Origin of the sequence: Paenibacillus sp. USDA918EY (genome assembly GCF_009870825.1) — a bacterium.
Classification (GTDB): Bacteria; Bacillota; Bacilli; order Paenibacillales; family Paenibacillaceae; genus Paenibacillus_AQ; species Paenibacillus_AQ albilobatus.
In genome coordinates, this window is record NZ_WTWY01000003.1 from 1 (window position 1) to 57324 (window position 57324).

General features: G+C 54.7%; 56 protein-coding genes (1 of these 56 only partly in view). 16 read left to right on the top strand and 40 right to left on the bottom strand.

Going from position 1 to position 57324, the window contains the following annotated elements; all coding sequences use genetic code 11:
* Positions 1-2 precede the first annotated feature (2 nt).
* Both GQY55_RS07735 and GQY55_RS07740 read left to right on the top strand, forming a co-directional pair.
* Positions 3-1145, top strand: coding sequence for a tyrosine-type recombinase/integrase (locus GQY55_RS07735; protein WP_160039882.1), 1143 nt, complete (start codon positions 3-5; stop codon positions 1143-1145).
* A gap of 93 nt (positions 1146-1238) precedes the next feature.
* Positions 1239-2435: an MFS transporter gene (locus GQY55_RS07740; RefSeq protein WP_160039884.1), complete on the top strand. Its 1197-nt coding sequence runs from the start codon at positions 1239-1241 to the stop codon at positions 2433-2435.
* Positions 2436-2524: 89 nt separating this feature from the next.
* Here GQY55_RS07740 and GQY55_RS07745 read toward each other — a convergent pair whose 3' ends face one another.
* Together GQY55_RS07745 and fabF are read right to left on the bottom strand one after the other, a co-directional pair.
* A complete protein-coding gene (locus tag GQY55_RS07745; RefSeq protein WP_160039886.1) occupies positions 2525-2908 on the bottom strand; it encodes a hypothetical protein in 384 nt (127 codons plus the stop codon).
* 118 nt (positions 2909-3026) lie between these two features.
* Positions 3027-4265 carry a beta-ketoacyl-ACP synthase II gene (gene fabF, locus GQY55_RS07750; RefSeq protein WP_160039888.1) on the bottom strand — a complete coding sequence of 413 codons (1239 nt, stop codon included), beginning with the start codon at positions 4263-4265 and terminating at the stop codon, positions 3027-3029.
* Between the two features lie 144 nt (positions 4266-4409).
* On the opposite strand from fabF, the gene GQY55_RS07755 reads away from it, so the two are divergent.
* A complete protein-coding gene (locus GQY55_RS07755; RefSeq protein WP_160039890.1) occupies positions 4410-5276 on the top strand; it encodes a helix-turn-helix transcriptional regulator in 867 nt (288 codons plus the stop codon).
* 4 nt (positions 5277-5280) lie between these two features.
* Positions 5281-5580: a hypothetical protein gene (locus GQY55_RS07760; protein ID WP_160039892.1), complete on the top strand. Its 300-nt coding sequence runs from the start codon at positions 5281-5283 to the stop codon at positions 5578-5580.
* Positions 5581-5678: 98 nt separating this feature from the next.
* On the opposite strand, the gene GQY55_RS07765 is transcribed toward GQY55_RS07760, so the two are convergent.
* Positions 5679-6140 (bottom strand): MarR family winged helix-turn-helix transcriptional regulator, encoded by a 462-nt coding sequence (locus tag GQY55_RS07765; RefSeq protein WP_160039894.1) that lies wholly within the window; start codon positions 6138-6140, stop codon positions 5679-5681.
* Positions 6141-6198: 58 nt separating this feature from the next.
* Positions 6199-6885, bottom strand: coding sequence for a ribose-5-phosphate isomerase RpiA (gene rpiA, locus GQY55_RS07770; protein WP_160039896.1), 687 nt, complete (start codon positions 6883-6885; stop codon positions 6199-6201).
* Positions 6886-6995: 110 nt separating this feature from the next.
* On the opposite strand from rpiA, the gene GQY55_RS07775 reads away from it, so the two are divergent.
* Positions 6996-7193: a hypothetical protein gene (locus GQY55_RS07775; protein WP_160039898.1), complete on the top strand. Its 198-nt coding sequence runs from the start codon at positions 6996-6998 to the stop codon at positions 7191-7193.
* Between the two features lie 14 nt (positions 7194-7207).
* On the opposite strand, the gene GQY55_RS07780 is transcribed toward GQY55_RS07775, so the two are convergent.
* The 10 genes from GQY55_RS07780 to GQY55_RS07825 all read right to left on the bottom strand — a co-directional run bounded on the left by GQY55_RS07780 (position 7208) and on the right by GQY55_RS07825 (position 16435).
* On the bottom strand, positions 7208-7606 hold the full coding sequence (locus tag GQY55_RS07780; protein ID WP_236575483.1) for a hypothetical protein: 399 nt from the start codon (positions 7604-7606) through the stop codon (positions 7208-7210).
* 80 nt (positions 7607-7686) lie between these two features.
* On the bottom strand, positions 7687-8211 hold the full coding sequence (locus GQY55_RS07785; RefSeq protein ID WP_160039902.1) for a GNAT family N-acetyltransferase: 525 nt from the start codon (positions 8209-8211) through the stop codon (positions 7687-7689).
* Between the two features lie 347 nt (positions 8212-8558).
* Positions 8559-9476 (bottom strand): EamA family transporter, encoded by a 918-nt coding sequence (locus GQY55_RS07790; protein WP_160039904.1) that lies wholly within the window; start codon positions 9474-9476, stop codon positions 8559-8561.
* Positions 9477-9692: 216 nt separating this feature from the next.
* Positions 9693-10262: an anaerobic ribonucleoside-triphosphate reductase activating protein gene (gene nrdG / locus GQY55_RS07795; protein ID WP_160039906.1), complete on the bottom strand. Its 570-nt coding sequence runs from the start codon at positions 10260-10262 to the stop codon at positions 9693-9695.
* 15 nt (positions 10263-10277) lie between these two features.
* On the bottom strand, positions 10278-12134 hold the full coding sequence (locus tag GQY55_RS07800) for an anaerobic ribonucleoside triphosphate reductase (protein WP_236575484.1): 1857 nt from the start codon (positions 12132-12134) through the stop codon (positions 10278-10280).
* 226 nt (positions 12135-12360) lie between these two features.
* Complete coding sequence (locus GQY55_RS07805; protein ID WP_160039908.1) at positions 12361-13311, bottom strand: GNAT family N-acetyltransferase; 951 nt, start codon at positions 13309-13311, stop codon at positions 12361-12363.
* A gap of 199 nt (positions 13312-13510) precedes the next feature.
* Complete coding sequence (locus GQY55_RS07810) at positions 13511-14056, bottom strand: GNAT family N-acetyltransferase (protein ID WP_160039910.1); 546 nt, start codon at positions 14054-14056, stop codon at positions 13511-13513.
* Positions 14053-14514: a DinB family protein gene (locus tag GQY55_RS07815; protein ID WP_160039912.1), complete on the bottom strand. Its 462-nt coding sequence runs from the start codon at positions 14512-14514 to the stop codon at positions 14053-14055. Before GQY55_RS07815 ends, GQY55_RS07810 begins: the two co-directional genes overlap by 4 nt.
* A 222-nt stretch (positions 14515-14736) precedes the next feature.
* On the bottom strand, positions 14737-15549 hold the full coding sequence (locus GQY55_RS07820; protein WP_160039914.1) for an ABC transporter permease subunit: 813 nt from the start codon (positions 15547-15549) through the stop codon (positions 14737-14739).
* 1 nt (position 15550) lies between these two features.
* Complete coding sequence (locus tag GQY55_RS07825; protein WP_160039916.1) at positions 15551-16435, bottom strand: ABC transporter ATP-binding protein; 885 nt, start codon at positions 16433-16435, stop codon at positions 15551-15553.
* Positions 16436-16603: 168 nt separating this feature from the next.
* Between GQY55_RS07825 and GQY55_RS07830 the strand changes: the two genes are divergently transcribed.
* Both GQY55_RS07830 and GQY55_RS07835 read left to right on the top strand, forming a co-directional pair.
* Complete coding sequence (locus GQY55_RS07830; RefSeq protein WP_160039918.1) at positions 16604-17206, top strand: TetR/AcrR family transcriptional regulator; 603 nt, start codon at positions 16604-16606, stop codon at positions 17204-17206.
* A 269-nt stretch (positions 17207-17475) separates the two neighbouring features.
* The gene (locus tag GQY55_RS07835; RefSeq protein WP_236575485.1) at positions 17476-19242 is read left to right on the top strand and encodes an LTA synthase family protein; all 1767 of its coding nucleotides are present in this window, start codon (positions 17476-17478) and stop codon (positions 19240-19242) included.
* 74 nt (positions 19243-19316) lie between these two features.
* On the opposite strand, the gene GQY55_RS07840 is transcribed toward GQY55_RS07835, so the two are convergent.
* The 14 genes from GQY55_RS07840 to GQY55_RS07905 all read right to left on the bottom strand — a co-directional run bounded on the left by GQY55_RS07840 (position 19317) and on the right by GQY55_RS07905 (position 32510).
* On the bottom strand, positions 19317-20078 hold the full coding sequence (locus tag GQY55_RS07840) for a DeoR/GlpR family DNA-binding transcription regulator (RefSeq protein ID WP_160039922.1): 762 nt from the start codon (positions 20076-20078) through the stop codon (positions 19317-19319).
* 114 nt (positions 20079-20192) lie between these two features.
* Positions 20193-20918, bottom strand: a complete 726-nt coding sequence (locus GQY55_RS07845) for a LutC/YkgG family protein (protein ID WP_160039924.1) — start codon at positions 20916-20918, stop codon at positions 20193-20195.
* Entirely contained in the window at positions 20915-22420 is a 1506-nt protein-coding gene (locus tag GQY55_RS07850; protein ID WP_160039926.1) for a LutB/LldF family L-lactate oxidation iron-sulfur protein, read from the bottom strand. The genes GQY55_RS07845 and GQY55_RS07850 overlap by 4 nt, the downstream gene beginning before the upstream one ends.
* A complete protein-coding gene (locus GQY55_RS07855) occupies positions 22398-23147 on the bottom strand; it encodes a (Fe-S)-binding protein (RefSeq protein ID WP_160039928.1) in 750 nt (249 codons plus the stop codon). Before GQY55_RS07855 ends, GQY55_RS07850 begins: the two co-directional genes overlap by 23 nt.
* Before the next feature lie 193 nt (positions 23148-23340).
* Positions 23341-25407 carry a bifunctional aldolase/short-chain dehydrogenase gene (locus GQY55_RS07860; protein WP_160039930.1) on the bottom strand — a complete coding sequence of 689 codons (2067 nt, stop codon included), beginning with the start codon at positions 25405-25407 and terminating at the stop codon, positions 23341-23343.
* Positions 25408-25661: 254 nt separating this feature from the next.
* On the bottom strand, positions 25662-26663 hold the full coding sequence (locus GQY55_RS07865; protein ID WP_160039932.1) for a HoxN/HupN/NixA family nickel/cobalt transporter: 1002 nt from the start codon (positions 26661-26663) through the stop codon (positions 25662-25664).
* A gap of 92 nt (positions 26664-26755) precedes the next feature.
* Complete coding sequence (locus GQY55_RS07870) at positions 26756-27373, bottom strand: PadR family transcriptional regulator (RefSeq protein WP_160039934.1); 618 nt, start codon at positions 27371-27373, stop codon at positions 26756-26758.
* Between the two features lie 162 nt (positions 27374-27535).
* Positions 27536-28360, bottom strand: a complete 825-nt coding sequence (locus GQY55_RS07875) for an urease accessory protein UreD (protein WP_160039936.1) — start codon at positions 28358-28360, stop codon at positions 27536-27538.
* A 1-nt stretch (position 28361) separates the two neighbouring features.
* Positions 28362-28973: an urease accessory protein UreG gene (ureG, locus tag GQY55_RS07880; RefSeq protein ID WP_160039938.1), complete on the bottom strand. Its 612-nt coding sequence runs from the start codon at positions 28971-28973 to the stop codon at positions 28362-28364.
* 31 nt (positions 28974-29004) lie between these two features.
* Positions 29005-29691 (bottom strand): urease accessory protein UreF, encoded by a 687-nt coding sequence (locus tag GQY55_RS07885; protein WP_160039940.1) that lies wholly within the window; start codon positions 29689-29691, stop codon positions 29005-29007.
* Positions 29684-30139, bottom strand: a complete 456-nt coding sequence (gene ureE / locus GQY55_RS07890) for an urease accessory protein UreE (protein ID WP_160039942.1) — start codon at positions 30137-30139, stop codon at positions 29684-29686. Before ureE ends, GQY55_RS07885 begins: the two co-directional genes overlap by 8 nt.
* A gap of 11 nt (positions 30140-30150) precedes the next feature.
* Complete coding sequence (gene ureC, locus GQY55_RS07895; protein WP_160039944.1) at positions 30151-31863, bottom strand: urease subunit alpha; 1713 nt, start codon at positions 31861-31863, stop codon at positions 30151-30153.
* Positions 31860-32183, bottom strand: a complete 324-nt coding sequence (locus tag GQY55_RS07900) for an urease subunit beta (protein ID WP_160039946.1) — start codon at positions 32181-32183, stop codon at positions 31860-31862. The genes ureC and GQY55_RS07900 overlap by 4 nt, the downstream gene beginning before the upstream one ends.
* Before the next feature lie 24 nt (positions 32184-32207).
* Entirely contained in the window at positions 32208-32510 is a 303-nt protein-coding gene (locus GQY55_RS07905; protein WP_160039948.1) for an urease subunit gamma, read from the bottom strand.
* 275 nt (positions 32511-32785) lie between these two features.
* Between GQY55_RS07905 and GQY55_RS07910 the strand changes: the two genes are divergently transcribed.
* A complete protein-coding gene (locus GQY55_RS07910; RefSeq protein ID WP_160039950.1) occupies positions 32786-33727 on the top strand; it encodes an urea transporter in 942 nt (313 codons plus the stop codon).
* 390 nt (positions 33728-34117) lie between these two features.
* Here the strand turns inward: GQY55_RS07910 and GQY55_RS07915 are convergent, their stop codons facing one another.
* The 3 genes from GQY55_RS07915 to GQY55_RS07925 all read right to left on the bottom strand — a co-directional run bounded on the left by GQY55_RS07915 (position 34118) and on the right by GQY55_RS07925 (position 40032).
* Positions 34118-35389 carry an MFS transporter gene (locus tag GQY55_RS07915; RefSeq protein ID WP_160039952.1) on the bottom strand — a complete coding sequence of 424 codons (1272 nt, stop codon included), beginning with the start codon at positions 35387-35389 and terminating at the stop codon, positions 34118-34120.
* A gap of 168 nt (positions 35390-35557) precedes the next feature.
* On the bottom strand, positions 35558-37909 hold the full coding sequence (gene helD, locus GQY55_RS07920; RefSeq protein ID WP_160039954.1) for an RNA polymerase recycling motor HelD: 2352 nt from the start codon (positions 37907-37909) through the stop codon (positions 35558-35560).
* A gap of 305 nt (positions 37910-38214) precedes the next feature.
* On the bottom strand, positions 38215-40032 hold the full coding sequence (locus GQY55_RS07925; RefSeq protein WP_160039956.1) for an adenine deaminase: 1818 nt from the start codon (positions 40030-40032) through the stop codon (positions 38215-38217).
* Between the two features lie 192 nt (positions 40033-40224).
* On the opposite strand from GQY55_RS07925, the gene GQY55_RS07930 reads away from it, so the two are divergent.
* From GQY55_RS07930 to GQY55_RS07940, 3 genes are read left to right on the top strand one after another with little or no spacing between them, the layout of a single operon-like run.
* Positions 40225-41160, top strand: a complete 936-nt coding sequence (locus GQY55_RS07930; protein ID WP_160039958.1) for a D-alanyl-D-alanine carboxypeptidase family protein — start codon at positions 40225-40227, stop codon at positions 41158-41160.
* Between the two features lie 32 nt (positions 41161-41192).
* Positions 41193-41891, top strand: a complete 699-nt coding sequence (locus tag GQY55_RS07935; RefSeq protein ID WP_160039960.1) for a response regulator transcription factor — start codon at positions 41193-41195, stop codon at positions 41889-41891.
* Positions 41884-42987 carry a sensor histidine kinase gene (locus GQY55_RS07940; protein ID WP_160039962.1) on the top strand — a complete coding sequence of 368 codons (1104 nt, stop codon included), beginning with the start codon at positions 41884-41886 and terminating at the stop codon, positions 42985-42987. Before GQY55_RS07935 ends, GQY55_RS07940 begins: the two co-directional genes overlap by 8 nt.
* 95 nt (positions 42988-43082) lie before the next feature.
* Here GQY55_RS07940 and GQY55_RS07945 read toward each other — a convergent pair whose 3' ends face one another.
* A complete protein-coding gene (locus GQY55_RS07945) occupies positions 43083-44135 on the bottom strand; it encodes an aromatic acid exporter family protein (RefSeq protein ID WP_160039964.1) in 1053 nt (350 codons plus the stop codon).
* A gap of 221 nt (positions 44136-44356) precedes the next feature.
* Between GQY55_RS07945 and GQY55_RS07950 the strand changes: the two genes are divergently transcribed.
* Entirely contained in the window at positions 44357-44857 is a 501-nt protein-coding gene (locus tag GQY55_RS07950; protein WP_160039966.1) for a hypothetical protein, read from the top strand.
* 52 nt (positions 44858-44909) lie between these two features.
* Here the strand turns inward: GQY55_RS07950 and GQY55_RS07955 are convergent, their stop codons facing one another.
* The 3 genes from GQY55_RS07955 to GQY55_RS07965 all read right to left on the bottom strand — a co-directional run bounded on the left by GQY55_RS07955 (position 44910) and on the right by GQY55_RS07965 (position 47161).
* Positions 44910-45989 (bottom strand): AI-2E family transporter, encoded by a 1080-nt coding sequence (locus GQY55_RS07955; protein ID WP_160039968.1) that lies wholly within the window; start codon positions 45987-45989, stop codon positions 44910-44912.
* 106 nt (positions 45990-46095) lie between these two features.
* The gene (locus GQY55_RS07960; protein WP_160039970.1) at positions 46096-46734 is read right to left on the bottom strand and encodes a phosphatase PAP2 family protein; all 639 of its coding nucleotides are present in this window, start codon (positions 46732-46734) and stop codon (positions 46096-46098) included.
* Positions 46735-46954: 220 nt separating this feature from the next.
* Positions 46955-47161 carry a DUF1657 domain-containing protein gene (locus GQY55_RS07965; protein WP_127599620.1) on the bottom strand — a complete coding sequence of 69 codons (207 nt, stop codon included), beginning with the start codon at positions 47159-47161 and terminating at the stop codon, positions 46955-46957.
* 126 nt (positions 47162-47287) lie between these two features.
* Here GQY55_RS07965 and GQY55_RS07970 point away from each other — a divergent pair, with 126 nt between their 5' ends.
* From GQY55_RS07970 to GQY55_RS07985, 4 genes are all read left to right on the top strand, one after another.
* A complete protein-coding gene (locus GQY55_RS07970; protein WP_160039972.1) occupies positions 47288-48148 on the top strand; it encodes a DUF421 domain-containing protein in 861 nt (286 codons plus the stop codon).
* A 12-nt stretch (positions 48149-48160) separates the two neighbouring features.
* Positions 48161-48643, top strand: a complete 483-nt coding sequence (gene spoVAC / locus GQY55_RS07975) for a stage V sporulation protein AC (RefSeq protein WP_160039974.1) — start codon at positions 48161-48163, stop codon at positions 48641-48643.
* Positions 48644-48649: 6 nt separating this feature from the next.
* Positions 48650-49660 (top strand): stage V sporulation protein AD, encoded by a 1011-nt coding sequence (spoVAD, locus tag GQY55_RS07980; protein ID WP_160039976.1) that lies wholly within the window; start codon positions 48650-48652, stop codon positions 49658-49660.
* Between the two features lie 185 nt (positions 49661-49845).
* A complete protein-coding gene (locus GQY55_RS07985) occupies positions 49846-50970 on the top strand; it encodes a peptidylprolyl isomerase (protein ID WP_160039978.1) in 1125 nt (374 codons plus the stop codon).
* An 85-nt stretch (positions 50971-51055) separates the two neighbouring features.
* Here the strand turns inward: GQY55_RS07985 and GQY55_RS07990 are convergent, their stop codons facing one another.
* From GQY55_RS07990 to rhaD, 5 genes are all read right to left on the bottom strand, one after another.
* Positions 51056-51751 carry a response regulator transcription factor gene (locus GQY55_RS07990; RefSeq protein WP_160039980.1) on the bottom strand — a complete coding sequence of 232 codons (696 nt, stop codon included), beginning with the start codon at positions 51749-51751 and terminating at the stop codon, positions 51056-51058.
* Complete coding sequence (locus tag GQY55_RS07995; RefSeq protein ID WP_160039982.1) at positions 51720-53165, bottom strand: sensor histidine kinase; 1446 nt, start codon at positions 53163-53165, stop codon at positions 51720-51722. Before GQY55_RS07995 ends, GQY55_RS07990 begins: the two co-directional genes overlap by 32 nt.
* A gap of 156 nt (positions 53166-53321) precedes the next feature.
* Positions 53322-54746, bottom strand: coding sequence for an NAD-dependent succinate-semialdehyde dehydrogenase (locus GQY55_RS08000; RefSeq protein ID WP_160039984.1), 1425 nt, complete (start codon positions 54744-54746; stop codon positions 53322-53324).
* Between the two features lie 301 nt (positions 54747-55047).
* Positions 55048-56307: an MFS transporter gene (locus tag GQY55_RS08005; RefSeq protein WP_160039986.1), complete on the bottom strand. Its 1260-nt coding sequence runs from the start codon at positions 56305-56307 to the stop codon at positions 55048-55050.
* A gap of 280 nt (positions 56308-56587) precedes the next feature.
* On the bottom strand, positions 56588-57324 hold the 3' portion of the coding sequence (rhaD, locus tag GQY55_RS08010) for a rhamnulose-1-phosphate aldolase (protein WP_160040756.1). 70 nt of this gene lie beyond the right edge of the window; 737 of the gene's 807 nt are visible here — the last part of the coding sequence; its start codon lies beyond the right edge, outside the window; it ends in the stop codon at positions 56588-56590.

A 57324-nucleotide genomic window follows, 5' to 3' on the forward strand; every position in this document is an offset into this window, starting at 1 on the left:
CGGTGACTGTTGATATTGGCCGCGATCCCGTCACCAACAAGCGAAAACAAAAGGAACTCAGTGGATTTAAGACAAAGCGGGAAGCTGAGAAGGCTGCAGCAGCGTTGATCACAGAAGTCGAAGAAGGAACTTTTGTTCAAGAGAAGAACGTCACCTTTGGGGATTTTGTAAAGACGTGGCTTGAAACGTACAAAAAATCAGGAGTTAAAATGAGCACGATCCGCGTGCGGGAACATGAATCAGGCCGTCTTACAAAGTATTTTGAAAACATGAAAATGAAGGACATCACCCATAAGATGTACCAGGATGCGATAAACGATCTGAAAACCAACGGCCGCTTATCTCATAACACAATTTCTGGCGTTCATTCAACCGGAAAAATGATATTCAGTAAAGCGGTTGAACTGAAGGTGATTAAAGCTGATCCTACTCAATTCGCAAAGCTGCCGCGGAAGTTAACGACGGTCGAAGAGCTTGAGCAAGAGGAAGAAGTTGTGAAGTACCTCGAAAAAGGCGAACTCGCTTTATTGCTGAAGACAGCCCAAGAGCAAGGCTTCCAGCAGGACTATCCGATATTTCTCATTCTGGCCTACTCCGGAATGCGCGCCGGTGAACTTTGCGCGCTCCGTTGGTCCGACCTCGATATGGACGAGCATACCATCAGCATTACCAAGACGTATTATAATCCGTCAAACCGGGCACAGGAATTCTACCTTTTAACGCCAAAAACCAAACGATCAAAACGGAAAATTGACGTAGAGCCCATTGTAATCGAGGCATTGAAGCAACATCGCACATGGCAAAAAGAACTGATGATGAAATACCGGAAAACTTATTACAAAGGCGATTTCGTGTTCACGAGAACTGATCCTTTGAACGTAGGATATCCAATATACATCAGAACGATTGAAAACCATATGCGGAGGCTCCTGAAACTGGCGGGCCTGAATGAAAGTTTGACCCCCCACTCATTACGCCACACTCATACATCACTATTGGCCGAAGCCAGCGTAGGCCTGCAGGAGATCATGGAACGACTCGGCCATAAAGATGACAACACCACTCGAAATGTATATTTGCATGTAACAAAAGAAAAGAAAAAAGAAGCTTCGCAGAAGTTTGGCGAATTAATGCGAAGCATCTAATCATGCTACCCAATGTGGGGAAAATGTGGGGAAATGCACTTCCCCACAAATTTATTCCCTTGTATATCAAGGATTTTTAAGGAGTCTTGCATCATGGGTTATATCCAACACGGTACCTCCGCATTTCGCAAAACGAGCTTGGCCCTTTTTGCAGGGGGGTTTAATACGTTTGCCATCCTTTATTATACCCAGCCGCTGATGCCCGAGTTCTCCAAGGAGTTTGGCATTTCCCCGGTGACCGCCAGCCTTTCGCTGTCGCTGACGACGCTGGTGCTGGCGTTCAGCATGATCATCGTGGGCTCCCTCAGCGAATCCTGGGGACGCAAGCCGGTCATGACCGTCGCCATGATTGCCGCATCCGTTCTGACGCTTGCGACCGCGTGGGTTCCGAATTTTCACATGCTGCTGATCTTCCGGATCATCCTGGGCGCCGTCTTGGCCGGCCTTCCGGCCATCGCGATGGCTTATCTGGGCGAAGAAATCGCCCCAAGCAGCCTGGGGGCGGTGATGGGGCTGTACATCAGCGGCAATTCCATCGGCGGCATGGGCGGCCGCGTGATCACCGGAGCGCTGACGGATTTGTGGAATTGGCGGATCGCCGTCGCCGCGATCGGACTTCTCGGCCTGATCTTCAGCTTCGTCTTCCTGGCCCTGCTGCCGCCGTCCCGGCATTTCGAAGCCCGGCCGCTGCGGTTCAAGCCGCTGCTGCGTTCGCTTGGCAGCCAGTTCCGGGATCCCGGCCTGCTTATTTTGTACGCGCTTGGCTTTTTGCTGATGGGCAGTTTCGTTTCGCTGTACAACTACATCGGTTACCAGCTGATCGCGCCGCCTTATTCTCTCAGCCAGACGCTGGTCGGATTCATTTTTATCGTGTATATCGCCGGAACCTTCAGCTCAACCTGGATGGGAAAAATGGCCGATGCGCACGGCAGGCCGCTTATGCTGCGGATCGGACTCGCCATTTTTCTGAGCGGCGCGCTGCTTACGCTGAGCCCGGTGCTGGCGGTCAAAATCGCCGGCATCATCATTTTCACCTTCGGATTTTTTGGCTCCCATTCCATCGCCAGCTCCTGGATCGGCATTCGGGCCAAACATGAAAAAGCGCAGGCATCCTCGCTTTATTTGTTTTTTTATTACGGTGGTTCGAGCGTCGGCGGCACGCTGGGCGGCACCTTCTGGGGGGCGTACGGCTGGCGCGGCGTGGTCGGCATGATCGCCGGCTTCCTGGCTGCCGCGCTGCTGCTGTCCACGCTGCTTGCCAAGCTTCAACGGCGCCATGCAGCCGCATGACCAGCACACCCTTTAAACTACAAAAGCCGGGCTTATGAGCGTAAACCGCTCTGCCCGGCCTTTTTAGCCTGAAATCTTGAAATGGCGAACTATCGCATCAGCAGCTGTACGAACAAGACCCGGACGAGCCAGATGATCAGGCCCAGCAGCAGCAAAAATTTCCCGGTATTGCGTTTTTCCTCGTGATCGCCCAGGAGGGCCACCAGACCGCCGACGATCATGCCCAAAATCGGATAGATGACCGTCGCAACCACCAGCATGGCCATCAGCCAGCCGTTGCCGGATAGATCCAACCGAAGCCCCCGGCTTCGGGAAGGAACATATGGATCTTCTTCTTCGAAAGTATCGAATTTTTTGCCCGTTTTTAAGGGGCGCACGGCTTTGACCTGCTCAAGCGAAGCGCCGCAAACGATGCAGGAACCGGCTTTTTCATCGTTCGATGCGCCGCATTCGTGACAAATTTTTACAGGCAACCCACTCACCCTTTGCATACCCTATCGGTTTTCTTCAGTATAACAAAAAATGTAAATCCAGTCGCCTAACCGACCAACAGCGGGTGATTGCATATAAACGGCGAAACTTACGATCGGCTTATGGCTCGAACTTTTCCAGCACGATGACCGCATTATGTCCCCCGAAACCGAAGGAATTGGATATGCCGACGCGAACGTTTTTCTCCCGGGCTTCGTTCGGCACAAAATCCAGGTCGCATTCCGGATCGGCCGTCTCCTGGTTGATCGTCGGCGGGATTTTGCCTTCGCGGATCATCTGCACCAGCGCGATCGCTTCCACGCCGCCGGCGGCGCCAAACATGTGGCCGATCATCGATTTGTTGGCCGTTACCGGAATCCGGTGGGCCGCTTCCCCGAACATCCGCTTAATGGCCGCAACCTCGGACCGGTCCCCAACCTCCGTGCTCGTCGCATGGGCGCTGATCACGTCCACGTTTTCGGGCTCTATGGCCGCCTCTTGCAGCGCCAGCTTCATGGCCAGATAGGCCCCTTTTCCTTCCGGATGGGAAGCAACGATGTGGTATGCGTCGGACGTCGCGCCGTACCCGGTCACTTCCGCGTAGATCTGAGCACCGCGTTTTTGTGCATGGGACAAGCTTTCCAATACCAGGATGCCTGCTCCCTCCGCCATGACGAATCCGTCCCGCCCGGCATCAAACGGCCGGCTTGCCCGGGCGGGATCGCCGTCCCAGCCTGAAAGCGAGGTCGAGTTGCCGAATCCGGCCATCGATATTTCCGAGATCGCAGCTTCGGCGCCTCCGGCCAGAATAACGTCCGCACCGCCTGCGCGGATCAGCCGGAATGCTTCGCCGATCCCCGTGTTGCCGATCGAGCATGCCGTTACGGGGGAAAGGGTCGGGCCCTGCGCTCCCGTCCGAATGCTGATCATCGCGGCAGCCATGTTGGAGATCATCATCGGCACCAGCAGCGGGCTGACGCGGGACGGACCGCGCGAACGAAGAACCTCCGTCTGCTCCATCAAGGTGGATATGCCGCCGATGCCGGAGCCGACATAGACGCCCATCCGCTCCTTGTTCACCTGCTCTAGCGATAGGTTCGCGTCCCGAATCGCATCTTCTGCGGCCGCCAGCGCAAACTGGCAGAAACGGTCCATGCGCCGGGCTTCCTTTTTGCCGAAACGGGCATCGCCGTCAAAATCGCGCACCACGCCCGCCAGCGACGTTTTCATGCCGGAAGTGTCCCAATCGTCGATCCGTGAAATTCCCGACTTTCCTTGCAGCAGCGCATTCCAAAATGCCGAAACGTCGTTACCCAGCGGCGAGACCAAACCCGCTCCAGTGATGACAACTCTTTCCATACGCAAATTCCTCCTGTAGAATCCTTTATGGCATTATCTTTTCACAGGTGTTATCCTATTACAAGTTGTTCTTTATCCTAGTATAATGAATACTATGCTGATATTTTGGGAGCTGAAACGATTTCATTCGAAGGGAGAAATACGATGAACCGCGACACCCGTCTCAAGGCGCTGTCGGCCTTCCTGACCGAGCAGCGCGCCAAAATCCAGCCCGAAACGGTCGGTTTGCCTTCAGGGGGACGCCGCCGTACGCCCGGGCTGCGCAGAGAAGAGGTCGCCCAGCTGGCCGGCGTCAGCAGCACCTGGTATACGTGGCTTGAGCAAGGCCGGGACATCAACGTTTCCTCGTCGGTGCTCGACTGTATCGCTTCCGCCCTGCGCCTGACGCCCGACGAGCGGAAATATTTGTTTGCCCTGGCCATGGAAACGCCGGCGAGCTCCATTTTGACGCAGCAGGAGGAGCCCAAGATCAGCCCGTCGCTGCAAAAAATGGTGGACGAGCTCCACTACTGCCCGACGATCATTTCCGACCGCCATTGTCAGATCGTAGGCTGGAACCGTGCGGCCTCCCACGTGTTTCTGGCCTTTGAACGGATTCCGCCGAAGCAGCGGAACATGATCCGCCTGCTGTTCACCCGCAAGGAATTCCGGCGGCTCGCGGTCAATTGGGAGCATTTTGTGATGGGTTTTCTTTCGATTTTCCGTTCCTATTACGGGCAATACGTGGAAGATGCCTGGTACGAGCAGTTTTTGCAGGAAATGGAGCAGGTCGATCCGGAATTTCTCCCTTTATGGAAGCACAGTCAGGTCAGCAGCGCACCGGAGGTCGTCATCGAATTCCGGCATGCCAAAATGGGAAAAATGCTCTTTGACCTGACTTCGCTCCAAGTCCAGGGCGGGGCCGATCTCCGCTGCAGCGTATACACGCCTGCCGCCGGCTCCTCGACGGAAGCCAAGCTCAAACGGCTGATGAAAACATCGGCGGATGAAATGAACGTTCGGGGAGGATAAAATCATGGCTTTTGGTATAAACCGGAAAGAACTTGAAGCTTGGAAGCAGGCGGTCAACCGGGGCGAAATCGCGTTTTTGACCCATTTCTGGCTTGATCCGCGATTTCCGGGAATGACGACCGTAACCAAAGTGGGCTGCTCGGACCTGCAACGGCTCAAATCATGGTGCGAGACGCACGGTTTGCCCTCCCGGCATATCCATAACCGGAATCCGTTTCCGCATTTTGACTTGATCGGCCCGAAGCAGAAGGAAATTTTGATCGAGGAGAAGCTTTGGGACCATGTGGAGCGGTTTAAGCTATAACCGCGGATTTTGGCAAACGAAAAACAGCCCGTCCCTCCGCTTGTTCAAGCGCGGCGACGCGGCTGTTTTGCTGTCATCGATATGCATTTTTATCGCTTTTAGCGGCCTGCTTTAAAGCTCTCTTCGGCAGAAAGTCCAAGCTTTTTCAAAAGCTCGACGGCCTGTTTTTTCTCGTCCTCGTTCAGTCCTTCGACCGCATGAACAAGCACCTGCTGATGGTTCGGGAAAATCTTCCCGAAGAAATCGCGCCCTTCATCCGTCAGGTCCGCAAAAATGACGCGGCGGTCGTCCGGCGAGGCTTTGCGCACGAGCAGATTTTTTTTCTGCAGCTTATCGGCCACGTAAGTAATGTTTCCGCTGGAAATAAGCACCTTCTCGCCGATTTTTTGCAAAGGCTGCGGCCCTTTGTGGTACAGAAGATCAAGCACGCCAAACTCGGTGGTATTCAGCCCGTGGCTTTGAATATCGCGCGAGGAATGGGCTACGACCGAATTGTACGCGCGCGCGAGCACGATAAAGAGCTCCAGGGACAATTCGTCATTGTTCATTTTGTCTGCCATACGAGAAACCTCCAAAACTACTATCTTAATATAAAGATAGTGGAAAGCCGCCAAAATGTCAACGTCCGTTTACGTCCGGCGGATTCATGACGGTTACAGTACCGTCCTGACGCCCGATGACGGCCCGGGAAGCCATTCCGATAAACAGGCCGTTGTCCACGACGCCCGGCAGCGCCAGCAGCGTCCGGTGAAGCTCTGCGGGGTTCTCGATGACGCCGAACCGGCAGTCGGCAATGTAGTTGCCGTTATCCGTCACGTAGATGCGCTCGCCGTCCGTTCTCAGCATCGGTTTGGCCCCGAGTTTTTCCAGCGCGGCCATCGTCCATTCATTGGCAAAAGGAACGATTTCCACCGGCAGCGGGAAGCTGCCGAGCTTGTCCACGAACTTGCTTTCATCGGCGATGACGATCAATTCCTTGCTGTGGTACGCCACGATTTTCTCGCGCAGCAGCGCACCGCCGCCGCCTTTGATCAGGTGAAGCTCGCGGTCGAGCTCGTCGGCGCCGTCGATCGTCAAATCCAGCCCGTCGATGCGGTCAAAAGGAATCAAAGGGATGCCTTCCTCCTCCGCGAGCTTTTCCGAAGCCTTGGACGTCGCGACCGCCCGAATGTTCAGTCCCGCCCGAACGCGCTCGCCGATTTTGCGGATGGCCCAATAAGCCGTCGAACCCGTTCCCAGCCCGACGCGCATGCCGTCCTTGACGTATTCCACCGCTTTTTCCGCGGCCAGCTGTTTCATGTTCATACTCTCCACGCTCCTCAATCATGATTCATTCGATATTTCGGTTCATTAGGGATCTTGCCCATGACCTGATATAATCAGACATAAGATGACAGTCTTTGGAGGTATCGAACATGAGAACCGAAAATCAGATCAAATCCAAAATCAATGAACTTACGCTGCAAAAGAAATCCCTTATGGCCCGCATCGATTCGGCAGAACCGGACACGCCGGCGCATGCCTCGCTGAACGCCCAGCTTCTTCGGCTCGAAGACATGATCAGCATGCTGGAATGGGTGCTGCACGAACCGAGCGGAAGTTATCATATGTAGCGGTTGCCTGTGCGCTAACGCCGCAGTCTCCGCTCAAGCCGGACGACGGCTTGTTTTTCTTCCTCGTTCAAAATCGCCCCATCGAAGGCTGCGATGCGGACCGTCTCGCCCTTGGACGCCAATCCGGAGCAGGTATGCTCCATAATCTGCACCGCATGCTCCAGCTGCAGCTCGCCGATCGTGCCGTTCACCCGGCTTAAACGAACTTGCACCGTTCCCTCGGCTTCGCGGTACACCGCCTCAAGCAGCGGAGTCGCGTTTGCGCCTTCGCCTGTTTCGGCCTGGCGTTCGACCTGCACCGTGTACGAAGAAACGGCGGGAACGTCGCCTTTTTTGTCCTTCTGCTCCGCAATGATTCTCGAATTTCGCCATGCGAGGTAACCTGCCGCCGCAAGGATCAAAATTCCTATCACATATCCGACATAAACTAACAAGTCTTCACCTTCATCCATTCCATTCGTTTCGGCGTGCCGCCATCCGTCTAGGCATCATGCTAAAGCTTTTTCAGCATGTGGATGTCTTCGGGCTCCATTTGGAACAACTCTTCATCCACCTGGTCGGTCACTTTGCCGCCGTTGGCCATGTAAAAATGAACCGCCGACTCCGTTTCCGTGGAAGAGATGTACAAATAGGACGCTCCGCGTTCTTTCGCCGCCTTGGAAAGCTCCTCCATGATTCGCGTTCCGATGCCCTGCCTGCGGTACGGGCGGCTGACGTACATCAGATCGACCTGCAGCCGGTCTTGATTTTCGCCGCGGAAACGGTGCCCGAGCACGCCGAAACCGGCGAGCGTATCCCCGTCGAAAGCCCCGTAGGCCGTTCCGCCGCGCTTCAGCTCATATTCGAAACGTTCCATCATTTCCTGCGCATGCCTTTCATCCCAGGTCGGGCATTCATGCCCTGCGGGGACGGCTTCAAGCACGCCATCGTTTATTTTATAAATGCTTCCGATCGTCTCCGATCTGTCGATTTGCCGGATCAAGCCGGATTCATGAAGCTGCATCGTTCTAATGATCATCGTTTGTTTCCTCCAATATGTGTGTTAGAATCCCTCCCTTTTGCCATAGTTGAATTTGGAAATGCGATGCGTCTTTTTGGAATAACCGTACACCCTCCTTTTTGATCCTATTATACGAGGATATTGCAAAAATCCAAAGAGCGACTTTCAATCATATATGAAGCGAAAATGTTTCGTCCGTCTAAATATTGGACCCGGGAACGGCCGGAATCGAATTTTGCAAAATCCTGATACAAAAAAAAGAGCCTGCGGCTGAACAAGCCGAGGCCAAAAAATAATGAAGAGAAGTCTACATTCATACATTACCCTGCGCAGCGGTCGTTAACCCGCAATCCGCCACGAAAAGGTCAGAGATTCGCCGCAGACTTTTGGGTCTCGTAAAGCGGCGGCTTTTTCTGTCTGGAAAACCGGATTTGCGGAATGGCGATCCCGATAAAAATCAGCACGATGCCCATCCATTGCAGGCCGCTGACGTGTTCATGCACGAGAAGCACCGACGCGACCACCGCAGCGGGCAGCTCGGCGGCGCCAAGGATCGCTCCGGTTCCCGATCCGACCTTCGGCATGCCGATCGCAAAGAAAACGACGGGGATCAAAATGCCGAGAAAACCCAGCGTGATGCCATATTTCCATAAACCGGCGCCAAGGGCCCCATCCCATAAAAACGTTGGAGAAAACACCGACAACACGATCACGCCGGAGCCCGTCGTCATGAAAAAGCTTTTATTGAAAGCAGGCACTTCCGTTCCTACACGCCCGCTGACAAACATGTACAGCGCAAACGTAAAGGCGGAGAGCAGCCCGAAGATGACGCCTTTCATGTCCAGCGCTCCGCTTTGTTGACCGATGACGCCTCCGGCGAGCAGCGTTCCCGCCAACAGCACAATGATGGAAGCGATTTTGCTCTTATTCGGGAAACGCCGGTCCGCTACCGCCTCCAGCAGCACGCCGATCCAGGTGAACTGGAATAAAAGGACGACGGCGATCGATGCGGGCAGTAGCTCAACGGCTTTTCCGTAAAATACCGAAGTGCCGCTCATCGTGATCCCGACGGCCAGCAGAGACAGCCACTGCTTCGGGGACAGCTTTTTGCGCGAAAAAAGGAGCATTAAGATGAGCAAAAATGTCCAGCCGAATACGTATTGCCCGCCCAGCATTTGGCTGACGGTAAAACCTTCCTTCATGCCGACCTTCATGATCGAAGACAGCAAGCCGTAGCTGATCGCCCCGATCAAAATGAGCAGCGAATATTTAAGTTTGTTCATGTATGATTCCCCCTTTGATGCAAGCCGCGCAACAACCAAAAACCCCCCGTCGGAATAGACAGGGGGCGAACGAAACCGATGGCCGAGCCATCGTTAAAATTTCGCCACTCGCGAACGAATCGGAGTTTAAGACAGGTGCTGCGTCATAGTTTATGTTGCGTATCTCGTTGCCTTCAAGATTGAATATTAAAACATTCTTCCGGGGGCGTCAATGAGTTACGTTACCAGAATAAAGGATGTCCTGCCGGACGGGTCAAGCGGATAGATTTCTTCCCAGCCTCCGTCCCTCCGTGCCCATATCCGCTGGTTCCGGCTTCCCCGGAACGGAATGGACAAGTCCCGCTGCTCAAGCTGGAAGCGGCCGTCCACCAGCACGCCGCAGCAGTCGAGAAGCTCCTGTTTGTGGCGGTCGCCGCTTGCAAGCAGCTCCTCGAGCGTGTAGCCGGTATACGCCCAAATATGCTTCCCCCGCCCTTTCAGCTCCCTTGCCGCCAGGCTCATGCCCCGCGCCTGCAGGAAAGGGTCGCCACCCGAAAGCGTTATGTCCGTCAGCGGGTTGCTCCCCGCTTCCCGGACGACTTCGGCGATGCTCAAGCGCCTGCCGCTGCGCAGCTTCCACGATTCCGGGTTGTGGCAGCCGGCGCACCGGTGCGGACAGCCCGCGCAAAAAATGACGGTACGAAGCCCTTCGCCGTCCACGACGCTGTCATGTACGATATCCATAATCCATACCGTTGCCTCCCCTTCACGGGAAAATGCCGGAACAAACTCCGTTTCCGTACCCATATGCCTTCTCGCTCCTTATCTGCCATGTTTCAGACGGTCGGCTTCCTCCGCGCGTTTGGCCGAATTCCATTTGTCCATATCGCCGACTAAATACCCGGTGATCCGCCGAATCCGCTCGATCTCCGCACCGCCGCATCCCGGGCAGCGGTCGTCGATAATCCCGCCGTGGCCGCATGTTTTGCAGCGGTCGACCGGGTGATTGATCGAACCGTAGCCGATCCGGTTCTCGGCCATGCAGCGCACGATCCGGTCCAGCGCCGCCACGTTGTGAATAACCGATCCGTCCACTTCGACGTAGGTGATGTGTCCGGCGTTGCAAAGCTCATGGTACGGCGCCTCCAAACGGATTTTATCCGCCGCCTTGATCGGGAAATAAACGGGGATGTGGAACGAATTCGTGTAATAGTCGCGGTCCGTGATGCCCGGGATGGTCCCAAACAGCTCCCGGTCCTTGTTCACGAATTTTCCCGCCAGTCCTTCCGCAGGGGTTGCGATCAGCGTAAAATTCAGCCCGCTGTCCCGCGTCTCGCGGTCCATCCGTTCGCGCATGCGGCGGATGATCCGAAGCCCTTGCCGCTGCATCTCCTCGTCCTGGCCGTGATGGCGGCCGTAGAGCGCCGTCAAGGCTTCGGCCAGCCCGATGAAGCCGACGCTCAGCGTCCCCTGCTTAAGCACGTCGCCCAGCCGGTCATCGGGCCGCAAACGTTCCCCGCCCCGCCATACGCCTTGGGAATACAAAAAACGGAAGTTCCCGGCCTGCCGGCCTGCCTGGTAGCGGAAACGGTCATGAAGCTGGCGAACCGCCACGTCCATCGCTTTTTCGAGTCTGCGGTCAAACTCCTCCGGACCGGCGGACAACAGCGCAAGCTTGACAAGGTTAACCGACGTAAACGACAGGTTCCCGCGGCCGACGGCGGTTTCCTCCCCGTTCACGTTTCCCATCACGCGCGTCCGGCAGCCCATGTAGCAAACCTCGCTTTCCCGCGTTCCCCGGTCGTAGGCTTTATTGAACGGCGAATCGAGAAAGGCAAAATTCGGGAACAGCCTGCGGGCGGTCGTTTCAAGCGCAAGCTTATACAAATCGTAGTTCGGGTCCTCCGGCCGGAAATTCACCCCGGATTTCACTTTGAAAATTTGAATCGGAAAAATCGGCGTTTCGCCGCGCCCGAGTCCGCGCTGGGTCGCAAGCAGCAGCTGCCTTGTCAGCATCCGGCCGCAATCGGACGTGTCCGTCCCATAGTTGACCGATATGAAGGGCACTTGTCCGCCCCCGCGGGAGTGCATCGAATTCGCGTTATGAATGAATGCTTCGCAGGCCTGATAAACGTCCCGCTCCGTCATGCTCCAAGCTTCCCGCTCCAGGTCGAAATCGTCCCGCAGCGGCAGCTCCCGCAGCATGCGAAGCTTTCTTTCGTACGTTTTCCGCACATACGGCGCCAAATCGGCATCAAACATCGGAAAAGCTTGTCCCCCGTGCTGCTGGTTCTGGTTGGCCTGCAAAATGATCGAAGCAAGCGCCATGGCGCTTTTGATGTCCTGCGGCTCGCGCATATGGCCATGGCCGGTGTTAAACCCTCCCCGCAGCAGCTTGCCGAGCGGAATTTGGCAGCAGGTGGTCGTCCCTGCGGCATAAAAATCGAGGTCATGGGGATAGATCAAATTTTGTTCCATCGCTTCCCGCACTTCCGGCGCCAATAAATGCTCGACCGTGTACATTTTGGCGCTTTCGCTGGCAAACTTGCTCATGAGCCCCATCGGCGATTTCCCGTCCACGTTTGCGTTTTCCCGAAGCACATCCGGGCTGCCGGCTTGCAGCATATCATGAAAGGAACGCCAAAGATGTCCGGTCCGATCCTGTTCGTATGTCATCATTACAACTTCCTCCTTACGGCGATAATGGGATGGGCCGCCCATCCGACACCATATATAGTACTCAACCATTCGAACCAACACTATATATATTGTCACACCCCGATAATAACAAAAACGTCTATCGACGTACTAAAGGAAGTTTTTCTTGCAATATCAGGAAGCAACGGCTCTGTAGTTTATGCTTTCTGTTATTATGAAAAAAGCTGCGCCCTCTGACCGGCCGGGTTCAGGAACGGACAAGCGTCATCTCCGGCATAAACAGCGGGCCGGGCATAAAGCCGAGTCGGTAACACAACGACTCGATCGGATGGCCGTGCATGATCCGAATGCGGACAAGCCGCTCCCCGTTGCGGGCCAAAACGGTCATGGTCCTTCCCAGCATACGCGTCGCCACTCCCCTGCCCCGGAACGCAGGCAATACGGCCAGCCCGTCGATTGTCGGGCATCCTTCCGCGTATCCGATCAGGCATACGCCGATCAAAGCGCGCGTGGCGCCGTCGTAAACGAGACTGGATGCGTCAAGCCCGGCCTTCGAGCTGCGGGCTGCCCATTCGCGAAGCCGGTGCAGCGTCTGCGCGAATGAGGGTGGCGTCAGCTCCGGTCGTCCCGCTTCCGGCGCATGCTTGAATAGCAAAAGCCCGGCTTCGCGTTCCAACGCCATCCTTGCCCCGGCCGAATCCCGCAGGACTTCTACCGGGCGCCATGCCAGCGGATCGGGAAGCATATCCGCAAATTCCGCGGCTGGGCGCTGCATCCAGCGGAATCTGCCCGGGTCCGGCCGGAATCCTGCCCGGATGTACGCCTCCGCGCAGTCGTCCGGGACATCCCATGCCCGAAGCGGCTGCCCCGGCCCGCCGACCCGACGCAGCGCTTGCGCGATCCGCCTGATCAGCTCCGCATCGGTCCGAAAAGGCGGAAGCGCAAAAAGATGCCGGAACGCCCCGGCCGACAAGGCAAGTCCGCCTTGAACGGCCTCATCCCTTTGAAGCCAAAAGGGCTCATCCCCCGCAGGAAGAAGGCCTCCGGCGCCGTTCCCGTTCCGGTAAAAGCCGACCGTCGCCTGATGATAATAGACGCCGGCATACGTCTCCCATTCCGCAGCCTCGGCCCTGCGCAAGCAAAAACCCTCCCCAAGGTCGAGATGATGCAGTTCTTTCAGCCGCTCCTTTTTGTCCACGCCGATCGCTCCCTTCCGCCTAAAAAGACCTCCTCTTTAGCTTACGACCCCATTGTCCGTTTTCATGCCACTAATCAGGCAAGGTCGTTTTTCTTGCAATGCCAGGAAGCAGTGGATTATCATTACACTAATAAAAAGGGCTGTACCCCGGTCTTTAACAGACCTCGGGTACAGCCCTTGCTTTTCAACTTTATGTTCGTCAGGTTCGTCCGTCCAGCTCGATCAGCCAGCAGTCCCGGTAGGCCCCTTCATGCCATTCATGCCGCGGCAGCAGCTTTTTCTTCACGAACCCGCATTTTTCGTAGACGTGGAGCGCGCGGGCATTCCATGCCTGCGGATCCATAACGATCCGGTCCGCCTGCAGCTCCGACAGCAAATATTTCGCCACCGCCTGAACCAGCCGCGTACCGATTCCGCGGTTCCAGCAGTCCGTCTCGCCGATAAACTGGTCCATGCCGAAGATCCGCTCCCGCGTGCCTGCATACCCGTACAGCTCCCGTTCCTCCTCGTCGATTTCATAATATTGAACGTATCCTACGGGCCGGTCCCCGTACATCACGATGTTCCGGACCGAATCGCTGTCCTTCCGGTAAAAATGCGCGTACACCTGCGCCAGGTCATGCGGCCGGTCCCGGCCTTCGTAAAATTCAAGCACGCGCGGGTCGCTGAGCCACGCTGCCAGCAGCGGAGCGTCTTCCTCCGTCAATGATCGAACCGAAAGCTCCCCTTCGCGAATCCGAATCATGCCCGCTCCGAAAGATATGTATTGATTTGCGCCATATGATGGCGGTCATGCTCGTAAAAATCCAGCAAATATTCGTCGACCGACAGCTTGTCTTCATACTTATGCCCGAATTCCGATTCCGGGATGCTTTCAATGACCTCGATGAGCCGCTTGCGCGCTTCCACGGTTTGGCGGATCAAATCCTGCTTGCTCCGGGTTCGCCCGTAAGCCGCGGCGTCGCGATTGAACTCGTCGAAATCGAGCGGCTTCAGCGTCATTGGGCGATGCTCCGCCATGGGCAGAACCGCATTTTCCAAAAAGTATTTGTCCCACAGCATCATATGGCTGATAATGTCGCGCGGCGACCATTTTCCTTCCGCGATCGGCCCGGCCCACGCCTCCTCGGTCAAACGTTCCAGCGATTCGGCAAATCCGGCCAGTTCGGCGAAAGCCGCCAATTTTTCCTGCTTCGTATTCATTTCGAAACTCCTCCTTGGCATGATTCGAATGGGTTTCCTTTCCTGATCATACCATTCAACGGATTTCCCGACAAGAACATTTGTTTGGCCCCGCTTGATAAAAAACCACTGGGAAAACGGGAAGCCGCCAAGCTGCAACAACGAAAATACGACCGGCGAACGTCGCGAAAGCCGCTTCATCCAAAACCGCTGCCGATCGCGGCTTCCCCCCTATATAATGAATTACAGCAGCAAGCTTTTTTTCCGGAACAAGAGGATTCCTGCCGCAAATCCGGCAATGCCGACCGCCAGCAAAATCAGGACGACCGGCGTCCAACGGACCTCCCCCTTGACGATATCCGCGGTATTGAACAGCGAAAACAAGGAAATATGCTGCATCCAGGACAGCTTCTCGCTGATTTTGCCCACCAAATTCAGGCTGAAAAAACCAAATACGACGAAGCCGGAAAGGCCTAGCGCCCGTTTTTCGTCGCCCGAAACCGCAGAAATAAAAAAGCTGATGCCGCAAACGGCAAAAAAGAGCAAAAACGCGCCCAGATTCAGCAGCAAAAAGCTGCCGGAATCAAGCTCGCCGACATCGCCGATGAACCAGGCGTATCCTCCGTATCCGGCAAGCGTCGTGACGAGCGAAATGAGGAACAACCCCGTAAGCAGGACAGCCGCCTGCGTAAGCGCCACCTTGACCCGGGTCGTCGGGGCGGCAAGCAGGTACGCCATCGAACCTTGATCGACGAGGCGCGCCATCAGCTGGGTGGCCGTCATGATGCTGAAGATGGATAAAATGAGCACGAACAAAAGCCCGTAATATTCCCCGGAAATAAACGACTCGACGCTGCCGAACCCGTTTTCCAGGCTGAACGCCTTGCTGACTCCTTCCGGCATCGACGCAATGATCGCATTCAAGTTTTCCGACTGCGTGGCCATGCTCGGATAGATCCAGAACATGAGCAGGATGTAAAAAGCGGAACCGAACGCGTAACTCGCCATCGTCCGCAGATGATTTTTGAGCATTTGCCCGTACAACGCCATGTTCATGTCATTGGCCTCCCGTCCGGTCGTAATAATCCATAAAGACATCCTCCAGGTTTTGCGAAAACACGTCGATGCTGCGGATTCTGTACTTGGCCGTTTCCTGCACGAAACGATTGTAGTCTCCCTGCACCGCGACGCGCACCTTGTTGTCTTGGCAAGAGTCGATTTTCATGCCGCTGCAAAGAAATGCATCCCGGTCTTCCGCAAGCTCGAAGGTCACCTCGAACAGTTTCCGCTGCACGGCCTGCAGCTCATGGACGTTTTTGACGGCAATGATTTTCCCGTCCTTGATGATCGCTGCCCGGTCGCAGGTCCGCTCGATTTCCGGAAAGCTGTGCGAAGACATCAAAAACGTCGTGCCTTTCGCCTTTTCCTCCAAAACTAACTCGATGAACACCTTTTGCATCAGCGGATCGAGCCCCGACGTCGGCTCATCCAAAATGATCACCCGGGGTTCGTGCATAAACGCGGCCACGATGCCGACCTTTTGCTTCATGCCCTTGGACATCTTCCGGATCGGCGTCCGTTCGTCGAACTGCAACCGCCGGACGAGCTCCTCCCTGCGCTTCGGATCGACGCCTCCCTGCATCCGGGACATAAAATCAAGAAAGGATTTCCCGGTCATGCCTTCCATAAAAGCGATCTCTCCGGGCAAATATCCGACCAGCTTCTGAAATTTCCCTTGGTCTTTCCACGTATCGCAATCCTGAATCCGGACATATCCTTTTTCGGGCTTCATGAAGCCCATAATATGCCGGATCGTCGTGGATTTGCCGGCCCCGTTCGGACCGAGAAAGCCGAATACCTCCCCTTTTTCCACGGTAAAAGAGACGTCGAATATCCCTTTGCCCCCTGGAAACACCTTCGTTACATGCGACACCGTTAGCATAGCCAGCGCCTCCCGCTTGGGAATAAAATTATGAAATATAACCTATCGAATATTTCATGACCAGATCATACGCCGGAGGATTCTCCCCGTCAATAGAGTTATGAAATATTTATGTGTTATAATTTCATCATTAGGCGGCGAATGCCGGAAAATGGAGCTGATACACGAGTGAACGGCTTTGAACGTAGAGCACAGCAGATCAAAAACCGCATTAAAGAGACGACGTTAAAGATGCTCGCCTCTTGCAGCACTAAGCAAATCCGCATCGCGGACATCGCTGGGGAAGCCGGCGTTTCCCAAGTGACGATCTATAATTATTTCGGCAGCAAGGAAGCCCTGATCCGGGAAGTATTCCGGGACTACGTCCAAGGCGCCATAGATGAATTCGAATCCGTCGTCCGCGGGAACTCCACGTTAAAAGAAAAGATCGAATACATCATTTTGCAAAAGAAAAAAAACTCCCACACCTTCCATCCTTCCGTCCTCGCGGAATTGATGCAGGAGAATCCGGAAATCCGGGAGATCGTCCGCCGAAATTACGAGGAGAAAAGTTTGCCGCTCGTGGCGGAACTGGTCGGCAAAGCAAAGGCAAACGGGGAAATTTCGGACGGCATATCGGTCGAAACGGTCATTATGTATTTGAACATGCTTTACGATTCGTCCGTGCGCATGCTCGCATCGACGCAATACGGCGAAGATCGGGACAAACTCATCGAGGAAATGGTGCATGTATTTTTTTATGGCATTTGTGGGCCCAAATCCCAAAAATGATTCAACAATTGTAAAATCTATGTTAATTTTATGTTTTCATCGTGTAAAAAAACGAATATAGTAATGGTTAGCAATGATCATCGGGGTCGCCGACCGAATCCGAAAATGATGAACGACCCCGACATTCATCAAACCATGTTGTTTAGAAAGGAGCCGGAATGATAGACTTTTCCTTACGTTCATCAAAGCCAAAAACGCCTGTAGTCGCCATCTTCATTCTGTTGCTGCTTAAGCTGTTGCTTTTGCGATATTTTTTCTTTCATGAGATCATGTGGAGCCGGATCGCGGCGGACGCCGCCTCGCTGCTGGTGCTTCTGTCCCTGCTGGAGCTCGTCATCCCCAACAAAGCGAAGGGTATCGTGTACTGGCTGCTCAACTTGCTGTGCTCGTTTATGTTTTTTGCGTCGGCGGTGTACTTTCAGCATTTCAACACCGTTCCGACCTACACCGCCCTCTCCGAGCTGAAGCAGGTGGGAGGCATCAAGGACAGCGTGCAGTCGACCATCGAAACGGCGAATTATCTCTTTTTTGCCGATATCGTCGTGATCACATTGGTTTGGGTCGTCGGCAGGCTGATGGGACGGAGACCGGGCATGTCCGCTCCGCTTCGCAAAAGATGGCCGGCGGTCGTCGGCGTTGCCGCCCTTGCCGCCACGGTATTTTTTATCGCCAATGACCGGGGCATCACGAACGAAGTGCTCCAAGCCGAACACCTCGGCTTCTTTAATTATCAGGTAGCCGCGGGGCTCAAAGCCAAAGAGGAAGCCGCCATCGTCGCTTCCGGCAATATCGAGGAAACGGTGCAGAAAATCGAGTCGAAGGAAGCGTCGTTCACATATCAGGATCATCCGGAAGCGCAGCCGAAGTTTTTTGGGGCGGCCAAAGGCAAAAACGTCATCGTCATCCAAATGGAGGCGTTCCAGAACTTCCCGATCCATTTGAGTCTGGATAACCAGGAATTGACCCCGGTGCTGAACAGCCTGGCCAAAGACAGCTTTTACTTCTCGCGCGTATTCCAGCAGATCGGGCAAGGCAACACCTCCGACGCGGAATTCATGAGCAACACCTCGATTTATCCGACGGCGACCATCGCCATGTCGACGGGCTTCGGCGACCGCGAGCTTCCAAGCATGCCGCGGCTGCTCGAGAAAAGAAATTACGAAGCAGACACGTTTCACGTGAACGACGTCAAGTTTTGGGATCGGGACAAGCTGTACCCGGCCTTGAATTTTACCCATTACTACGACAAACCGAACTATAAAAACGACCACTTTAACGAGTTTGGCGCGTCGGACGAAGAATTGTACAAATTCGGCGTCCAAACGCTGTCCAAGCTCCACCAGGAGAAAAAACCTTTTTACGCGCAGTTCGTGACGGTATCCAGCCATTTTCCGTTCAACGTGCCGGAAGACCGGATGAAGATCAGCATCCCGGATGCCTTGAAAGGAACGCAGCTCGGCAATTATTTGGCTGCCGTCAATTACACGGATTATGCGATCGGAACCTTGATCGACCAATTGAAGCAAAACGGCATGTGGGACGACACCGTGCTTGTCATCTACGGCGACCACTTCGGCCTGCAGCCGCAGGATAACGATCCCGCGATGGTCAGCCAGGCGCTGGGCATCAAATACGATCCGAGCGTCACGCGTTTCAACATTCCGCTTCTGATCCACGTGCCCGGCTTGCCGGGACAGGAAGTGAAGCAGGTCGGCGGGCAGGTGGACATCATGCCGACGCTCGCCAACCTGCTCGGGATATCGCTGAAAGAAGAAAACTTCACCGCATTTGGCCATGATTTGCTGAACATCGACCATAACATTGTCGGCAGCCGTTATTACTTGCCGACGGGTTCCTTCTTTAACGACGACATTTTGTACGTTCCGGGCAAAACGTTTGAGGACGGCAGCGCGGTCAACCTCGACACGCTCGAACCTGTCGCCGATTTCGCCAAATACAAACCGGATTACGAATACAACCTGTCGCAAATGAAGCTGTCGGACGAATACGTCAAACTGCTGCCGAAGCGGGAATAATTACGGCCGTTATCGAAAAGCGCAAAAAAACACACAAGCATCCTCTCCATGGAAGCTTGTGTGTTTTTTATCATTCACTCCGCGACGATGAGCTCGATCCCTTTTTCCCGCAGCAGCCTGGCATCCGTGCCTGCGATGTGGCTGTCCGTAATGACCGTGTCGATCTCTTCCCAGCCGGCCACATGCGTAAACGCCTGCACGCCGATCTTGCTGGCATCGGCCAATAAATACACGTTTGCGGCCTGTTTGATCAGCTTATGTTTGACCATCGCCTGCAGCTCGTTCGATTCGCTGATGCCCCGCTCCGGGTGAACCCCTTTGCATGAAACGAACGCTTTTTCGACATAGTAGGCTTCCAGGCTGCGCTCGGCCATCGGACCGACGTACGAAAGGGATCTTGCCGCCAAAATGCCGCCGGTCGAGATGACCTCGATTTTTTCCTTCGACGACAGCTCCAGCGCCACCTTGATGGAATTCGTCAACACCGTAAGCGGAATATCCGGCAGGATCGACGCCATGTACCACGCCGTCGAGCTGGCGTCCAGCGCGATCCGGTCATGCGGCTCGATCAGGGCGACAGCCGCTTTGGCGATGCGTTTCTTTTCCTCCTGGTGCATCACTTCCCGTTCGAAATACGGCGTTTCGGCCTGCGTCTCTTTGACGCTGACCGCCCCGCCGTGGCTGCGCCGAAGCTTGCCCTGCTGCTCCAGACGGTCCAGATCGCGTCGGATCGTTTCTTCCGTGACCCCGCACAGCTCGCTCAGCTCGGATACCCGGATGCTGCCCCTTTCGTTGACGAGGCTTACGATTTTATCGTATCTTTCCGCAACTAACATAGCTACCCTCTTTCATCGCCGGCCTTCCCGCCAGCCGGATTCACCTTGGAATTTCGCAAAATCAAAACCTATTATACCAAAACTCCGGGAGCAGGCGCATGTTCTTGAAGCGGCCTATCCGACAATCAACGCATAGGCCACGCCCGGGCCATGGACGCCGATCGTGAGGTCGTTTTCGATGTCCGAGGATCGGCTGGGCCCGGAGATAAAATGCACGCCTGCCGGGAAACGGTCCCCGGGGACGCTCGCGATCTCTCTCATCGCTTCGCCAAGCCGCGTTAGCATGCGCTCCGCCGGAATGACGGCGATGAGCACGTTCGGCAGCAGCGATACCGAGCGGCCTTTGTCCTTGGAGGATGTCACGACAACGGTGCCGGTGTAAGCAACCGCATGATCGACGAGCACGATTCCGACATCCGCATGCTCGCAGATGGAACCGGATCCTTCGGGATCGAGGCCGTTCCAGGCATGATGCGAAAGCTCAGGCATGACGCTCTCCAGCGCAAGCCCCCCGAGCTCAGGCAAGTTTTGCCGGACGGTGGACTTCGCCTGCTGCTCTCTGGCGATGCGGGCGATGACCTGCGGCAGTTCGGACATCGAAGCGATTCGTTCGGGATATCCGCCGGCTGCCTTCCAATTGTCCATGAACCGCGTGATTTTGTCTTCGGCCCCCAGCTCGTAGGAGGTCCAGAAATCCGGCGCCCCCCGGAACGGATGCACCGGGGCCGGGCTAACCGTCGATCGCCCCAGCCTGCTTGCGATGTTGCCGATAAACCGCTTTTCCGCCTCAAGCGATTCGCGGTATAATCCGGCTAAAAATTCCGGATCGGATTTGGTCATGGTTGCCTTCCTCCCTTCTCCCGGTCCTGAACGATTTTTTCCATGCGCGACTTCATCTCGTCCGTCATCGGTTTGAACGAATGCTCCGCTTCCGAAGCCAGCTTCGCCCATTGCTCCCGGAACGACTTTTCAGGCAGCGCCGGAATATGGCGGTATGCCGTCCAGCCGCCGAGCGGTCCGATGCGCGATTTGATGACCCCGCCCCGTACCAGCAGCTTTTGCCCCAACTGCCCCGCCTTGACCGCACGCTCGAACCAGGCGTGATTTCCCATCAGCATTTTGAAGCCTTTCATCGCCATTTTTTCGCCGGGGGCGGTCACCCCTCGTTCCACCTTCCGGTTGCGCAAATAAACGAGCATGTCATGCAGCGGGATTTTGACGGGACAAGCTTCGTAACAGGCGCCGCAAAGGCTGGACGCATTGGCGATGTCGCGCCACTCCTCCGCGTTTTTGTTGAGCGCCGGGGTCAGCACCGCCCCGATCGGGCCGCTGTACGTTCCGGGATAGGAATGTCCGCCGATATGCCGGTACACCGGGCAGGCATTCAGGCAGGCGCCGCAGCGGATGCAATTGAGCAGCTCCTGAAAATCCGGGTCCCCGAGCTGCAGCGACCGCCCGTTATCCACGATGATGATATGCATTTCTTCGGGGCCGTCCCCGTCTTCCGTCCGCCTTGGGCCTGTGATGCCGGACATGTACATCGTCATCTTTTGCCCGGTCGCCGATCTGGGCAGCAGCGTGGCCATCACTTCGAGATCGTCCCAAGTCGGAATGAGCCGTTCCATTCCCATGAGCGTAATCTGGATTTTGGGCACCGTGCTGACCATGCGGGCGTTGCCTTCGTTTTCGAAAATGACGACGGTGCCGGTTTCGGCGATGCCGAAATTGCAGCCCGTCAGCCCGATGTCCGCTTCAAGAAACTTGTCGCGCAGCTTGCGTCTCGCAAAACCGGCGAGCACCTTCGTTTCCGGCGGCAGCGTTTCTCCGGCCTCCTTCGACAGCAGCTCGGCGATTTGGCGGCGGTTTTTGTGAATGGCCGGAATAATGATATGGGACGGCGGTTCGTTGGCCAACTGGATGATGTATTCGCCCAGATCGCTTTCGATCGATTCGATCCCGATTTGTTCGAAAGCTTCGTTGATATGGACCTCCTCGGAGACCATCGATTTGGATTTCACCACGGATTTCGCTCCCCGGTGTTTCGCGATGTCCAGGGCGATTCGGGCCGCATCCTTCCCTTCCGGCGCAAAATGGACGTGAACGCCTTGCGCGCGGGCATTGTCGATAAACCGGCTCAAATAATGATCGAGGTGCGCGACCGTGTGGGCCCGGATTTGCCGTCCGCGCTCCCGCCACTCCTCCCAGTTGCCGTGTTCGGCCGTCGCCGCCTTTTTCCCGTTTTTCAGCCTTTCGGTCGTAAACTTGACGGCGTCGATCAGGAACTCGTCCTGAAGGGCGGCTTTGGCCCGCTCCTTGACGTTAGACCCCTGCGGTTTGCTCACGGTTCCTCACCCCTTCGTACAGCAGCTCGGCCAGATGCATCACGCGGACCGGCTTGCCCTGGAATTTCAGATTCCCGCCGATGTTCAGCAAGCAGCCCATGTCCAGTCCGACGAGCACTTCGGCTTCCGTCTCCAGCACATGCTGGCTTTTTTCCGCGACCATCGCCCCGGATATTTCGCTCATCTTGATGGCGAACGTGCCGCCAAAACCGCAGCAGTCTTCGGCATAAGGCAGCGGGACGTATTCCATGCCTTCGACATGGCTCATCAGCTCCATCGGCTCGTCCTTGATCCCCAATAGCCGCGAGCCGTGACAGGAAGGATGGTAAGTCACTTTATGCGGAAAATACGCCCCGACATCCGTAACGCCCAGCACCTGCACGAGAAATTGGGTGAACTCGTACGTTTTTTCTTTCAGACGGTTGCTTTTTTCAAGCAGCACAGGGTCGTTTTCGAACAGCTTCGGATAATAATGATGGACCATGCCCGTACACGAACCCGAAGGCGCAATGACAAAATCGCAGTCGTCAAACGCTTCCAAAATCGTTTTGGCCGACGCCCGGGCTTCATCCCAATAGCCGCTGTTAAAGGCCGGCTGGCCGCAGCAGGTCTGTACCTTCGGAAAATCCAGCCTTACCCCGTATCGGGCCAACAGCTGCGCCATCGCTTCGCCGATCGGCGGAAACAGCGCATCGCTGATGCATGTAATAAAAAGCGATACTTTCATCCCGGCTTCTCCTCCTTTGCTCACAGGTCAGGATTTTGCAAAATCCTCAAGTAAAAATCGATTCGGGCCGACGCCCGGATAGAAAATCAATCCCCACATGCCCGGGGCGCTTCTCGCTTTGCGCTTGTTCAGGCATGACGGGGATTGGGGTATTTATGACATCAAGATGACGGCAAACGGGAGCGGGCAGGAATTACCGCGTAAACGCCGCAGGCACCCCGCCGTCGATCGTCAGCATGCAGCCGGTCGTTTTTTCGGCTTTCGACGATGCGAAGAAGGCGATGCCTTCCGCCACGTCCTTCGGATAAATATTGACGAGAAGCGTCGTTCTTTTCCGGTAATGCTCTTCCAGCTGATCCGGTTCGATGCCGTAAGCCGCGGCGCGTTCATTGCGCCAGTTGGAATTCCAAATCGCGGAACCCTGCAAAATCGCGTCAGGCAAAATCGTGTTGACGCGGATGCCGTGTTCCCCGCCTTCAGCCGCGATGCAGCGTGCCAGATGCGCTTCAAGCGCTTTGACGGAACTGTAGGCCGTCACGTTTTTGCCTGCATAGACGGAGTTTTTCGATCCGACGAAAATCATGCTGCCGCCGAGTCCCTGCTCCTTCATCTGCTTGAATGCTTCGCGTGCCACGAGGAAGTAGCCCGTGCCCAGCACGTTCATGTTCAGGTTCCATTCCTTGAGCGATGTCTCGTCGAACGGGCTGGAGGTCGCAAGACCGGCGTTGTTGACGATAATATCGACGCCGCCGTAAGCGAGCGCCGTTTCGCCAAGCGCCGCGATGACCATTTCTTCGCTGGTCACGTCCATTTTAACCGCTTTGGCCCGTCCTTCGCCATACTGCGCATTGATTTCGGCCGCTACCTTCTCGGCGCCTTCAAGATTGAGGTCCGCCAACACGACATGGGCCCCTTCGGAGGCGAGGCGCCGGGCCGTTTCGCTGCCGATGCCGCCCGCGCCGCCGGTAATAAACGCGACCTTGCGCGAAAACTCTGCTTCGGCGGGCGCCAGCGTCAGCTTATACAGCTCAAGCGGCCAATATTCCACGTTGTAGGATTCGTTTTCGTTCAGCGACACGAATTCGCCGAGGGCCGTCGCGCCTTTCATGACGGCAATCGCGCGGTGGTACAGCGCGCCGCTGACGCCGGCCATCGCCAGGCTTTTTCCGGTGTTGACCATGCCGATTCCCGGAATGAGGATGACGCGCGGAGCCGCTTCGAACATGACGTCTCCTTCATGCTTGTTCCGTTCGAAATAAGCTTTGTATTCCTCCTTGTATTCTTCGATGCCTTTGCGCACCGCTTCCTTCAGTCCGGCTGCCCCGTCGGAAGGCGACCATTCCACGAACAACGGAACGCGTTTCGTATGCACCAGGTGATCCGGGCAAGCCGCGCCGACCTGGGAAAGCTCCTTGGCGTTTTTGCTGTTGACGAACTGGAGCACGTCGTCCCCGTCATCGTACGAGCAGATCATTTTTTTGCCGTCGCTGACCGCGCCGCGAATGACCGGCATCACTTCCGCCAGGATCGCTTTGCGCTTCTCTTCCGGCAATGTTTCCGCCTGGCGTCCGCCGAAGACTTGATCCTCCTGAATGCGTTCGTTGATGTAGCGCTCAGCTTTTTGGATCATGGCGATCGTTTGGTTGTAGCACGCTTCCGACGTTTCGCCCCAAGTGACCAGGCCGTGTTTTTCCATCAGGACGAGCTGGGCGTTCGGGTTGTTTTTGACGCCTTCGGCGATCATTTTGGATAACGTGAAGCCCGGACGGATATAAGGCACCCATACGAAGGTGTCCCCGTAAATCTCTTTTGCGATTTCTTTGCCGTTATCCGCGCAGCACAGGCTGATTATGGCATCCGGATGCGTATGGTCCACGTGCGGATAAGGCAGGAATGCGTGCAGAAGCGTTTCGATCGAAGCCCGCGGATGTTTGCTGTCGATCATGCAGTGCGACAAGTAAGCGACCATCTCCTCGTCCGGCATTTCATCGCGTTCGATGAGCGGACGGATATCCTCCAGGCGCAGTCCCGTAAAATGCCCGGCTTTCATCGTCGCCAGGTCGGAGCCGCTCCCCTTTACCCACATCACTTCCACGTCGCGGCCGCGGAAATCCTTTTCGGTCGTTTTCAGCGAGGTGTTTCCGCCGCCCCAGTTGCAGACGCTCCGGTCGCTGCCGATCAGGTTGGAGCGGTAGACGAGTTCTTCCACGCCCGCTTTCGATTTGGATGCTTCTTCGTTATTCCAAAGACTTTGAACCATGAATGATGCCTCCTATATTAAATGGTTTTGTTTTTGTTTGTTTCCATTTGAATTGATTTGATTATAACAGAACGTTTTTGATTTTACACCCATTTTCTTCGTTTTATGTCTGATTATTTTTAAACCGTCAATAACAAAAAAAGACGGAACCGGCAGCAGTGCCGGTCACGCCTCTTTTCAATCATATGAATCATGTTGATCACGCGTTTAGCGGAGATCACGAAATTCGATCCGCGAGCAAAATGACATGGTCCTTATTTCACGGTATAACGTTCTTCGATCTTGAAATATTTCCAGATAAAAACCGCGAGCCCCCAGATCACCAAAAACATCGCTACCAGGAAATAGCCCAAATTGCCGAAATCGATGGCGGCGACCGCATTCCATACGCCACCGGTTAAATGAAGCTTTTCGGTTGTCATTTGCGCCAGCTCCACGATGCCGACCGCCAGCGCGGCCACGACGGAAATCGCCGTTACGATCAGGTTATAGTACACTTTGCGCACCGGACGGTCGTTCGCCCACGCGTAACTCTTGGTCATCATGATGCCGTCCAGCGTATCAAACAGGCTCATGCCGGCCGCAAACAACAGCGGGAGGGCGATGATGCCCAGCACCGGAAGATTGTTGTTCGCCGCGCCCGCCGACATCGTCAGCAGCGATATTTCCGTAGCCGTGTCGAACCCGAGTCCGAACAAAAAACCGATCGGGTAGATATGCCAGCTTTTCGTTACCAGCTTGAATAAGGAACCCAAGTAACGGGTGAAAAAGCCCTTCGCCTCAAACATGCTTTCCAGCTCGGATTCCCTTATCTTTTCTTCCTTTATTTTGCGGAACGCGTTCCAAAGCTGGATGAACAAAACAAGGTTGAGCACAGCCAAAAACACGAGAAAGACGCCCGAAACCGTCACGCCGATCATTCCGCCGATTTCCTGCATGCCGGACATGTATTTGGCCACGAACTTGACGGACACCGCGGTCAATACGGCCAGCAGAAAGACAACCGTCGAATGGCCGAGCGAAAAATAAAAGCCGACGCCCCTGGAATCCTTCTTTTGCGCGACCAGCTTGCGGATGGTATTGTCCACCGCGGCGATATGGTCGATATCGAAAGCGTGGCGCAGGCCGAAAACGTACGCCGCGATCCCCATCCCGATAAAAGACGGGTGTGCCGGCACGACGGTAAACAAAGCCGCGATGCCAAGCACGTGGATGATAAGAACGATAAACAAATAACGGTTTAAAATAAATCTCATGCTTCTCCCCTTCGTCCGGTTTCTTGATCAAGTCAGCAATCGCTTCGCCTTCCACCTCGCCCTCGTAAACGGTTTACCCCTGAAATCTGAAATCATCCAAAAAATTCCATTCCTTGAAACATGCCGACCAGCGCTTCCGCCCCGACGACGCCAAGCATAAGCTTTACAAGTTTGGAATCCCCAAACAATCCCAACACCCATTGGCACCAGGATATTTCTTCGCGGTCGAGCATATTTCGCCGGTTGAGCAGGATGTACCGCCCGAAGTGCTTCGAGCCTGCGGCAGGGCCGGTTTCCTTATGCTCCTTCTCCACTTTCGCGATTTTTTTCTCGCGCTGCTCCACTTTTTTTCCGAGAGCCGATATCCGGTCATAGAGCAGCTTTTTGGCGCCGTCTTCGTCCGCCAGCCACATCGCGTTGATTTTGATCAAAAACTCGTCCCTAAGCGCCGGTTCCGCCGGCTGTTCGACGATCCAAGCCTTTAATGCTTCTTTTCCTTCGTCCGTGATGGAATATACTTTTTTGTCCGGTTTGCCCAATTGTTCCACATGTTCGTAAACCAATAATCCCTTTTGCTCCAATTTGGTCAAATGCGGATAAATCTGGCTGTGTTTGGCCGGCCACAACAGTTCCAAATAGGCCGCCAACTCGTACCCGGAGCACGGTTTCCTGCCAAGCGCGCTAAGAATAGCGTATTCCAGCGTGTTCATCTCTTCTTCATTCCCTACATCTGTATAAGTGGTGTCAAGACCTACATATGGTCCGATTTTCCTACTTATTGTACCAGCTGTCGTTCATAAAGCACAAAAGTTTTTATCGCTTGCGGGAAAAGAAACCCGGCATTCCGAAAAAGCCGTGCCGGGTCTTATACATTAATATTTGCGCAAAAAGCTTGGAGTCGTGCCGAACAATTCCCCGCCGATCCACCGGTGGCATGCCGAGTGCATGGATTCGATGGATTGGGTCGAGCGGCCCAGCACGCGGAGCATCAGGCCCGGAATCGGCAGCAGGGACATGCCGAAGCGGACCGGGCCCGGCGCCTGCTGCAACTCGTTATACAGCCGATCGAGAAAATCCTGATCGATGCGGTCATGGACCACCATCATCGACCCCATATGCGTGCAGCCCTCCATGACGCCGATCGCATGCATCGGCTGCTCCGCCGGGTTCAATTTGATATGGTCGTATACCGCCAATTCCTCGTCCACATAAATTTCATTGACGAACTGAAGGCAATCGTAGCTGAATTGTTCCCCGTCCGGAGACCAGCCGGGGGTGACGATTTCCGAATATAGCAGCGACGCTCCTTTTTCCATTCGGATCGCCGTTTTTTGCTTGTAGCGCGCGTTTTTGTACCCGATCAACGGATCCGCGATATATTCAAGGTAGCTTCCCTTTTTCAGGATGATTTCGGTTTCCTGATAAGCCGGACGGTTCGGCGTTTTGTATATTTTCGTGGCCGATTGCGTCGTCAGCGTCAAACGGGCGCCTTCCCGCAATGAAATTTTCATTTGGTAGCGGTCCCCGTCCAAATAGCCGCCGCCCGGATTCAAAATATAGTAGCAGGCCTGCCCGGAATGATCGTGGTACACCGGCCGCATGACCTTGAACGCTCCTTGAAAATAGACGTTTCCGGCAACCGTTTTTCCGCTTCTCTCCTCTGCGTCGAGCCGAAGAATGCCCGTCCAATCGCCCATTCTATTCCAAACCCTTTAAGAACGCGTTTTGCTTGATCCAGTCGATGACCTTGTCCAGGCCCTGGTTGTCCTTCAGGTTGGTGAACACAAACGGCTTGTTCCCGCGGAACACCTTCGTATCCGACTCCATCACTTCCAGGCTGGCGCCGACATACGGCGCCAAGTCGGTTTTGTTGATGATGAACAAATCCGATTTGATCATGCCTTGCCCGGCTTTCCGCGGAATTTTCTCGCCCTGCGCCACGTCGATGATGTAAATCGAAAAATCAACCAGCTCAGGGCTGAACGTCGCCGCCAGATTGTCTCCGCCGCTTTCCACGAAAACAAGCTCGACGTCCGGATGCCGCTCCAAAAGCTCGTCGATTGCGGCAAAGTTCATCGAAGCGTCCTCGCGGATGGCCGTGTGGGGACAACCGCCGGTTTCCACGCCGATGATCCGGTCGGCGGGCAAAACGCCGTTGGCCATCAAAAACTTGGCGTCCTCTTTCGTATAAATGTCATTGGTTACGACCGCCATGCTGATCTCGCCGTCGAGATGGCGGGTCAGCTTTTCCACCAGCATCGTTTTTCCTGCACCGACAGGTCCACCGATTCCAATCTTGATAGGTCCCATATTCCACACTTCTTTCTAAAAGGTATTGATGTCAAGACATAAAGATCCGAACATGAATCCGCTCATGTTCCATTTGCGACCGTTCAAGCCCCGGCGACACGATGCCGAAATCGTCCCGGTCCATGCGCCCGACCTTTTCCGCGGCGACGGCGATCTCCTCCTGAAAATGGCGAAGGACCTTCTGTCCGGCCGTCTGTCCCAAAGGAATGGCGCGCACCGCATTTTGTACAAGGCTTGAAACGACCGAATAGAGATAATACAAAACCGTCGCCGGGCCGGACGCTTCCAAATGATAACCCGCCATCGCAAAAACAAGGGCCGGATGGCCGAAGCTCTGTTTGGCGGCGATCCGTTTGCGGTATGCGGATAACGCCGGCTCCGGATACAACGTCCCAACCAGTCCGAGCATCCGTTCACCCATTTTTTGCGTCCCTTCCCTCGTTTCCCGGGGCAAGTTTTGCGCATGCAGCATCCGGTCCAGCTTCCATATGTCATCCAGATTTCCGTTCTGCAACGCTTCATGCGCCAGACGCACGGCCAATCCGTCCGCATAAACGAGTTGGCCGTGGACGAACGTATGCAGCCATTCGGCGAACGTCGCCTGATCGCGCACCCGGTCTTCCTGAATGTAGCTCTCCAATCCGTAGGAATGGCTGAACGCTCCGGTCGGGAAGTTGGAATCGCACAGCTGGAACAAAGCAAGGTTCCGATTATCCATGGCTATGGCCGATATGGCGGAATGCCTGCTTCACTTTCCGTTTTTCCCTCGCGTACGGAATACCCAGCTGCGTCAGCAGTTCCTCTACCAGGTAGTCGTACTGCACAAGCATTTCGTCCCCTTCGAATTGGGCCGGCAGGTGCCGGTTGCCGAGCTGGTGCGCGATATTTCCCATTTCCATCAGGGTGCGGGGGCGGATGACCAGCAAATCGTCGGAATGGACGTCCACCACGATCATGTTTTTGTCATCCATGTACAACACGTCCCCGGCCACAAGATCACGCGGTTCCGCGAGCCGGATGCCGAGCTCGTTGCCGTGGTCGGTCGTTACCCGCTGAATCCGTTTGACGAGATCCCCGCTTTCCAAATACACTTTTTCGATATGGCGTTTTCCGATCTCATCCCGGTCCATTTGTTCGATATTCGCAATGACCTTTTCAATAATCAATGATTTCACCTCTAGAATAAGAAATAACGTTGCCCCATCGGCACGTAGTCGACCGGATCGCAGGTGATCCATTCCCCGTTGACCCGAACCTCGTAGGTTTGCGGATCGACCGTAATTTCCGGCGTCTCGCCGTTCAGCTTCATGTCCTTTTTCGTCAACCCGCGAATGCCGCGGACGGGAAGAATCATTTTTTCCAGCCCCAGCTGCTCGTGCACCTTATGGTCAAACGCGTGCTGGGAAATGAAGGTTGCCGAGCTCTTGGCAAGGGCTTTGCCGTATTGGGCGAACATCGGGCGGTAAATGACCGGCTGCGGCGTCGGAATCGATGCGTTCGCGTCGCCCATCAGGCTTTGCACAACCATGCCGTTCTTCAAAATCATTTCAGGCTTGACGCCGAAAAATGCCGGCGACCACAGCACGAGATCCGCCATTTTGCCCACTTCGACCGAACCGACGTATTCCGAAATGCCGTGCGTAATCGCCGGATTGATCGTATATTTGGCCACATAACGTTTGGCGCGGTTGTTGTCGGCGTATTCGCCGTCTCCGGACAGCGAACCCCGTTGTTTTTTCATCTTGTCGGCCGTCTGCCACGTCCGCAAAATCACTTCGCCGATCCGGCCCATCGCCTGCGCATCCGAGCTGACCATGCTGAACACGCCCATGTCCTGCAAAATGTCCTCGGCCGCGATCGTTTCGCGCCGGATCCGGGAATCGGCAAACGCCAGGTCTTCCGGGATGGACGGATTCAAATGGTGGCAAACCATCAGCATGTCCAAATGCTCGTCGATCGTGTTCACCGTATACGGCAGCGTCGGGTTGGTGGATGAAGGAAGCACGTTCATGTAGCTCGCGGATTTGATCAAATCCGGGGCATGTCCGCCGCCCGCGCCTTCGGTATGGTACATATGGATGACGCGGCCTTTGATGGCAGCCATCGTGTTTTCCATGAAACCGCCCTCGTTCAGCGTATCGGCATGGACCGCAACCTGCACGTCGTATTTGTCCGCTACGCTCAGTGCATGATCCAGCGCGGAAGCGGTCGCCCCCCAGTCCTCATGGACCTTCAGCCCGATCGCGCCTGCCCGCACCTGCTCGGCGAGAGGTTCCTCGGTTGCGGCCTGGCCTTTTCCGGTAAAGCCGACGTTGATCGGCAAGCCTTCGGCCGCCTGCAGCATGCGGTGAATATTCCATTCGCCAGGGGTGACGGTCGTCGCCTTCGAACCCGCGGCAGGACCGGTCCCCCCGCCGATCATCGTCGTCAAGCCGGAAGAAAGCGCCGTTTCGATCTGGCCCGGATTAATGAAGTGAACATGCGTATCGATCCCGCCGGCCGTCACGATCATGCCTTCCCCGGCGATAATTTCCGTGGAGGCGCCGATCACGATATCGACATGGTCCATAATGAGCGGATTGCCCGCTTTGCCGATGCCGGAAATTTTTCCGTCGCGGATTCCGATGTCTGCCTTATAAATGCCCGTATAGTCCAAAATGACCGCGTTCGTAATGACCACGTCCGGAATGCCGTCCCCGCGGGTCACAAGCGGATGCTGGCCCATGCCGTCGCGGATCACTTTGCCTCCGCCGAACACGACCTCGTCGCCGTACGAGGTGTAATCCTTTTCAATTCGGATGAAAATGTCGGTATCGGCGAGGCGGATCGAGTCCCCGGTCGTCGGGCCGTACATTTGGGAATATTGGCTTCGTGGCATGCTAAAACTCATTTGCGATCCCCGCTTTCTACGGATCCGTCCGTTTTGTTGTTAAATCCATACACCCGGCGTTCGCCGGCATAGTCGATCAGTTCAACTTCTTTTTCATCCCCCGGCTCAAAACGAACCGCGGCTCCGGCCGGAATGTTCAGTCGTTTCCCGAAACCTGCCTCCCGCTGAAAAACAAGCGCTTCATTGACTTCATAAAAATGAAAATGAGACCCGACCTGCACGGGACGGTCCCCCGTGTTTCTGACGGTTACCTTTGATGCGGTTTTTCCGGCGTTGCAAACGATATCTTCGTTTTTCAAAATGATTTGCCCTGGTATCATCGATTGTCCCTCCATCGGCATTCTCTATCGGATCGGGTTATGTACCGTCACCAGTTTCGTTCCGTCCGGAAACGTCGCTTCGACTTGAATATCATGGATCATTTCCGGCACGCCTTCCATGACGTCATTCCGGGTCAAAATGGTGGCTCCGAATTCCATCAGCTCCGCAACCGTTTTCCCGTCCCGTGCCCCTTCCAGCACCTCATACGTAATATAAGCAACCGATTCGGGATGATTCAGCTTAAGCCCTCTTTCCTTTCTGCGCCGGGCCAGATCCGCGGCGACCACGATCAGCAGCTTATCAATTTCACGAGGCAATAATTGCATGAACAAGCCCTCCTTTCAATAGGCATGAATTTTTGAAAAAACTCCCTATGTTTGCGGGCCTCATCTCCTTTCGCAAATTTGAGATTGATCCTCTACGCGTCTTAATATATCATAATTGTTACATATATAACAAGTTATATATGTAAGTTAGATACATATATATCTTTCTATATATGTAAATTCCAAGAATTATTATTCTTGGCTTTCCATTCCGATCTGGAAGGAGGCGAACCCGGCGAATTTTTTTACATACTACCGGAAGGAAGGGAAGATTGATGGAGGAACATGCTCCGAATGAATCAAACGGGAACTTGTTGTTCACTTTAGGGAGCGCGACGTTGAAAGGGATTTCCCAAGTCATTTTTATTGAAAATGCGGTGACGGGGCTTTTGGTTTTGATCGCCATTTTTCTGGCTTCGGTTCCCGTCGGCATCATCGCGTTGTTGTCGTCTTTGATCGGCGCATGCATCGGATGGTTTGGAGGAATGGACAAAACGATCGTCCGGCAAGGTTTGATGGGCTTCAACCCCGCCTTGGCCGGCATCGCCATTGCCATCAATTTGACGGGCGGATACCGCTGGCCGATCGCCCTGGCCGGAGCGGTCATCACCGCTTTCGTCACTGCAGCCATGATGCATTTCATGCGCAATGCGGGCATCCCCGTGTTTACGTTTCCGTACATCGTCGTGAGCTGGTTCGTGCTGCTGGCTTCATACCGGCTCGGTTCGATTCGGCTGAATCCGACGCTCGTTCCGCAGGATCTTTCGAATTGGAAGCTGCATCAGGAAGGGACGTTCAACTGGATCAGCGGGCTTGTGCGGGGAATTGGACAAGTCTATTTTCAAGGCGGATTTTGGTCAGGGGTCATTATTCTGGCAGGGGTCGTGTGGGGCGGCCGCAAAATCGGGCTGTTTACGGTCATCGGGTCGGCCATCGCCTGCCTGACCGTTTACGGTTTAAGCGGGGAGATTACGCTGCTGAATGCGGGGCTTTACGGTTACAACGCGGTGCTGACGATTCTGGCGGTCGGGGTTGTGTTCGATGCGGGCAGCCGCATGGCGCAGGTAACGGGAATCATTGCGGCCATCGTATCCGTGCCGGTGACGGCGAGCATCGACAGCTGGCTGCTGCCTTACGGCCTGCCTGCTTTTACCTTCCCTTTCGTGCTGTGCGCCTGGGTGTTTCTGGCGGCAAGAAAGGTCGTCCCGAGAATTTGATGCGCAAAAAACCCCCGTGTAAAGCGGGGGCCAAAACGCTTATATCAGAAAAAAAGCCCCAAACTCGTTTTGGGGCCATGCCGTAAATTCGGATGTCCCTCCCCCCTTGGAGCAACGGGAGCCTTTCGCATCCTGTCGGCTGCCGGCAGCATCCGCTGGTGCGATGAAAAACCGTCCGTTTGGCATCCGTTCCTACGCTGCACTTCCGTTTCCAAAGGCAGCCGGATCTCGCCGACATGTTCGTTCCGGGCGGCTCCCGGCCAAGGAGATTCGGGCGGCGTTTCACGGTTCGAATGAGCTCCGCGAAACTATGGCGCAAGGGACAGGGACATCACTATATTGTATAAGGCAGCGCCCGAAGACATGACAAACTTTTCGCGTTTTCGAAAGCTATCTTGCCTTGGCCCGCTTCATGAACGTTCCGCGCGAGGGCTCGGTTTTCCGTTCCTCCGGCTCATCCGTCTTGTTCTGCTCCGGTTTGACCGCAAACAAGGTCAGCAATCCGCCAACCGCCCCCACGACGGCCATAACGCCAAACAACACCCAATGATTCGTCTTCATCAGAAGAGAAACCGCCGGCGGTCCCAACGAAACGCCGATAAATCGCATGCTGCTGTAGAGGGAGGTAATCGTTCCGCGCTGCTTTTGTTCGATGCCTTCGGTAATGAGTGCATCCATGCAGGGCAAAGCGGTCCCGATGCCGGCGCCGCAAAGCGAAAAAAAAGCGACGACGAATATGATTTGGCTGCTGAAACCGGTAATGACGAGACAAACGGTCAACACCGCCATGCCGCAAAACCCGGTCCATTTCATCCGTTTTTTGTGTTTGCCGATCACCTTCCCGGCCACGAAAGAAGCTAGGCAGAGCAGCGCCAGCGGAATCGCCAGCACCAGACCCTTAACGACGCCGTGCAGACCGTATTGGCTTTCGAGCGTTTCGGACAAATAAAAAAGAACGCCGAACAAAATGAACATGCTGATTCCGCCGACGGCAAAAATGGCGTACAGCCATCTTCCTTTTTGCCGCAAAATGGTTTTCGTGTCGCGCAGGAACCGGCTGATCGAATGGTCGCTATCCTCCGTCTTCTTTGGAGGTTTGACGAAAAACGCGACCATCAACAACGAAATGACGCATAAAACCGGAATGCTCAGAAACGGCAAATACCAAATGACGCTTGCCAATAAAGCTCCGAGAATGGGGCTCAGCACCTTGCCGAACGTATTGGAGGTTTCGATGATCCCCAGGCTTTTGCTGACGTCATCCTCTTCCTTGAACATGTCCCCGACGAGCGGCAGAACGATCGGGAACGCCCCGGCGGCACCGATCCCCTGCAAAAAACGGCCGGCAAGAATGATCCAGTATGCGGTGATGCCTCCGGTCATCCACGCCGCAACCCCGGATACGGCACCGCCTACGGCGGCAATGATCAAACTGGGAATAATGACGGCTTTCCGCCCGTACCGGTCCGACAAATAACCGGCGATCGGGATCAAAAGAATCGCAACGATGGCGTATACGGTAATGAGCATGCTGACCTGGAACGGACCGACATGCAGCTGCGCCGATATTTGCGGCAAAATGGGAATCAGCATGGAATTGCCGAGCGTCATGATCAAAGGAATGGATGCCAGCGCCGCCAAATCCCACTTTTTGTCTTCCATGGCAGAACCACCTTTATGTTCGTTAACAACTTGTTTTATTGTGGTTTCTTTTGTCCGGAACTATGCAGCAGGAACTTAAAGCGCTTCGCTTGCTCCCGACACATCTTGAAAAAAGCCGCCTCCCCCAGCGATTACGCTGAAGACGGCGGCCGAAATTCTGCCCTTCTCCTATGTTTCCAATGTATATTTTGCCGGATCGATGTCCCGGATAAACCGGCTTGGCTCGCCCAAGCTGAACATGCAAAGCTGGTGCATCGCGCGTGTGCAGGCCGTATAAAACAGCTTGCGTTCCGATTCCCTGTCGTATGCGTCCGAAGATGCGTCGTAGATGACCACTGCGTCAAACTCGACGCCTTTGGCCAGGTAAGAGGGAATGACCAAGGTGCCTGTAACGAACGAAGGCGTCGTTTTGGCTATTTTTTTGAGCGGAAGCTCTTCTTTTAAAGATTCGTATACGAATTCGGATTCTTCGGCCGTTTTGCAAATGATCGCCGTATGCTCATAACCCTCGTTTTTTAATTCCTTGATTTTTTGCACGATATGTTGATGGAGCTCCTCCCGGCCGTTGACCTTCCGCAGCACGGGTTTTTCCCCATGGCGGTTGAACGGCACGATCGATTCGCCACCCGGCATCATGCTGCGCGTGAAATCCACGATTTCATGCGTCGAGCGGTAGCTGCGCGTGAGGGAGATGACCTCGGTATGTTCTTCCCCGTACAGCTTTTTCAAAGATTCAAGACTGCCGCCAAGCACGTCCGTGTGGGCGTATATCCCTTGGTTCAAATCCCCGAGCGCCGTCATGCGTGCGCGCGGAAAAATCCGCTTAACGTATTCAAGCTGAAACGGGGAGTAATCCTGCACTTCGTCGATGAAAACGTGGCGAATGACGTTGTTCACCTGGAAGCCTTTCAAAAGATCCTGCAAATACAGATAAGGCGTCACATCTTCATAAGAAAGCTTGCCTTCGCGGATCGTTAAAACCGTTTGTTTCCCGATCTCGTCCCATTCGTCCGGCAGCTTGCCTTCGCTGACTTCCAAGAACAGTTCTTCGTTCAGGAACAGCTCCTCGTACATCGCCTTCACGTCCACAAACCGCGTTCTTTTGATCCATTTACGCACCGGCTTCAGCCATTCGTTGACCACCATTTTGGCCAACAGGCTGCGCTCGAGCTCGAAGTCGTCAAAGGTTGCGTTTTTGGCTCCTTGCTTCCGCCGCATGCGCGTATAAGCCTTCTGGTATTCATCCGGATCAAGCAGCTGAATTTGTTCGTCCACCCAAGGCTCTTTCCGTTCCTGCTTGGCGAATTGCGCCAGCTCCTTCAGCAGCCAATCCTTGAGCAGCTCAACCCGGTTGGCAAGGCGAACGCCTTGGTCAAAACCGTAAAACTTCTCCTCCATCGCCTGCTCGGAAACGATCAGGCGGCCTTTGAACCGGACCGGTTTGAATTTCATCCCGCGATGCTCCAACCGTTCCTTGTACCGCTGGATTGTTTCGAGAAAATGCGGGGAGGATTTATATGCGATCGAAGCCCGCTTTGCTTGCAGCCACGGCCCTTCCTCGGCTTTCAAGATCGCCTCCATCTGCGAAAATACGTCCTCCAGGTCGAATTCCCTGCCAAGCCGATGCTCCAGATATGCCTGGAATGTCGTCTGCAGCATATTTTCCTCCCCGAGTTCGGGCAGCACGGTCGAGACATAGCTGTTGAACATCGGGTTCGGGGAAAACAGAAGAACCTGATCCGCTTTTAGCGTCTCCCTGTATTTGTACAACAGATAGGCCACCCTTTGGAGCGCCGCCGAGGTTTTCCCGCTGCCGGCAGCCCCCTGCACGACAAGCATCCGGCTTTTGTCGTTGCGGATCACGGCGTTTTGTTCCTTTTGAATCGTTGCCACGATGCTTTTCATTTGGCTGTCCGAGGAGTGGCTGAGCACCTGCTGGAGCAGCTCGTCGCCGATCGTGACGCCGGTATCGAACATGACCTTGATGCGGCCGTCGCGAATGACGAACTGGCGCTTCAGCTCCATTCGGCCGCTGATTTCGCCGCCGGGCGTTTCGTAGGATGCCGGGCCCGGAGCGCCGTCGTAATACAGGCTCGAAACCGGAGCGCGCCAGTCATAAACGAGAAACGTCTCCTGATCGTCGTCGAGGAACGAAGCGATGCCGAGATAGATTTGTTCCGTCCGCGGCTGCCCTTCTTCAGTAAAATCGATGCGTCCGAAATAAGGAGAGTCGACGAGAAGCTTCAGCTTCTTCAGCGTCTCCGATGCCTGCAAATGCGCGCGTTCACGTTCGGATAACACTTGGGATTGCTGGCGCAGGCTGGTGGACGTTTCGCCCAGATCGTCGGAGCTGCTGAAGTTGACCCTGACTTCATCCCAGAAATCTTTCCTGAGCTCGACGACATCGCCCCGAACGACGCCCACGTCCGCTTCAAGCGCTTTTTTGCGGACGGCGACTTTGCCGGTTACCATGTCTACCCGCCGCTGTTCGTCCTGCCAATCCTGATCGTTCAAATCCATGCCCGTCTTCATCCCCTTTTACATTTGACATTCTCTTTCTAATATGTTATAATATTTAGAGAATCTTTTTGCGTATACCCTATTAAGGGTCGTATGCTCTATTTTATCAAGATCGATACCGAAAATCAAACGTTTAAGGGGAGCCGTCAGGCTCCCCTTTTTATGATTTAAAAGCATAGGTTTCGAAGGGACGGCTTCCTTATATCCCAAGGAAAATTTCTTCTAAGCGCGGTCCGTTTTGTGAACGTACATCGATAGACGTTTTCCTTGCGTTCAATCGGTTTAAACCATTCCTGAAGGCAATCTTAAACAAACAACGGCACGATATCGATGCCTTCCGCGGAAATCCGCACCAAACCTTTGTCCGACAGCCGGATTTCCGGAATGACCACCAAAGCGAGCAAAGACAAGGTCATAAAGGCGTTGTTCAGCGGACATCCCGCCTGCAACAGCGCCTGGCTGATCGCTTCGGACCGGCTTGCCACCGTTTCGAACGGCTCATCCGACATGATGCCGCCGACTGCCAAAGGGAACTCCGTCATGCCGTCTTCGGTCAGCATCACGACGCCGCCCTGCATTTCCGCCACCCGGTTGCCCGCTTGAGCCATCAGTTTATCGTCGTTGCCGATCACCGTCAGGTTATGGCTGTCATGCGCGACGGTCATTGCAATGGCGGCCCGTTTCGCAAATCCGATGCCTTTTACGAGGCCGAGGGCATGCCCGCCGCCTTTGCCATGCCGTTCAAATACGGCCATTTTGCAAAGATCCTCGCCTGGATCCGGCAGCGCGATGCCGTTTTTCACGTTTACCTGCACATGGCGCTCAATGGTTTCCACATGATTTTCAACGACTTCGATCGCGCGGGCCGCGGCCTTGCCTTCGGCAACTGGCGCTGCAATGGCAAAATCGTCAGCGGTCAGTTCCCGGTTCAGCTTGACCGTGTTGAATGCGGACGCCGGCAGCTCATATCGCTCCCAATCGATGGCCATCCGGCCGTTTTCGGCGACAACCTGCCCGGCGGCGATCGTCATCGTGACGTTTACGTCCGCCAAATTCCCGTCCAGCAGGATGATGTCGGCGTAAGCGCCGGGGATGATCGCTCCGATGTCCCGGGACAAGCCGAACCGTTCCGCCGTGTTGATCGTCGCCATCTGGAAGGCCGTCACCGGCTTCACGCCCTGGGCAATCGCATGGCGGACGACAAAATTCATGTGCCCCTCGTTTTTCAGCGATTCCGAGCTGCGGTCGTCGGTGACCAGCATCATCCGGCGCGTGTCCAATCCGCCTTCGGTATGCGCTTTGATCGTGGCCGCTACGTCATGCCAGGCCGATCCTTGGCGCATTTTCGCATACATGCCGAGGCGTACCCGTTCGATCACATCCTCGGCGGTGACGCATTCGTGATCGCCGTTCACCCCGCTGGCCGCGTATACCGGCAGCCGCCAATCGTCGGATTTCCATGTGAAATGCCCGTCGGCCATTTTCCCCGCGGCAAGCGTCGCCTGGATTTCCCCGATCATTTTATCGTCGCCGTACACAACGCCCGGAAAATTCATCACTTCGCCGAGCCCGATCATGTCGTCTCCCCAGCTCAACGCCTCGGCAACCTCTTCCGGTCCGATGAAGGCGCCGGTCGTTTCGAGGCCAGGGTGCGTCGAAGGGACGCAGGACGCAACCTGCATATACGCCGCCAGCGGAGTCGACCTCGCCTCTTCCAGCATAAAACGCAGCCCGTCCAGTCCGAGCACGTTCGATATTTCATGCGCGTCGAAAAATCCGCCGGTCGTTCCGAGCGGCAGCACCGCCCGGGCAAATTCCGTCGCCGTCATCTGCGTGCTTTCGATATGGCAGTGGCCGTCAAGCAAACCCGGCGCGGCATATTTCCCTCCCGCGTCGATGATTTTTGTTTCCTCGCCGATCGTATGGCTTACGTCCCGGCCCACGTAAACGATCCGGGCGCCTCTTGCCGCAATCGACATGCCCGGCAAAATCTCTCCCGAGATGACGTTCACCAGTCGGACGTTTCGGATGACCAGGCTTGCCTTCAAATCGCCGCGGGCCGCCGCCACCAGTTCCGGCACGCATTCCGCGAAAGGTTGTCTTCCCCATGCTGTCGTGTTCATGTAAACCCTCCATTTCTCTTTCCCAAAACCTCTGCTATATCCCTACTACAGTTCTAATCATCATACATCTCCCCGAAAACAAAAATCAATTCTTTAAAAATCTTAAGATTTTCTTAGTCGGGGCTTAAACAGTCGCGGCTAAGATGGAAATAATGATGTGTATGAAAAAATGCATAAACGAGGTAGGGAGAAATGAAGGTTATCCGAAGGAAAAAAAGAAAACGGCATCTGGTGGCGCTGGCGCTGCTTTTTTTGGCGGCGCTCGCGGTTTCCACATTGTCTATCCGGTTTCCGACGTTCAAAATCGACGCCTCCGCAGCGATGCTTATGGATGTCAAGACCGGAAAGGTATATTATGAACATAACGCATCGTCGGCGCTGCCGCCGGCCAGCATGTCCAAAATGATGACGGAGCTGCTTGTGCTGAAAAACGTCAAAGAGGGGCGTTATTCCTGGGATGAGCCGGTAACGGCCAGCAAGTATGCCGCAAATGTGACCGGTTCCGAAATCGGGCTTCGTCCCGGCGAAACGCTGACGCTGCGGACGATGTTCGAGGCGATGGCCATTCATTCCGCCAACGACGCCGCCATTGCGCTTGCCGAGCACATCGGCGGAAGCGAGCGGGAATTCGTGAAGCAAATGAATGACATGGCGCGGGAGATCGGGTTATCCCGGCAAACCGTGTTTGCCAATGCGACCGGTTTGTCGTCGCATGATTTGCAGCCTTTCAAATCGGCTTCGTCGGATCGGGAAACAGTCATGACAGCCAAGGATTTGGCGTTGCTGACCCGGTATCTCATCCATGCATACCCGGAAATTTTGGACGTGACCGCCAAAACGGAGCTGCGCATCCCCGAAAAACGGCTGACGCTGCATACGACCAACGCCATGCTGCCCGGCGAGGCTTTTGGGTACAGCGGGAACGACGGCTTTAAAACAGGCTTTACCCAAAGAGCCGGCTACTGCTTTACGGGGACCGCCCAAAGGGACGGCCGTCGTTTTATCGCCGTCGTGATGGGGGCGCCGGATGCCCGCACGCGGTTTGAGGACGCCGCCAAAATGTTCAACTACGCCTTTAAGGATAGCGGCGTTCCCGCCGTCGCAAGATGGTTTGCTTTAAAAGAATAACGATCCGTGAACGATTGCTTGGAGGACTTTTCATGAGAAACATATTGGTCGTGGACGACGACAAAGAAATCGCCAATCTGATTTCCATCTATTTGAAAAACGAAGGTTTTCACATCCGCTGCGCCCATGACGGCGAAGAAGCGCTGAAGCTGCTGAACGATCCGGAGCAGTCGTTTGACCTGATCGTGCTCGACATCATGATGCCGAAAATCGACGGACTGGAGGTATGCCGGCAGGTCCGGAACACCGCCTCCGTCGTTCCGATCCTGATGCTCAGCGCCAAAACGGAAGACATGGACAAAATTCTCGGCCTGATGACGGGCGCGGACGATTACATGATCAAGCCTTTTAATCCGCTGGAATTGACGGTGCGGGTGAAGACGCTCCTGCGCCGCACCTTCCAGTACAACTCGGAAACCAGAAGCCAGGATGACGGGGTGCTGCGCATTCAGGACGTCGAAATCAACCGGAGCACGCACCGCGTCGTCGCGGACGGCAAGGACATCCAGCTGACCGGGAGGGAATTCGACATTTTGAGCCTGCTCGCTTCCCACCCGGGACGGGTATTCAGCGCCGAGGAAATTTTTCAGCGGGTATGGAAGGAAAAATATTATGTATCCAACAATACGGTCATGGTTCATATCAGCAACTTGCGGGACAAGCTGGAAAAGGAGCTTGGCTATAAGCTGATTCAAACCGTGTGGGGAGTAGGTTATAAAATCGATGCGTAGTTTTTCGAACAAACTGCAATGGAAAATCATCCTGCTGTTTTTTTTCAGCCTTGCCTTGACGTTTGCCACGCTATATGTGATGGTTCAGGTTCTGGATATCATATACCATCGATATAGACCCCAGCTGTACCCGCTTGTGCTCCGGATTATCAGCGTGAATCGCTACGTCGGTTTTTCGCTGTGGCAATCGGTTGTCGTTATCTTCCTTTTCATTTTTTACGTCATGCTGCTGAGCTGGGGAACGACGCGGAAATTGACCCGGATTATCCGCGGGGTGAAAAAAATGGCCGAGGGCCATTTGGATGAGCGGATTCCGGTGCGCTCGAGCGACGAAATCGACATGCTTGCGGACCAGATCAACGCGATGGCCGAGCAGCTTCAGCTGTCCCTGACGGAGGAGCGGATGGCGACGCAGGCGAAAAACGAGCTGATCACCAACGTATCCCATGATTTGCGGACGCCGCTGACTTCCATCATCGGTTATTTGCGGCTTATTGAAGAGGATAAATATAAGGACGAGGTCGAGCTCCGGTATTACGTCAACATCGCCTACGAAAAATCCAAACGCATGAACCGGCTCGTGAGCGACCTGTTCGATTATACCCGCATGGGTTTCGGCCAAATCGCACTAAACCGGACTTCCATCGATCTCGTGCAGCTGGTCGGCCAGCTGACGGCCGAATTCACGCTGCAGGTCCGAAACCACAAGATGGAAATCGAATGGCATCCTCCGCAGGAGAAGCTGCTTGTCCTTGGAGATGGAGACAAACTGATGCAGGCTTTCGAGAACCTCATTACGAACGCGATCCGCTACGGCAAGGATGGCAAAAAAATCGAAATTCATGCATCGAAAGAAAATAACCACGCCGCCGTAAAGGTCATTAATTTCGGTCCCCCGATTCCCTCCATGGAACTGCCGTACATTTTCGACCGGTTTTACCGCGTGGAAAAATCCCGTTCGCTGGATACGGGGGGCGCGGGTCTCGGGCTCGCCATCGTCAAAAGCATTGTCGAACTCCACGAAGGAACCATTCTGGCGCTCAGCAATCCGCAGCAGACCGAGTTTATCGTCCGGCTTCCGCTTCAATCCCAATAAACGGCTTCATTTAAAAAGAGGCTTGTCTTGGAGAACCCCCTCTCCGTTGACAGCCTCTTTTCCTTACGCGAACGATTCTTACGGCAAACGCCCGCTTATTTTTTGAGCCAGGACAACCACAGCGCCTCATCGTCATCCGATTTGTGGTAATGCTCTACAAGCCGGTTCAGCCGTTCCAGCTGGTAGCCGTAATCGTACATGGTCGAAGCGACGATCGACAGGCGCAGCCGGCTTTCCGGCTGTTCCGCGGAATACCGGAGCACATCTTTCACGAATTCCTCGCTCTCCTGCAGCAATTGGCATGTTTCCACGCTGTTGGGCTTCAAATTATCCTCGAACTTGAGCAGCACATGCTCGTGCAGCTTGATCAGCTTCTCCAGCTGATGGTCGAACATCCTGTCCGTTTCCTCCGTTCGTTCGGACTGAAAATAATGCTCTTCCACCGCGTCGAGCACCTCGCGCCCTTTGCGGAGCGTGTTCAGCATTTGCTTGTACACCACAAGATGCCGGTTTTGGCTGAACGAAGCCCGCTTCATCTTCTTCTGCTCTTCTTCCAGCAGCTTGTATTTGTCCGAAAGCGATTTGATGGAATCCTCAAGCGCCCGTTTTTTGTCGCGGAAAATGTTTTCCTTGATTTCGTCGGATATCGCCGTCCGCATCAGCAGCGACATCTGGTCGAACGTCGTCTGGATCGATGCCGTAAACTGCACTTTGGGTTTGGGCGGAAACAGCAAAATGTTGATCAAAAACGCCGACACGATTCCGATCAAACTGAGCGAAAAACGCGTCAACGCAAACTGCCATTGGCCCGACGCCTCCATGACGACGATGACGGTGACGAGGGTCAATCCGATCGTGTCTCCCATTTTCAATTTCAAGCAAATCATGATAACGATAATGCATACGAGTCCTACCGCGATCGGTTCGTTGGAAAATACCAGACCGGCAATCAATGCCAGCACGGCGCCAAGCGTGTTCGTCTGGAGCTGGTCCAGAAAATAACGCCAGGAACGGTAGATGGAAGGCTGCATCGCAAAAATGGCGGCTACAGCCGCGATGACCGGCGAGGATAAATGCAGCCACATGCTGATATACAATGCGAGCGTGACGGCGATTCCCGTCTTTAACATTCGCGCTCCGAATGTCACGGCTTCATCTCCTCCTAATTCTAATCCCATTTGAATGATATATACGATTTCAGGCGGGGCTTTGCTTCAATTTTCCTCTATACGAAATGTTACCCGTTGTCCTTTGTTATGATGCAGACCGGATCCCCGGCCCCGTTTTCCAAAAAGAAAGTATGTTTTTTCCAAAAAGGCCGATAATACACATTATGAAAGTTTAACCATAACATCAAAGAGGTGACCTGATGAACCATTTCAGAAAAACATTATTGGCAGGGGTCCTATCCTGCATTCTTGCCGGAGTAGGTTTCTCCTTTGGGCATATCGCTGCGGCGGACAATACACCGACGAGCCCATCCGAAGTAAAACCGCCGGCCGAACCCGAACAGCATGACGGGCAGCGTCACAAACGCCCCGGCCACCACGGCCGCAAATTCGTATTGTTCAAAGACGCCGCCACCCTGCTTGACATGACCGAAACGGACCTGAAAAAAGAATGGAAGCAGGGCAAAACGCTTCAGCAAATCGCCAAGGAGAAAAAGAACTGGGATGCCGAAGTGTTTGTGCAAAAGCTGACGGACGTTCAAAGCGCGAAAATCGACCAAGCGGTCAAAGCCGGAAAAATGACGGACCAGCAGGCGCAGCAGCTCAAGAAAAAGCTGCCGGGAATGCTGAAACGCTTCACGGAGCATAAATACCAACCGGGCCAGGACCGGAGATTGCCTGCCGCCCATTCCGCCATATAGTCGTTTTGCCGCACAATAAAATCCTAACGTTTTCGTTAGGATTTTTTGTTTTTTAACCCCCGTTCGTCGGTCCCTTGCTTTTCGGCCGTTCCGTCGGCGGGTCTTTATGCGAATTCGTGACGGGCACATCGAGAAGATCCAGCAAAAACATAAACACGGGCACGCCGAGAATCAATCCCCATACCCCGAAGAAATGCTCGGAAACGATCAGTACCGCAAACGTGTAAAAAATCGGAAGATGCGTTTTGTCGGACATAAACTTCGGATTCATCACATAGGCTTCGAACGCATGTAAAACGGCCACCATCAGCAGCACGTAAATGACCTTCGGGATGCCTCCAAGGCTGAAGGCAATCGCGCATAGCGGAATCAGCGATACGATCACCCCCATGACCGGGATCAACCCGAGCAGGAAAATCATGATGGCCAGCGCGAACAGGTTCGGAAAGCCCATGATCCATAAAAACAGCGTCGAAAATACCGCATTGATCACGGAGATGAGGAATTGCACTTCGATGACTTTGCCGAACGAATCCGTAAACTTTTTGCCGAAATAAGCCAGCTCCTCGTAAACATAGGATAACTTGCTCGTTCTGAATTTTCCCGTGAAATTCGTCACTTTCTCTTTTTCCAGCATAAAAAACAGGCTCATAATGATGGCGAGCGCCAAATTCAAGCTGAATTTCCCGACGTTCGAGATCGTGCTGGAGACGATGTCAAACCCTTGCTTGATATAAGCGGCAAAATCGATTTTGTGGATGTAATCCAAAATGTAGTCCATCACCATGTTGTTGGTTAACACCAAAGGGTTGCTGTAAAAATAAATGACCTGGTTAATGAGGCCGTTCAGCTCCGAAATGAGCTTGGGCGCGTACAGGTAGGCTCCGATCGACAGTGCGGCCACAAACAGCACGTAGATCAGAATAAGCGCGATTTTTTTGCTGATTCCCATCCGGTTCGTCAGCCTGCGGGTGATGGAAGAATGCACCCGGTTGACGAGATACGTCAGAATAAAGGTAATCAGGATGAGGTTCATCATGCTCCTGAACAGATACAGAAACACGATGAGCAAAACGAGTACCACGCCTCTTTTGACGGCGGGAAGCTGCAACACTTCTTTGAATGACGTCATTGCTTTGCAATCAGTCTCCTTTAATCTACAGAGTTTCTCTCCATGTCTTTTTATAAAAATGCTCTATGTCACCATATTACGCGAGGCCCGGCTTGCCATGCAAGTTTTACGCGCGCCGCCAATGCTTTTCGAACAAAGCGATGGAAAACATGAGCCAGGACGCGCTCGCCAAATACCCTCCAAGCACGTCGCTCGGGTAATGAACCCCCAAATAAATCCGGCTTACCCCGATCATCAGCGTAAGCGCGACCCCGACTACGATCATCGCGATTTTTCCGGCAAATGCGTGGATATGCCTCCACAACAAAAAGGCGAAGGCGCCGTAAAGCGAAAACGCCCCCATCGAATGCCCGCTCGGAAAGCTGTACCCGGAGATTTCGATCAGCCGGTGCATATTCGGCCTGGCGCGCTGAACGAGATTTTTCAGCAGCACGTTCCACAATTCGGAGCCGCCTACGGCAACCACGAACATCAGCAGTTCCCGCCGGTGCTTGAGCACAATCATCAGGAACAAAAAAGCCGCCACGGAAAGAATAACCGCCATGAACGAAGAACCCAAAAAGGTGAAAAATTTCATGACGGAAGTCAGACGGTCGTTCTCCATCCCCTGCACGGCGGCAATGACGGCGTCGTCAAACGGCGCGATGCGGCCGGTGACGATCAGGATCGTTACGGCAATAAATAAAACGCCGAAAACAAGGCCGGCGATAAGCGCTATTTTAATCGGTCCGCGGCGCGATTCCATGACAGAACATCCTCCCAACTTTTGGATAAGCCTCTACAGTCTTTCCCTATTATCCATAAACCCGATGCTTTTGTCACGCGCTCGGCAGGACGTCACGTGTTCCTGTTGTTTTTCCCGATGCTTGGGATGCCCGAAAGATAGAAAACGAGCAGCGGCTGTTTGCCGCTGCTCGCGTCTACGGGTCAAGTTCGGTATGTAACGAGACCCCCTGCAGGAAGGATTAGAATCCTTTGTATTGCGGTTCTTCGTTTTCCAGCTGCTGCACTCTGCTTTCCACCTGCTGCACGATTTGCTGGGTTTGCTGAGCGGCATTGGTGAACAGGTTTTTGGCTTCCTGGTTTTGCGTGCTGAGCGCAAACGTCTCCAAGCTGGCTTGCGCGCTTTTCAGAGAAGCGAGAGTCGTTTTCACTTGGGAAGAAACTGTCATGTCGGTCTCACCTCCTTTGCAGAATGAGTACGAATCATAATCTAACCTGCATGGATTGAAAAAATTCATAAAATGGGGGAGCGATGCAAATAATTTGGTTATTCAGACTGAAATGGGGGTTATGCTATGCCGGAATGGGTCGAGGTCATTATCCGCACCCTGGCATCCATCGTTGTATTGTTTGGTTTGACCAAGCTCCTTGGCAAAAGACAAATTTCCCAGCTCTCCTTCTTCGAATATATAACCGGGATTACGATCGGGGATCTGGCGGCGGCGATTTCGCTTAATGTCAAGGAAGCCTGGTATTTGGGGGTCATCTCTTTGACCGTATGGGTGCTTGTATCGCTGGGCATCGAGTTTTTGCAGCTGAAAAGCAAAAAAGCCCGCGATTTCCTCGACAGCAAAAGCACCGTCCTGATCAAGGACGGCAAGGTCATGGACGACAACCTGAAAAAAGAGCGTCTGACCAACGAGGAGCTTATGCAGCTGCTGCGTAGCAAAAATGCCTTCAAAGCGGCCGAAGTGGAATTTGCCGTCATGGAGCCCAACGGTGAAATCAACGTCCTGCTCAAAAAAGAAAACCAGCCTCTTACGCCGACGCATCTGGGCATCAAGGTCGGTCCCGAATCCGAGCCGCAAGCCGTCATCCTCGACGGGAAGATCATGGATGAGCCGCTGGCTACGCGGGGACTCAACCGGAGATGGATCCATGCGGAGCTGGAAAAACTGGGGGTTTCCCTGGACAACGTATTTTTAGGGCAAGTCGACGCTTACGGGCAGTTGTACGTCGATTTGTACGACGACCAGATCAAAGTACCCCAGCCGCAGCAAAAAGCGATGTTGTTCGCCGAATTGAAAAAATGCCAGGCGGATCTTGAAATGTTCGGATTGTCCACGGACAGGCTGGACGCCAAAACGCTATATGGGCAATGCGCCACCCGGCTCGAGCAGGTGATCGACGACGTCAAGCCGTTATTAACGCGTTAGGAGGACATTGATATGGTCAGCAAAAAGAAAAAAAAGCTTACCCCTGTCATGCAGGAATACCAGGCGCTTGCCAAAAAACGCGAGCCGAGCAAATTCGCCTTCAACAAACTGTGCAGGGCATTTCTCGTCGGCGGTATCATTTGCCTGCTGGGGCAATGCATTCAGCAGCTGTTTGTCCGTTTCGGCGGTTTCACCATAAAGGAAGCCGGCAGCCCTACGGCTGGCGTGCTGGTTCTGATCTCCGTCATCCTGACAAGCCTCGGCGTATACGACAAAATCGCCCAATGGGCGGGAGCGGGCACCGCCGTGCCGGTCACCGGCTTTGCCAACGCCATGGCATCGGCCGCGATCGAATACCGCCGGGATGGCGTCGTGATCGGGCTGGGCGGCAGCATTTTCAAGGTAGCCGGGCCGGTCATCGTTTTCGGCACCCTTGCGGCGTTTGCCGTCGGCATCGCCTACGTCATATTCGATCCCAATATAGTAGGAGGTTGAACCGTTATGCTGAAAGGCCATCAAAGCTGGCTGTTTGAAAACAAGCCTTCCATCCTTTCCACCGCAACGACGGTCGGCCCGTTCGAGGGACAAGGACCGCTGGCGGAAGACTTCGATATCGTACACGGCGAGCTTTATCTCGGACAAGACAGCTGGGAGAAAGCCGAGCGGGCTTTCCTCGAGGAAGCGGCCAAAATGGCGATCCAGCATGCCGGATTGACCGAAGGGCAAATTCAGTTCCATTTCGGCGGCGACCTCATGAACCAGATCGTGTCGAGCAGCTTCGCCGCAAGAACGCTGGCCATTCCATACGTCGGCATGTTCGGGGCGTGCTCCACCTCGATGGAAACCCTTGCGCTCGCCGCGTACGTCGTCAATTCCGGCGGCGCGAAACATGCGCTTGCCGCCACCTGCAGCCATAACGCCAGCGTCGAAAAACAGTTCAGGTATCCGACCGAATACGGGTCGCAAAAGCCGCCTACGGCCCAATTTACCGTCACCGGGGCCGGGGCCGCCGTAGTCGGGCAGGACGGGAGCGGCCCGTACGTCACCTCCGCGACGATCGGCCGGGTCGTCGACATGGGGATCACCGATCCCTTTAATATGGGAGCGGCCATGGCGCCGGCGGCGGTCGATACGATCGAAGCCCATTTCCGCGATTTGCAGATCGAACCCGGGTATTACGATCTGATCGTGACCGGAGACCTCTCGAAGGTCGGATATCAAATCGCCTCCGATCTGTTCAAAAAACATAACATTCCCATGCAGCAGACCACGTACTCGGACTGCGGCATGATGATCTACGATTACGAAAAGCAAAACGTGCAGGCGGGTGCGAGCGGCTGCGCCTGCTCCGCGGTCGTAACCTACGGCCATTTGCTGAACCGGATGCGCCGCGGCGAATTGAACCGCATTTTGGTCGTCGCCACCGGAGCACTCCTGTCCCCGCTGACCTATCAGCAGAACGAATCGATCCCTTGCATCGCCCACGCGGTGTCCATCGAGCGGGAGAAATAAACGTCTGGAAAACATGGCTGTTTCCGCCGCTTTTGGCGAAAAACGGCCATGTTTTTTGCGGTTTCTTAAAACTGCATTAAAATTTTTTCTTCACAATTTATTTCTTCTTAAGGATAAATGGTCCCGAATCTGGTAAAGTGATACGCATAAGTGTTATTGTTATATCAAAGGAGGAGTTAGATTTAATGTCAGAAAAAGAAAAAGACACATTGAATGAAGAAAACCTCAAACCTGAAGAGCAATCGGGGGTAAACCAAGGGCAGGACGCGCAGCCTTCGGACAAGCCTGCCGCGGAAAAACCGGCTCCTGTAAAGACAGAAAAGGCAGCTCCGGCTTCCGCCAAATCGCCTGCAGCGCCAAAAGCCGGCTCCGTGCCGCCGACACCGTCTCCTGCCTCCGGCAGCAAATTGTGGATGGTCGTTTCCTTAGTGCTGGCGATCGTTTTGGTCGTCGTGCTGATCAAACCACCATTCGCCAAAGGCGTAAGCAGCGAAGCGGTCGCAACGGTCAACGGCGAAAAAATTACGAAGGACAAGCTGTACGGCGCTTTGGTGAAGGTCGGCGGCACGCAAACGCTGGACACCCTGATTTCCGAAACGCTTCTGAACCAGGAGCTTTCCAAAAAAGGCCTCAAGGTTACCCAAGCCGACATCGATAAAGAAAAAGCGTTCATCAAAAAGCAATACGGCGACGAAGAAACCTTCCAATCCGCGCTTGCCCAAAGCGGCATGAGCGAAGAAGACTTCAACGATCAGATGGAGATGCAGGCAAAGCTGCGCAAGCTGCTCGAGCCTGAAGTGAAGGTCACCGACGACGACGTGAAAAAATATTTCGAGGAAAACAAAGCTTCCTTCGATACGCCTGAAGAAGTGAAAGCTTCCCATATCCTTGTAGCCACCAAGGAAGAAGCCGAAGACATTCTGAAGCAGCTGAAAAACGGCGCCGATTTCGCGAAGCTGGCCAAGGAAAAATCGACGGATCCGGGCTCCAAGGACCAAGGCGGCGATCTCGGGTACTTCCCGCGCGGCAAAATGTACAAAGAGTTCGAGGATGCCGCGTTTAAGCTGAAGGACGGCGAACTGAGCGGCGTCGTCAAGACGCAAGCCGGTTACCATATCATTAAGAAAACGGGCTACAAAGCGGCTCATACCGCCACGTTGGACGAGAAAAAAGCGGACATCAAAGAGCAGCTGATCTTCCAGCAGCTCATGCAGAAAGCGCCGACTTGGCTTGCCGACATCAAAGCCAAAGCGAAAATTACGAACAGCCTGGAAAAAGCGGCAGCTTCCAGCAAAGAGGAAAGCAAATAATCGGTACATCAAAAAGGATACGCCAGGCGGCGTATCCTTTTTGCGTTGAGATATAAGCATTCCGGTTTTTTGCCTTACGGCGACGTCACTCCCGTTGCCATCTGTATCCGATTCCCCACACCGTTTGAATCGGGGTATAGGAAAGTCCCGCCCGCTGGACCTTTTCGCGGATGTTTTTGACATGGGTATCCACGACCCGGTAATCTCCGGCATAATCGTTCCCCCACAGGCTTTCGATCAGCATGTCCCGCGAATACACCCGGTGTTCGTTTTCCGCCAGCAGCAGCAAAATGTCGAATTCCTTTTGCGTCAGATCCACCGGCGTATCATGCACGAGCACTTCCCTGCCTTCCGGGTAAATCGTCATTCCGGGCAGCTCAAGCTTCCGGACATGCCCGGCCTGGATCCGGGATTGCCTCGATCGGCGGATCAGGGCGCGGATCCTTTCGGTCAGCTCTTCGGGCTGGAACGGCTTCGGCAAATAATCGTCGGCGCCGATTTTCAACCCTTTGACGATGTCTTTCGTATCGGAGCGGGCGCTCAGCATCAATACGGGCGCCGCCGAAAAGGCGCGAAGCTCCCCGCATACCTGCCATCCGTCCATATCGGGCATCATGATGTCGAGAATGACGGCATCAAAAGCGTTCGCCCGGAGCAGGTCCAGCGCTTCCCTGCCGCTTGCGGCTTCCCTGACGCCAAACCCGGCCTGCATCAAATAAATGCGCAGCAAGTTGCGCATATTCCATTCATCATCGACGATCAATACTTGATCCTGGCTCATTTCCGATTCCTTTCTCTTCGGCGCAAGCCCCGGCCGGAAACACGACGGCAAAGGAGGTTCCTTCGCCAAGCCTGCTGCGGACCTCCACCGCCGCGCCCTGAAGCTCCGCCAGTTTTTTCACGATGGAAAGACCGAGACCGCTGCCCCCGTATTGCCGCGAGCGGGATTTTTCCACCCGGTAAAAACGCTCGAATACGTACGGCAGCTCTTCGGCCGGTATGCCGGGCCCGGAATCCCGGACTTCAATCCTTATGCGGTCCTTTTCCCGCGTTGCGGCGAGTACGATTTCTCCTTCGGACGTAAAGGTAACGGCATTGTCCAGCAGGTTCATTAAAATTTGCTCCATCCGGTTGACGTCGGCCCAAAGATGCAGCTCCTTCTCCGGATGGCTTACGCGAACGGCGACGCCTTTGTCCTCCGCCCGAAGCTTCACTTTCAGCGCGCTTTTATCAAAAAGTTCGTTTACGTCCACCCATTCGGGACAGAGATCGATCCGGCCTTCCTCCATTTTCGCCAGGTCGAAAAGCTCGCGGATCAGGACCATGAGGCGGCGCGCTTCCCGGGCGATGATGCCCAAGGTTTCCTGTTGCTCCTCCTCGTCCCGGATCAGTCCCTTCGCAAGCACGTCGGCATACCCTTCCAGGTACGTGACCGGCGTCCGCAGCTCATGCGAGATGTTGGCAAAAAACTCGTTCCGCGTATCCCTGTACCGCTGCAGCTCGCCGGCCAAATCGTTGATCGCCCCGATCAGCGACCCGATTTCGTCTTTCCGCGCGACGGGCATCCGGGTTTCGAACTCCCCTTTTGCGATCCGCCGCGCCGCTTTTTCGATCTGCAGCAGGGGACGCGACAGCTTCCTTGAAAGCACGAACACGAGTCCGAGCGTAACGATCAGCGCTCCCGCCCCCGTCATCATAATCATCATCCGGATCGTCCGGATCGAATGCTTCATCGCCTCCAGCGAACTGATGACATATATGCCGCCGCTGAACCGCCCCCCTGAATCCTGCATGGGTTTGCCGTGAAGCAGCAGCCATTTTCCGTTTACCGCAAATTCCGTCTCCACCTGACGGGACGCGAGCAAGCTCGGCTTGTCCCAAATCCCGTCCGGGTAGCCGCGCTCGCGGATGAGTCTCATATCCCTTTCGGAAAAGGTGCCGTCCTCGCGCAGCATAAAAATATCCACGTTCGAAAATTCGGACATCGTGCCGATGAGATTGGCGGATGCGGACGGTTGTTTTTTCAGCATGCCGACGACGTGGGCCGCCAGCTCCTCGGCTTCGTTATGGCTCTGCTTCGTCGTGAATTTCGTAAACAGGCCGTTAAAGACGACGCCCAGAAGCAGCAGCACGACGATAAACAGGCCGAGCATGACGGCGCCAAGCTTGAAGTCGATCCGGTTCCATCTATTCATTGCGATCCCTTGCTCCCTCTTGGCATGTCACGGCAGCACCGCGTTCGCGGCAGATTCAGGCTGCCGGATCATCATGCATGTCTACCCGCCCAGTATATCCTTAAAATGTGTAGAAATCATGAATTTGCTTGCGTCACGAAGCCCAATTTCCATTGTTTAAAGTCCGAGCGATATATATTTGATCTCCAAATATTCCTCGATGCCGAAATGGCCGCCCTCCCGGCCGAGTCCGCTTTGCTTGAAGCCGCCGAACGGAGCCTGCGCCGTCGAAGGCAGCGGGTCATTGACGCCGACGATGCCGTATTCCAGCGCTTCCGCGGCATAGATCGCTTCCCGGATCCGTTCGGTGAAGACGTATGCCGCCAGCCCGTAAGGGCTGCGGTTGGCGCGTTGAACCGCCTCCTCCAGCGTGCGGAAGGTCGCAATCGGTGCCAGCGGTCCGAACGTCTCCTCGTTCATGCACTCCATCTCGTCGGTGGCATCCATGATGACCGTTGGCATCATGAAATAGCCGCTCGCATCCTCCGGGGCGTCCCCGCCCGCCAGGACCCGGCCGCCTTTGGCTTTCGCGTCCGCGATCTGGCGTTTCACTTTGTCGACGGCTTTCGCATTGATCAAGGGACCGACGTCCACGCCCTCCACCATACCGTTGCCGACTTTAAGGGCGGACGTGCGCTCCGCGGCCTTTGCGGCAAATTCCTCTGCGATTCCTTCCTCCACGTATACCCGGTTTGTGCATACGCAGGTTTGACCCCCGTTGCGGAATTTGGAGGCGATAAATCCGTTCACCGCCTTGTCCAGATCCGCATTCGCCGTGACGATAAACGGCGCGTGGCCGCCGAGTTCCAAGGAAATTTTCTTCACCGTGTCGGCCGCGCCGCGCATCAGCGTTTTTCCGACCGCCGTCGATCCGGTAAACGAAATTTTCCGGACGCGTTCGTCCCGCTGCCATGCTTCGGCTATCGGGGCCGCATCCCCGGTCACGACGTTCAGCACGCCCGCGGGAATGCCGGCTTGTTCGGCAAGCTGGGCCAGCTTCAAGGCGGTAAACGGCGTTTTCTCCGAAGGCTTCAAGACCACCGTGCAGCCCGCGGCTAAAGCCGGCGCCACTTTGCGCGTAATCATCGACGCCGGAAAGTTCCATGGCGTAATCGCCGCGATAACGCCGACCGGCTGTTTTTGCACCCAAATCCGTTTATTCGGAGCGGACGCCGGAATGGTCTGTCCATACACCCGCTTGCCTTCCTCGGCGTACCAGGAGACGAAGCTGTTCGCATACGCGATTTCACCCGCCGCTTCCTTGAGCGGTTTGCCCTGCTCCGTCGTCATGATTTCGGCGAGCTCCTGCGTGTGCGTTTCGATCAGGGCATGCCATTTCATCAGCAGTTGCGCACGCTCGCCCGCCGTCAGCGCCGACCAGGCACCGAGCGCGGCGAAAGCCGCATCGACGGCTTGGGACGCTTCTTCGGCGCCGCCTCTCGGAATCGTGCCGATGACTTCGAGGTTGGCCGGATTCCGGACCTCCATCTCCTCCTTGCAGCTTTTCCATTGACCGTTTATATACATCTTCTGGATATACATCCGTTTGCCTCTCCTTTCTTTGCGTGCGTGTCACCCTTTAAGGGTTGATTGACGCATCACGTTCCCCTATTAAAAACACGTCTATCGGCATCCCCCAAAATAGACTGCATATGGCAGAAGTTCTTTGGGATGAATCCCCCTCGTGTTCTTGAAATGTATACTTTCTTACATATTAAATATACCCCTTTTATGGGTCTTGCCGTCAATGCGGATCCGGAAAATGGATAAAAACGCCAAAAAAACCATCCTATCTCCCGGATCGGATGGTTTTCCTGAAACGATCATGTTCAATTCTGCAGCCTCAGCCGGCCCGCAATATTTTCCGCCCGAACGTCATCGTAACGCCAATCATGGCGAGCCCAACGATCAGCTGCATGCCGTAAATCCGGATCCATTCGGGCCCATGCTGGATCGCTTCGGAGATGTTGCCGCCGAGCAGCGGACCGAAAAAAGCGGACACGCCCGTAATCGCAGCGTACATCGCCATGTACATCGGACGTTCGCTTTTGGGCGTATCGCCGATCATGAAATTGAAGGCCAGCTGGTTAAAGCCGCCAACTCCGACCCCAAAGACGATATGCGCGGCAAACAGGACGGCAAGCATCGGCAGCACGGACAAGAGCCCCCACAGCAAACAAGACAGGGCGATGACCGGCAGCGTCCAAAAAAGCAGGCGCCTGTTGCCGTACCGCGTATTCAGGCTGCCCCAGACGTAAAAGCTTCCCATCATAAAAACGGTCTGGGCAACGTTCAAAAGCGACAACGTTTGATGATTGATGTGCAGCAGCACGAGCATGACGAAGGAATACAGCGGAACCACCAGGTTTTGCAAAAACAGAAACCCGCCCAAAAAAAGGGTGGCTTTCATGAATGCCCCGTCCTGAAGCGGTTTTTTCAGCATCGGGACAAAGCGGCGCTCCGAGGAATGCTCGAACGGCATATCGGGATAAAAGAAAAACATCGCGATGTTGGCGGCGATGCAAATCCAGACGATGACGTACAGGATCAGATACCCTCTGCCCCCGGGTTCATGGTCCAGGATCATTCCTCCGCCGTACATGACAAGGGTCCCGAGGGCGTTCAGCATCGTGTTGCGGATGCCGAAATACCTTCCCCTGACGCGCGCCGGAACGATATCGCTGATCAGCGAGTTCCATAGAATCCCGCCGACGGTGTTAAACGTAAAAGCAAGCGTATACAAAATGATAAATGCCGTGACCCATAACGGCTTGGGAAAAAGGAACGGGATCAATCCCGTGGCTCCCCACAACAGCCGGTGGATGGCTACGAACAGGACCAAAGTCCATTTCCGGCTCCGCAGCCGTTGGATCAGAAACGCCGCGAACAGCTGGGCGATATTTACGAACGTCGTGATCGCAAGCACGAAGCCCAGTTGACTGGAGTTCGCTCCGAGATACAGCAAATACCCTGTCAGGAATTGGCCGCCGAGCAGCGTCTGGAACATCACCGCGGGCACGCCTTCCATCGTGGCAATCCTCAGGTTTTTGCGCTGGACCGATGTCCTGCGCGGGTACTGCCGTCTCGTTCTAAATGAAATCATGGTGTACTCTCCTTCGAGGCTCCAGTTTGTTAACTTCGGGCATGAACGGCAGGGGGCGAAGGCCGTTTTTTCTTCTCTTTGATCATCATTCTACTCGCAAAGGGAATCGAGTCAATATGGACGGACGGCCTCAAATCACAAAAATATTTGTGCGAGTTCACGTGGAAATGCCGCTCCGAAAACGTTATATTTTAAGGTCATGGATCGCTGCGGAACAAAGCCTCAAGCCGGACTCAAAATTCCTCAAATGAGGCCCTTCTTCCTGCGCGGCTTGGTCCCGTCACGCTTGAAGTATCCCCGGAGCCGGCGTCACGCCGAATGCTTCGGCAAGTTCCGACAGCTCCCGGTCTGCGATCGCCTGTTTGATGCCGTGTCCGGCGGCAAGCATGTAGATCCGGGCGGCCTTTTCCACCGTTTCGATCAGGCCGAACGTTTCGTCGATCGTCGATCCGGTTGCAAAAATGCCGTGATGCGGCCATACGACGACGCGTTGGCCCCTCATTTTGCCGGCCGTTTTCCGTCCGATTTCCGCTCCGCCCGGAACCATCCAAGGCAGCATGCCGACGCCTTCGGGAAACACGACGATACATTCGGTGCACATTTGCCACAGCGTTTTTGTGAATTTTTTCTCATCCAAGTCATGGACAAAGGTCATGGCGATTACATGCGTGGCATGCGTATGCATGACGACGCGGTGGCCGGGATCGGCGTTCAGCCGCTCGATATGGCTCATGAAATGCGAAGCCAATTCGCTGGTGGGTTGCGCATTTCCTTCAAACCCCCATAATACTTCGACATGCCCGCCGTCGGTCGTTACGCGAATCACGCCCAGGTTGGCGGCAGGATCGGAAATCATATTGCGGAAATATTTCCCCGATCCGGTGACCAGAAACAGTTTGCCGGCAAGCTCCGGCACCGGGAACGATAAGGCGATGGTCCGGCCCGTTCCGCGAAGGTTTACATAAGGGGCGATCTCTTCTTCCTCCAAAATCCGGCTGATATTCCCGCCATTGCGCT

Excerpts from the sequence above, each read along its gene's own strand:
- GQY55_RS07740 (WP_160039884.1), top strand. The coding sequence starts at position 1,239 with ATGGGTTATATCCAACACGGTACCTCCGCATTTCGCAAAACGAGCTTG.
- fabF (WP_160039888.1), bottom strand. The coding sequence starts at position 4,265 with ATGGAAAGAGTTGTCATCACTGGAGCGGGTTTGGTCTCGCCGCTGGGT.
- GQY55_RS07755 (WP_160039890.1), top strand. The coding sequence starts at position 4,410 with ATGAACCGCGACACCCGTCTCAAGGCGCTGTCGGCCTTCCTGACCGAG.
- GQY55_RS07760 (WP_160039892.1), top strand. The coding sequence starts at position 5,281 with ATGGCTTTTGGTATAAACCGGAAAGAACTTGAAGCTTGGAAGCAGGCG.
- GQY55_RS07765 (WP_160039894.1), bottom strand. The coding sequence starts at position 6,140 with ATGGCAGACAAAATGAACAATGACGAATTGTCCCTGGAGCTCTTTATC.
- rpiA (WP_160039896.1), bottom strand. The coding sequence starts at position 6,885 with ATGAACATGAAACAGCTGGCCGCGGAAAAAGCGGTGGAATACGTCAAG.
- GQY55_RS07775 (WP_160039898.1), top strand. The coding sequence starts at position 6,996 with ATGAGAACCGAAAATCAGATCAAATCCAAAATCAATGAACTTACGCTG.
- GQY55_RS07785 (WP_160039902.1), bottom strand. The coding sequence starts at position 8,211 with ATGATCATTAGAACGATGCAGCTTCATGAATCCGGCTTGATCCGGCAA.
- GQY55_RS07790 (WP_160039904.1), bottom strand. The coding sequence starts at position 9,476 with ATGAACAAACTTAAATATTCGCTGCTCATTTTGATCGGGGCGATCAGC.
- nrdG (WP_160039906.1), bottom strand. The coding sequence starts at position 10,262 with ATGGGTACGGAAACGGAGTTTGTTCCGGCATTTTCCCGTGAAGGGGAG.
- GQY55_RS07800 (WP_236575484.1), bottom strand. The coding sequence starts at position 12,134 with ATGATGACATACGAACAGGATCGGACCGGACATCTTTGGCGTTCCTTT.
- GQY55_RS07810 (WP_160039910.1), bottom strand. The coding sequence starts at position 14,056 with ATGATTCGGATTCGCGAAGGGGAGCTTTCGGTTCGATCATTGACGGAG.
- GQY55_RS07815 (WP_160039912.1), bottom strand. The coding sequence starts at position 14,514 with ATGAATACGAAGCAGGAAAAATTGGCGGCTTTCGCCGAACTGGCCGGA.
- GQY55_RS07820 (WP_160039914.1), bottom strand. The coding sequence starts at position 15,549 with ATGAACATGGCGTTGTACGGGCAAATGCTCAAAAATCATCTGCGGACG.
- GQY55_RS07825 (WP_160039916.1), bottom strand. The coding sequence starts at position 16,435 with ATGCTAACGGTGTCGCATGTAACGAAGGTGTTTCCAGGGGGCAAAGGG.
- GQY55_RS07835 (WP_236575485.1), top strand. The coding sequence starts at position 17,476 with ATGTGGAGCCGGATCGCGGCGGACGCCGCCTCGCTGCTGGTGCTTCTG.
- GQY55_RS07840 (WP_160039922.1), bottom strand. The coding sequence starts at position 20,078 with ATGTTAGTTGCGGAAAGATACGATAAAATCGTAAGCCTCGTCAACGAA.
- GQY55_RS07845 (WP_160039924.1), bottom strand. The coding sequence starts at position 20,918 with ATGACCAAATCCGATCCGGAATTTTTAGCCGGATTATACCGCGAATCG.
- GQY55_RS07855 (WP_160039928.1), bottom strand. The coding sequence starts at position 23,147 with ATGAAAGTATCGCTTTTTATTACATGCATCAGCGATGCGCTGTTTCCG.
- GQY55_RS07860 (WP_160039930.1), bottom strand. The coding sequence starts at position 25,407 with ATGGTTCAAAGTCTTTGGAATAACGAAGAAGCATCCAAATCGAAAGCG.
- GQY55_RS07865 (WP_160039932.1), bottom strand. The coding sequence starts at position 26,663 with ATGAGATTTATTTTAAACCGTTATTTGTTTATCGTTCTTATCATCCAC.
- GQY55_RS07870 (WP_160039934.1), bottom strand. The coding sequence starts at position 27,373 with ATGAACACGCTGGAATACGCTATTCTTAGCGCGCTTGGCAGGAAACCG.
- GQY55_RS07875 (WP_160039936.1), bottom strand. The coding sequence starts at position 28,360 with ATGGGCGATTGGACGGGCATTCTTCGGCTCGACGCAGAGGAGAGAAGC.
- ureG (WP_160039938.1), bottom strand. The coding sequence starts at position 28,973 with ATGGGACCTATCAAGATTGGAATCGGTGGACCTGTCGGTGCAGGAAAA.
- GQY55_RS07885 (WP_160039940.1), bottom strand. The coding sequence starts at position 29,691 with ATGGATAATCGGAACCTTGCTTTGTTCCAGCTGTGCGATTCCAACTTC.
- ureC (WP_160039944.1), bottom strand. The coding sequence starts at position 31,863 with ATGAGTTTTAGCATGCCACGAAGCCAATATTCCCAAATGTACGGCCCG.
- GQY55_RS07900 (WP_160039946.1), bottom strand. The coding sequence starts at position 32,183 with ATGATACCAGGGCAAATCATTTTGAAAAACGAAGATATCGTTTGCAAC.
- GQY55_RS07905 (WP_160039948.1), bottom strand. The coding sequence starts at position 32,510 with ATGCAATTATTGCCTCGTGAAATTGATAAGCTGCTGATCGTGGTCGCC.
- GQY55_RS07910 (WP_160039950.1), top strand. The coding sequence starts at position 32,786 with ATGGAGGAACATGCTCCGAATGAATCAAACGGGAACTTGTTGTTCACT.
- GQY55_RS07915 (WP_160039952.1), bottom strand. The coding sequence starts at position 35,389 with ATGGAAGACAAAAAGTGGGATTTGGCGGCGCTGGCATCCATTCCTTTG.
- helD (WP_160039954.1), bottom strand. The coding sequence starts at position 37,909 with ATGGATTTGAACGATCAGGATTGGCAGGACGAACAGCGGCGGGTAGAC.
- GQY55_RS07925 (WP_160039956.1), bottom strand. The coding sequence starts at position 40,032 with ATGAACACGACAGCATGGGGAAGACAACCTTTCGCGGAATGCGTGCCG.
- GQY55_RS07930 (WP_160039958.1), top strand. The coding sequence starts at position 40,225 with ATGAAGGTTATCCGAAGGAAAAAAAGAAAACGGCATCTGGTGGCGCTG.
- GQY55_RS07935 (WP_160039960.1), top strand. The coding sequence starts at position 41,193 with ATGAGAAACATATTGGTCGTGGACGACGACAAAGAAATCGCCAATCTG.
- GQY55_RS07940 (WP_160039962.1), top strand. The coding sequence starts at position 41,884 with ATGCGTAGTTTTTCGAACAAACTGCAATGGAAAATCATCCTGCTGTTT.
- GQY55_RS07950 (WP_160039966.1), top strand. The coding sequence starts at position 44,357 with ATGAACCATTTCAGAAAAACATTATTGGCAGGGGTCCTATCCTGCATT.
- GQY55_RS07955 (WP_160039968.1), bottom strand. The coding sequence starts at position 45,989 with ATGACGTCATTCAAAGAAGTGTTGCAGCTTCCCGCCGTCAAAAGAGGC.
- GQY55_RS07960 (WP_160039970.1), bottom strand. The coding sequence starts at position 46,734 with ATGGAATCGCGCCGCGGACCGATTAAAATAGCGCTTATCGCCGGCCTT.
- GQY55_RS07965 (WP_127599620.1), bottom strand. The coding sequence starts at position 47,161 with ATGACAGTTTCTTCCCAAGTGAAAACGACTCTCGCTTCTCTGAAAAGC.
- GQY55_RS07970 (WP_160039972.1), top strand. The coding sequence starts at position 47,288 with ATGCCGGAATGGGTCGAGGTCATTATCCGCACCCTGGCATCCATCGTT.
- spoVAC (WP_160039974.1), top strand. The coding sequence starts at position 48,161 with ATGGTCAGCAAAAAGAAAAAAAAGCTTACCCCTGTCATGCAGGAATAC.
- spoVAD (WP_160039976.1), top strand. The coding sequence starts at position 48,650 with ATGCTGAAAGGCCATCAAAGCTGGCTGTTTGAAAACAAGCCTTCCATC.
- GQY55_RS07985 (WP_160039978.1), top strand. The coding sequence starts at position 49,846 with ATGTCAGAAAAAGAAAAAGACACATTGAATGAAGAAAACCTCAAACCT.
- GQY55_RS07990 (WP_160039980.1), bottom strand. The coding sequence starts at position 51,751 with ATGAGCCAGGATCAAGTATTGATCGTCGATGATGAATGGAATATGCGC.
- GQY55_RS07995 (WP_160039982.1), bottom strand. The coding sequence starts at position 53,165 with ATGAATAGATGGAACCGGATCGACTTCAAGCTTGGCGCCGTCATGCTC.
- GQY55_RS08000 (WP_160039984.1), bottom strand. The coding sequence starts at position 54,746 with ATGTATATCCAGAAGATGTATATAAACGGTCAATGGAAAAGCTGCAAG.
- GQY55_RS08005 (WP_160039986.1), bottom strand. The coding sequence starts at position 56,307 with ATGATTTCATTTAGAACGAGACGGCAGTACCCGCGCAGGACATCGGTC.